We start from the raw sequence: 57,671 nt of genomic DNA, 5'->3' as shown, positions 1-57,671 counted from the left end.
CGTAGAAGTCGAACTTCTGCGGGAACTCGAAATACTCCTGCAGCAGGCCGTAGGCCGGCTGGGCGTGCCGCGGGTGGGGCAGCACGGTCTGGTTGGGCTCGAAGCCGACGGGGCGCAGCAGGTCGTCGCCGCGCAGCCGCACCGGCGGCTTGCCGGGCATCAGGTAGACGACCTCCACCATGCCGCACAGCAGCAGTTCGTGCAGCGCCGCGTTCAGCACCGGCTCGCCGTTGAGGAACAGCCTCAGGCTCTCGACCGGGAGGTTCTCGAAGACCTGGTTGCAGGTCTCCAGCCGCAGGCGCAGGACCGAGGCGGCTTCGCCGCCGTCGATGAAGTCGTAGCGCTCGGTCGGCTCCACCGCGGCCTCGGTCAGCGCCAGCGGCCACAGGGTCACGTCGTAGGCGGTGCGGAAGCGGCAGCGCGCCGATCCTTCGGCCAGGGCGTGCAGGGCGGTGCCCCGCGGCACGGTGAAGCCGCCGGTGAGCTGGCCGTTGCCGGCCGCCGGCTCCATCTGGGCGATGCCCATCGGCGGCACCGGCGCCACCAGCTGCGGGTGGAGGATGCCCAGCAGCGCTTCGGTGAAGCGCGGAAACTCGCGGTCGAGGTTGAGTTGCAGCCGTCCGGTCAGGAACGCGAAGGACTCGATCAGCCGCTCGACGTTGGGATCGGCCGCCTGGTCGGGCCCGAGCGCCAAGCGTCGGGCGATCTTCGGGTAGCTGCGTGCGAACGCCTCGCCCGCCCGGCGGACGTACAGCAGTTCGCGCTCATAATGTTCGAGGAGGTCCTCGCGCCGCATGTCAATCCGTCCCGGCGGCGAGGCCGGCGGTCGGCGTCGGGGGGGCAGCGCCGAGATTGACGGAGAAGAACAGCGGCTCGACGACGGTGCCGGCGGCCACCTCGCCGGAGATTTCCACCGTCAGCGTCCCGTTGCCCTTGCCCGGCGTCACGACGACGCGCGGCCGCAGCAGGCGCGGCTCGAAATCGAGGATGGCATGGCGGACCACCGTCTCCACCCGGCGGCGGTCGGTGAAGGAGCGCGGGTGGATCTCGCCGAAGTCCGGCAGCCCGTATTCCATCACGGTGCCGCCGGTGTCGGTCCGGCGTTCGCCCGCGGTGCGGCTGTCCAGCAGGCGCAGGATCTCCCGCTGGATGGACGCGGTCAGGTCGGGCAGGGACATGACGATCATGGACGGATCGTCGGTCGACGGGTTGTCCGGCTCGAAATCGATCAGGCGCTCGAAGAGCAGCGTGCGCCCGCCGTTCATCGCCTTGGACTGTGTCATTACCGGCCTTCCGATCCCTTGTCGTCCGCTTGCCCGCGGCGTTGCCACGCTTGCCCCTCCCTTGCGGAGCGAGAGGGGGCAACCGTTTCCGCCACGGCATGGCCCCGGCAGAAACCGGGGGCTCATGCCGCAGAGTCTCAGCTCGCGCCGCCGACCGCACCGGTGAGCAGGTCGAACGAGACGCCGCCGCCGCCCTGGCTGGTCTGCTTCTCGTCGTACTGCTTGTAGACCCAGGTGATCTTCGTGGCGTTGATCTCCAGGCTCTCCGTGGTGTCGCCCTCGCTGACGCTCAGCGAATGCTTCGACAGGAGCGGGTTGGTCAGCTCCAGGGTGAGGAACTCGACCCACTGGAACTCGTCGTCGCCCAGCGGCTTGACGCAGTGGATCTTCCAGGTCTCGCCCTTCACGCCGGCCCGCAGCAGCAGGCTGATGAGCTTGGGGGACGCGATGTCCCACTTGCGCTCCAGCGTGATGTTGTTGACCTTCGGCGTGTGGACGGTGCGCCGCGCGTTGGTCGTCACTTCCATCTCGACTTCCATGTCCTGCGCGAGCGATTCGCACAGGATCATGTCGGTGAAGTCGACCTGCTTCGTCTTGACCCGGCACTCGCCCTTGACCTCGGGGATCTCCAGGATGACCATGGACATGGTGATGAACTCCTAAACAGATGGGCGTTGGACGGTCGGGGCCGGGGTCAGGCTTCCGGCGCCGGCAGCTCGGCCACCAGCCGGATCGAAGCCGACAGCTCTTCGAGCTGGAAGTGCGGGCGCAGGAACACGTTGGCGCGGTAAACGCCCGGACGGCCCGGCACCTCGTAGACGTCCACGCGGGCCTCGCGCAGCGGGAAGCGGGCCTTCATGTCCTGGGAGGCGTCGTCATCCAGCAGGATGTAGTTGCCGATCCAGGTGTTCAGGTAGCTCTGCACGTTGCCGCGGGTCGTGAACGAGCCGATCTTGTCGCGCAGCATGACCTTGAGGTAATGCGCGAAACGCGAGGACACGAGCATGTAGGGCAGCATCGCCGAGAGCCGCGCGTTCGCGTTGGCCTCGTTGGTGTTGTACACCTTCGGCTTGTTGGCCGTCTGGCCGCCGAAGAACGCCGCATAGTCGGTGTTCTTGCAGTGCACCAGCGAAATGAAGCCGAGGTCGTTCAGCTCCTTTTCACGACGGTCGGTGATGGCGATCTCGGTCGGGCACTTCAGCGCGACGTCGCCCTCGTCCGTCTTGAAGGTGTGGGTGGGCAGGCCGCCGACCCGGCCGCCGCCCTCGACGCCGCGGATGGCCGCGGTCCAGCCATACTTGGCGAAGGCGTCGGTGATGCGCGCGCCGAGCGCCCACGAGGCGTTGCCCCACAGGTACTTGGAGTGATCGCGGCCGTCCACGTCCTCCACGAAGTTCACGCCTTCGACCGGCACCGTCTTCGGGCCGTAGGGCAGGCGCAGCAGCGTGTGCGGCATGACGAGCGCGACGTAGCGCGAGTCTTCCGACGCGCGGAAGGACCGCCACTTCGTCATCTCGGCGGTTTCGAAGATCTTCGAAAGGTCGCGCGGACCCGACAGCTCGGAGAAGCTGTCCATGTCGAACATCTTGGGCGAGGCGGCGGCGATGAAGGGCGCATGGGCCGCAGCGGCGACGTTCGAGATCTTCTCGATCAGCGACATGTCCTGCGGATGGCGGCCGAACTCGTAGTCGCCGATCAGCACGCTGTAGGGCGTGCCGCCGAGCGTACCGTACTCGGCCTCGTAGACCATCTTGAACAGCGCGCTCTGGTCGAACTCGACCGCGCTGTCGAGATCCTTCTGCAGGTCCTTGCGCGAGCTGTTCAGGACGCGGATCTTGAGCTGCTTGCCGGTCTCGCTGTTCATGACGAGGTAGTTCAGGCCGCGCCAGGTGGCTTCCAGCTTCTGGAAGTCCTCATGGTGCAGCACCTCGTTGAGCTGAAGGCTGATCAGCTCGTCGATCTGGGCGATGCGGTGGTTGATCGCCTCGACGACATCCACGGCGACGGCGTCGCCGGTCTCGGCGACGACCTGGTCGACGAACTCGGACAGCAGATCGCGGGCGTAGGGGCGCTGGCCTTCTTCGCGCGCCATCTTGCCCTCGACCATCATGCGGTCGAGCAGGCTGGCGCTGGCGGTGCTCTCGACGGACATTTCCGTAGTCACTTGGGCACTCCTGTGAATGCGTTCCGTATCAGCGGATTGGCGGCCGTCAGGCGGCCGGCGGCTCTTCCGTCGGAACCGGCGCCATGGCCGTTTCCGTGGGGCCGAGGAGCTTCTTCAGCTCGTCCTGCTGTTCGGTGTTGGAGATGACGTCGTTGAGCAGGCCGCTCAGCTCGTCGTTGCCGTCCAGCTTCGCCAGCAGGTCGGAGAGCTTCTGCCGGGCCTCGAACAGGCGGGCCAGCGCCGGCACCTGGTTCAGCACCTGGACCGGCTCGAAATCGCCCATGTCGTCGAAGTTCAGCAGCACGTTGAGCTTGCCGCCGTCGGGCTGGAGCTTGTTGTCGACTTGGAACGCCAGCCGCGGAGCGGCGGAGGCCAGAACGTCGTTGAAATTGTCGCGGTCGACCTCGACGAACTTCCGCTCCTTCAGCTTCGGCAGCGGCTTTTCCGGCTTGCCGCTCAGGTCGGCCAGGACGCCGACGAGGAACGGAAGCTCCTTCATCTCGGTGGCGCCGCCGGTGTGAACCTCGTACGTCAGCTTGACGCGCGGCGGACGGACGCGCTCCAATTTCTTCTGGATGCTCTCGGTCATGACCTCACCACCTCGCAATGAATCCATGCGCGCCCTGCGCCGCGCGTTAGCCCCGCCATCATTCGGAGTGCAATCAATCTTAGCCAGCCGAGATAGGCCCCAATTGGCTGGCATCCCCCGGTAACACCTCCGTTTCGGAGGTATTACCCCGCAGCCGGCCTTTCGGCCTGTTCCATTCCGGCGGGAAGCCCCGCGCCGGTACGGAGTTACCGGCGCAGGTGCCGCAGCAGGAAGTTGCGCGCTTCCACCAGCTGGCTCATCCGTTCCGCGCTCGACAGCAGGCCGGTGTCGGGATGGTAGATCGGCGCCAATGTGCGGAAGCGGCTGTTGACCGCCTGCGGATCGAGGCCCCACTCATGCGTGAACCCCAGCACGTAGGTCGCCTGCCAGGGCTTGAGGATCGGCTGCTGGAGCGGACGGAAGGCCAGCGTCTCCAGTGCGGACGTCAGCTGCTCCAGGCGCAGGCGGCAGCGGCTCATCTCGGTTTCCACCGCCGCCAGTTCGCCCGACGTGACCAGGCGCGCGCCGTCGGACGCACCGATGGTCGCCGCCGCCCACGCCGCCTTGCGGACCGTCGCATGGTCCAGGCGGACCGGGTAGCGCACCCTCAGCTTCGGCACCACGCGCACCCGCCGGGTGCGTCCGTTCTTCAGCGTCACCCGCCGGTACGACACGTCCACCGGGTTGGGTTCCCCCGGATCCGGCAGGGCTTCCAGCACGTCGGGACTCATGACCGTCAGGAATGCCCGGATGAGCTGCGATGTCGTCATGCCGCGGGCGACCGCCGCCGCTTCGACGGCCGACCTCAGGGAATGCTGGCAAGGCACGACGATGGAGGACAAAGGGCGACCCCGAAGTGTGAGTGAAACCATGAATGACCTGTAAGACTCAATCCCGCGCCTGCCGGAGCTGGGCGAGCGCATCGCGGATCGCCGCCTCCAGCGCGGCGATCCGGCCGCGTTGCTGGTCGTCGCGCCGGGCGGCGGCCTGTGCGGCGCTGCGCAGGCGGCCGACCTCCTCGATCGGCGATGCGTCCACCCCCCGGCGGTCGAGGTAGAACAGCCCGACCTCGATCACCTGCTGCAGCGTCTGGCCGGCCGGCAACAGCCGCTCCAGCGCCGCCAGTGCGGCAATCCGCTCGCCCGCCGCCTCGCTGCCCAGCCGCGGAAGCACCGCCCGCAGCCGCTTGTCCCGGCTCAACGCGCCGACCGGTCAATGCACGGCATGGCCGAGCCGCTGGAACATGCAGAGATAGCCGTGGACCGGAACCGACGCCTCGGTACGCAGGATCACGTTGTCGATGGTCCTGGCGCGGAACAGGCCGCGCGCGCTGCTTCGCAGATGGTCGAGGCCATGGACGTAACGGCCGCTCGGGGTCAGCCGGTATCCCAGCTCCTCCTGCCGCTCGACCGTGAATGCCAGCAGCCCGCCGGGATCGAGCACGTCCGCCGCCGCCCGGAAGACTTCGGTCAGGTCGCCGATGTAGCAAAGCACGTCGGCGCTGACGACGGCATCGAAGCGTTCGTCGGTGCCGGTCATGAACTGGACGAGTTCGGCCTGCGCCAGCAGGTCGTAGAGGCCGCGGTCGCGCGCCTTGTCCAGCATGCGCGCCGACAGATCGACCCCGACCAGCCGGGATGCCGCCGGGCGCAGGATCGGCCCGCACAGGCCGGTGCCGCAGCCGATGTCGAGAATCCGTGCACTGCCCTCCGCCGCCTGGGCCGCCGGCAGCGCGGCGACCGCGGTGCGGGCGACGATCTCATGCGCCTTGTACTGAAGCGTCTTGACCAGATGCTCGTCGAAGCGGTCGGCATAGGAATCGAACACGTTGGCCACATAGGCCTCCGGCGCCCTGGCCGAGGTCGTGCCGCCAATGGCGTGGACGAGATGGGCCAGGACCGTGTCGTTCGGATCGAGATCCATCGCCCGGCGATACACCTCCAGCGCTTCGTCCCGATGATTGCGGTTCACCAGCAGCGATCCCAGCACGATCAGCGATTCCCGCCGCGACGGGTCGAGCGCCGCCCCTCGGCGCGCGGCGGACAGGGCCTCCGCCGACCGGCCGACGGCGTCCAGCGCCTGGGCCTGGACCGCCAGCACTTCCGTGCCCGCCGGATCCAGGGCCAGTGCGGCGCGGCACACGGGCAGGGCCTCCTCCGGCGCCTTGTCCTTGAACAGGGCCATGGCGCGCAGGGCATGCATCGCCGAGTGGTCCGGGCGCAGCTTGGCGGCCTGCTCGGCGGCGAGGGCGGCGTCGCGGTAGCGGTTCTGGGCCAGCAGGATGCGGGCCAGGTTGGCGAAGGCCTCGGGATAGTCGGGTCGGTGGCGCAGCGCGGCGGCGCAGGCGAGCAATGCCTCCTCCAACCGGCCCATGCCGCGCAGCGCGACCGCGAGGTTGTTGTAGGGCATCGGCCAGTCGGGTTGCGCGGCGATGGCGTCGCCGAACAGATCGGCGGCCTCGGCGAAGCGCCCCTGGCGGAGCAGGGCCGTGCCGTCCTCCACCTTCGCCCGGATTTCGTCCGGGATCTCGCCGGCCTGGAACGAGGTGGTTTGGGGCGACGGGGCATGACGGGGGGAGGGTGTTCCGGCGACACTTGGCGGCGCCATTGCGGGCGCCATTGCGGCGGACGCTTCGTCCATGGCGGTCCCCTCCGAGAAAAAATGATATTCGGCCTATGCCGTGACAAAGGGCATACCGCACCCCCGACGCCGCCGCAAAAGCAGATCGAACCAACATGGGCCAATCTTCAGGGGCTCCGGCGCTGGAATCCGGCTATAGCCGAACCAGGAGGCCAGCCATGCTCTTCGGTTTCGGGCGCCTTGCATTCGTCCTGTGGCTCTGCGCGGTCGGCGGTCAGGTCTTCACCCTGTTCGCCTTCCACAACGCGGTGGCCGAGGCTCACACCAGCGAGATCGCCGCGCGGCTTTCGGCGTTGACGAACCGCGTCGCCGCGGCTGCGGCGGAACGCGCCACCATCGGAATTCCTCTGGCCCACCAGACCGACCTCCAGCGCCGCATCGAACTGGCGACCGGCGTCGGCAGCGGCGTCGCGCTGCATGTCGTTGACGCGCGCGGCACGGTACTTTTCAGCACCGCGCGGGAAATGGTCGGCGCGACGGTTCCGGCCTCGTGGATCGGCATCGTCGCAGCCGCTCCGGCGGAGCCGTGGAGCCACGAGGGGCGCGACGGCATGGTCATCGGCGTGCCGGTGCTCGATGCCCTTGGCGCGGTGGGCGGCGCCATTCTCGGCCATGCGGCGCAGGAGGATGCGCGGGTCGAGGTGCTGACGGCGCTGCGCGAGACGGCGACGGTCACCCTCGTGTTCCTGATGCTGGTCGCCGTGCTGGCGGCGCTGGGCACCCGCCTGCTGGTCGGGGAGACCCATCGTTCCGTTTTGAAGCTAAAGGCATTTTACGAGGCGCAGTGCCAGAGGCTGATGGGGGCGGAGCCCGCCAATGTCGGGACGCGCCCCGCGGGGCAGGCGCTCGGCGTGGTCCTGCACGGTCTGGAGCAGGCCGAGGAACAGGCCGCCCGCATCGACGATGCGCCAAACCGCGGCACGTCGGGAGCATAACCAATGCTGTTTGGATCCGAGCACCCGGTCCGCCGCTTCGTCCCGCTGCTGGTCGCGGTCGTCGTCATCCCGTGGATCGCCACGCTGGCGGCGGCACTGGTCGGCGCCGCCAATCTGGCCGACCGCGGCACCGCCACACGCACCGACATCGTCGGCCAGGCCCTGGTGCAGGACCTCGAAAAGGCGCTCGGCCTCGGGCTGCCGCTGAACCGTCTGGCCGGCATGGACGATTATCTGGAGGAACTCTCCGACATCGTTCCCGAGATCGAGCTGGTGCTGATCGCCGACGCCGATGGGAAGACCCTGTTCCAGAAGGCGACCACCGGGCGGCCGGACCTGTCGGCGCGCCTGTCCGCGGCCGAGACCGACTGGTCGGCCTTCCACCTGTCGGTGCAGCGCTATCCCCTGCGGACCGGGGCGACGCAGGCCGGCGAGGTGGTCCTCGGCCGGAAGGCCCTGGCACAGCCGGCGAACACCCGGCGCATCCTCATCGATTTCGCGGTGGCGCTGACCATCGCGCTGACGGGCGGGTCTCTGCTTCTCCGCATGCTCGTGCACACGCAGCTGGTCGCGCCGCTCGGCTATGCCAGCGGGCTCGACGCGGTGGTGGCCCGGCGCGTCTATGACCGGATCGCTCCGCCGGTGGACCAAAGCCTGATCGGCGGCCTGCTGGCGGAGATGAACCGGCTGGTGATCGGCGTCAACGACCGCTTCGCCCGTGCGCACGCCTACCTGACCGAAGTGCGCGACCTCAGCTTCAATCCGGACGCGGCGGCGGAGGTCGAGCCCCTGATCGCCCGCATCGAGCGGCTGGGCCGCTTCTCGCCCGACCGGCTCGCGGCGCTGCCGCCGGTCGCGGGCAACCCGCTGCCGCATGCCGTCGTCTTCTTCGCCGCGGTGGCGCTGTCCATCCTCGCCGGCGTCGCCGCCCAGCGCCTGCCCCTCGACACGGCCCTGGCCGCCACGGCGCTGGGCATCGCCCTGGCGGCCCCCTTCGCCCGCATCGTCGGGCGCTACGGGCTGGCGGTCACGCTCGCCGCGCTGGCGGCCTGGGGCGTGACCACCCTGTCGGACCCCGGCCGCGACCTGCTGCTCGCCGCGGCGGTCCTGGGCGGCATCGGCGCCGGCCTGTCGGTCCAGACCGTCCGCCCGATCCTCGACGGGCTCGGTGCAGATCTGGGGGTATCGGCCACCGGCGGACTGGTGGCCGGGGCGGGGATTTCCATCCTGTGCACCGCGAGCATCGGCACCGGACCGGTGATGGGAATCGGCGCCGTGTCGGCAGCCATCGGCCTGCTGGTCGCCTTGCGCGTGGAGCGCATCGCGTCGGCGCGCCGGGCTCCCCTGATCCTGCGCCAGATCTTCGCCCTCGACCGCTGGTGGAACGGCGGACGGCCGGCGCCGAAGGGCTGGGCGCTGTGGCTGGTCACCGGCTTGGCCCTGGCCTATGCCGCCATGCCGCAGGTGGCCGGTACCCCCGGTGTCCGCCAGGGCGCGGAGTTCATCTGGTTCCACGGCGGTGCCGCGTGGCTGGCAGCGATTGCGGTGGTGGCGCTCTCGCCCCGGCCGGCGACCGCCGTGCTGCTGTCCTTGTCCGCCACCGCCCTGGCGGCCGGCGCGTTGGCCTTGGGGGCCGTCGCGGCCGGGCCGGGCACGGCGCTGGCCGTCGCCGCGGCGCTCGGCGCCGGGCATGCCGCGCTGGCGGCGGGCGGCGAGAATGGCGGTCTGGTCGCCTTGCGCGGAGCGATGGCGCTTCTGGCCGGAATGGGGCTGCCGCTGCTGCTCGGCGGCACTGCCGGTGTCGCCGCGGCCTCGGCCGGGCTGGTGGTGACGGTCGCCCTGCTGCCGCCCATCGCGCTGGCGCTGCGGCGCGTCCTGCAGGACCGCCGGACCGTGCCGGCCGCCGCGGCGGAGGGGAGTGCGGCGGCATGAGGATGGGCATTGTGGGATCCGGCAGCATGGAAGCCGGCACTACGGGAGCCGGCACTACGGGAGCCGGATTGGGCGGGCGGATGTTCGTTTTCGCCGCCGGTGCGGTGCTGGCGGTGCTCGCCACGGCGGTCCTTTTCGCCGTGCTGTGGGGCGACCGCACCGCGGAACGCCGTGTGGCGGAGGAGACCCGTGTCGCCCAGCGGCTTTGGGAAAGCCTGATGGAGGAGGAGGCCGTCGTCATGCAGCGGGCGGCGGCCGACCCGCTGCTGGTCGCGGCGCTGGACCGCAACAACGGCCAGGCCGCGGCGGCCCGGCTGCCGCTGCTCGGCTTCTCCTCGGCGGCGCTGGTCAACAGCGTCGGGCAGCCGCAGAATCTCGGTGCCGGCGCCGACCGACATGCGCCTCATCGACGAACGGCGTGTCGCCCAGGTGCTGGCGCAGAACGATGCCTACACCGGCCTCGTCGTCGTCGGCGGTGCCGTGCAGCACATGGTGGCGGCACCCTTCGGCGAGACGCGGCCGGTCGACCGTGTCGTCCTCGCGCTGCGCACCGTGCAGCCGAGCCTCACGGTCCTCGCTCGCGTCCTTGGCGGCTCGGCCTATCTGGTCGACGGCAACGGCGCGCTTTACGACCGTGCCGGCGCCCTGCCCTGGGAGGACATCCAGCCGTCCCTGGGCGGCGGCGGGGACCATGCCAAGGTCCACCGGTCCGGCCGCAGCTTCGAGGTCCGCACCCTTCGCCTCGCCGACCCTGCCGGCGGCAACACGCTGGCGCTGGTCGTGGCACGCGAATCCACGCTGGAAGACATGGCGACCAGCCTGTTCGACACCAGCGCCATCCTGGTGCTGATGACCGTGCTGGCGGCCAGCCTGTTCGGGCTGGAGTGGTTTTTCCGCCGTTCCCTGGCGCCGATCCACGCGTCGCTGTCCGCGCTGTCGGCGCTGGCCGACGGCAACACCAACGTGGCGGTGCTCGGCGCCGAGCGCAGCGACGAGGCGGGCCGGCTCGCCCGCACGGTGGAGGTGTTCCGCAACCGCAGCCGCGCCCTTCAGGATGCCGAGGCGCGGCGTGGCCGCCATTGGCTGCGTCAGCAGTCCTTCATCCGCAAGCAGATGCTGCGCATGGCGGAAACCCTGCCCGACCAGGGGCGGGTGGAACTGCTGGGGGATCTGGACCGCATCGAGTCCGTCACCGGCCGCGGCGACGGGGCGGGCGGTGACGGGGCCGGCGGTCTGGCGGTTGCCTTCGAGGTGATGGCCGAGCGTGTGCGCAGCCAGCACGCCGCCCTGGACGGCATGGTCGTGCAGCTTCGCGCCTCGCTCGACACCAAGACCGAACTGGTGGAACTGCAAAAGCAGTTCGAGATCGCGCGCCGCATGCAGCAGGCGATCCTGCCCGCCGGCCTGCCGGCCCGCCCCGATCTGGCGGCGGCCGGCCTGCTGCTGCCGGCGGCGGAGTTCGACGGAAGCTTCTACGATTTCTTCCTGGCCGACGACGACACGCTGGTGGTGCTGCTGGGCCAGGTATCGGGTGGCGGTCTGGCCGGCGGTCTGGCCGGCGGCTTCATGACGGTGACCGCCCGCACCGCCGTACGCGCTCTGGCCTCCGCCGGGCTCGGTCCGGGGGCATGCCTGACCGGCGCCAACCGCCTGCTCGCCGCCGACAATGCGGCGGGGCTGCGGATCGGGCTGGCGATGGGCGTGGTGACCCTGCGCAATCGCCGCTTCGTCTTCGCCGGTGCCGGCGTGCCGGCCCCGTTCCTGGCCCGTCGCCTGGGCGATGTCGTCGATCTGCCGGTGGCGGAGAACCCGCCGCTTGGACTCGACGCCGGCCTGACGGTCGCCGAGACCGCATTCGACCTGCCGGTGCCGAGCACGCTGGTTCTGTGCGGTTCGGGCCTGCTCGACGGCACCAACCGGTTCGACATGCCGTTCGGCCGCACCCACATGGGCGAGGTGCTGAGCGGTCTCGACGATCTTTCGGCCGACAGCACCGTCGCCGCCGTGCAGGCGGCGCTGTTCGAGCATGCCGGCGGCCGTACCGTTCCGATGGCGCGCGACCGCACCTGTCTCGCCGTGCGGGTGCGGGCATGACGGCCGGCCTGTTTGCCCGCGCCGCGGCGGCGTTCGTCTTTCTCGTGCTGTTCGCTTTCCCCGGGGCCGCGCGGGCACAGCACCCGTGCGAGAGCTACTTCGCGGCGAACGAGGCGGCCTACGGCATCCCCACCGGCATCCTGCACGCCATCGGCATGACCGAGTCCGGCCGCGGCGGCGCGACCTGGCCCTGGGCGCTGAACCTGGGCGGGGCCCCGGCCTTTCCGGCAAGCCGCGGCGAGGCGCTGGCGCTGATGGGCGACGGGGCGGGGTCGCTGCGCCTCGACATGGCGGTCGGCTGCATGCAGGTGCACACGCGCTGGCACGCGCGCGCCTTCCGCTTCGGCGAGGACATCCTGGACCCGGCGACCAATGTCGCCTATGCGGCGGCCTTCCTGCGCCTGCTCTATGACCGCCATGGCTCCTGGACCGAGGCGGTGCGCCGTTACCATGCCGGTGCCGGCAATCCCCAGGCGCAGGACATCTACCTGTGCCGGGTGCTGGGCTGGCGGGTCCGTCTCGGCTACCAGCGCGAGACCTCGGCGATGGACGGTCTGTGCGCCGCTGCCCGGACCGTCTCGGCGGAGGGGCGATGAAGAAGCTTCTCCTTGCCGTGCTGGTCCTGCTGCTGTTGGTGGTGGCGTTCGGCGGCGGCTACTATCTGGCCGGCGGCGAGCTTCCGGGAGGCACCGCCCAAGCCGCCAAAGATGGTCAGGCGCCGGCAGGAGGTGTCGCAGGGGCGGCCAACGGCACTGCTCCGGCCGGTGCGCCCGCCACCGCCCCGGCCGGAACGAAGGCCGCGGACGGGAGGGATGCCAAGGATGCGAAGGGCGTCCCTGAAGAAAACCCGCCGCCCGCCATCCCGGTGAGACCCGCTACGGCGATCGCAAAGGGCGGCACGGTCTACGCCGTCGAACTGGGCGCCTTCCGGTCGCCCGACAATGCGAAGGCCTTTGCCGGGGTGATGCAGGAGCGCGGTCTGCCCGTGTCCATCGTCGAGACGGTCGACGCCGGCGGACGGCCCTGGCTGCGCGTGCGCGCCGGCAGCTTCGCCGACCTGTGGCAGGCCGAGGCCCGCCGGCCCGAGTATGAGCGGGTCGCGGGGATCGGCGGGGTGGTGGTCGGCGAGGCGTCCCCTGCCGCTCCTGCCGCCGCTCCGTGACCGGCGGCCTTCCGCGACCTGCCGCGGACGTTGAATGCTCCACATTGGATGTATGCCTCAACCCCGCGGAAACGCATGGGATGCGGACTTTCGCCCATGCCGGAAATAGGCCTTCGGGACAGCGTCCGGTCCGCCCCCGCTGACTACGCCAGAACGAACCAGACAGAGGGCGTGATTCCGGCGGCTTGATGTTTCAATTGCCACGATCCGGGCCGACGGGCTCTCGGAACAGGATTTCGCTTGGGATGCGATGGCGATGACGACGATTACGCTGGGGCGGGGACAGGTGGCCGGGCTGGCCATCGGCGTTGTCGTGCTCATGGTTGTCGCCGTGCTGCTGGGCGTCGGGATCGCCGTGGCGACGATGGGGCCGGGGCCGGCCACGCAGGTCGCCGCCGGCACTGGTGCCGCCACTGGTGCTGCCCCTGCCGCCGCCCCGGCTGGCGAAGGCCGGTTTGCCGGCGTCGCCGACACCGTCGGCATGAGTTCCATCTCGCGCCGGTTCGAGACCGAACAGGCGGTCAAGGCCACCGCCGACCGTGCCGCGGACACCGTCTCGGGCGTGGCGGAGAGCGTGCTGGACCCGGTCGCCCACGGCACGCTCGCCGCCGCCGGCCGCTTCCTTCCGTCCTGGATGGCCGCTCCGGTGGCCAAGTCGGTGAACCGAGCCTCCTTCCAGGCGCGCAGCAAGCTGTCCTACGGCGTCGAGAACGGCGTCGAGGACCGTCTGTTCAACGGGCTCGATCAGATGAGCGGGCAAGGGGCGAAGGCGGGCGATCCGGCCCCCGTGCGCAGCTTCGCGGTCGAGCTGGGCCGCTTCGCCAGCCAGGCCAATGCCGAGAGCTTCGCCGACGCCGCCGGCCAGCGGGGCGTCTCCGCCGCCGTCTCCTACACGCCCGACGGCGGGGTCACGACACCCTATGCCGTGCGCAGCGGCCGTTTCGCCACCACCGACGAGGCGACCGCCGCCGCGGACGCCATCAAGCGGTCCAGCGGCGTCGCCGGAACCGTCGTCACTCTTGCCGAGCCGGGAGGACGGTCCTGATGTCCCTTCGACGTTCCCATGCTGCCCTCGCTTTCCCCCTGGCCCTTCTTCTGCTTCTCGGTGCCTGTGCCGACAAGCCGGCGGCCTGGCTGAACACCGTGTCGTTCACCGTGGCGCCCGCCGCCAACGACAGCACGCCGGTCGCAATCGACGTGGTGTCGATCCGCGACAAGGCGCTGGTCGATCAGCTCACGGCGCTCACCGCCGCCGACTGGTTCGCCAAACGCGAGCAGTACCGGCGCGACCACCCCTCGACCCTGGACGTCGCGAGCTGGGAGCTGGTGCCCGGCCAGAAGCTCGACGCCCAGCTTCCGTCGGACCGCGAAGCGGCCTGGGCGATCCTCGTCTATGCCAACTACGCCACCCCCGGACCGCACCGCCTGCGCGTGCCCGACACGCGCACGCTTTCCCTCTCCGTCGGCGACAAGGATGTCGAACTTGCTCCCTGACGTTTCCGCCATTCACCGGAGGCCGGCATGACCGAGGCACGCGACATTCCCGAGGCCATCGCCTGGCACGACGGCATGCTGCTGGCCCCGCAGCATTTCCAGCAGCAGGCCCTGCGCAACGAGCGGCTGCTGACCTATCATGCCGGCCATGCCCGTCCCTTCCACTGGGGCGTCGTGCATTTCCAGGTGGACCGCGTCAATCTGGTGTCCGGTCTGGTGCGCATCCGCGAACTGGAGGCGATCATGCCCGACGGGCTGATCGTCCATCATGCCGGCGACAGCAGCGAACCGCTGGAGGTGGACATCTCCGCCTATGCCGACCCGGTCGGCCAGACGCAGATCACCATCCATCTGGTCATCCCGCAGGCTCTGGCGGACCGGGCGCCCGGTCCCGGCGAGATCTCCCGCTTCCTCTCGGTGGAGGGGCGTCCGGTTCCCGACCTCAACGGCGGCGAGGAGGTGGCCATCGCCCGCCTGCGCCCGCGTCTGGGGCTGTTCGCCACCACCGGCCCGAACCAGAAGCCGCCGCAGAAGTTCGTGTCGATGCCGGTGGCCCAGGCGACCTTCCGCAACGACGCCTTCGTGCTGACCGACTTCGTGCCGCCGACGCTTTCGGTGACCGCCAACTCGGCGCTCGGCCGCCTGGGCGGCGAGATCGTGCGGCGCGTGCGCGAGAAGGCGCTGTTCCTGGCCGAACGCTCCGGCGTCGGCACCGGCAACGCCGCGACCGAGCTGGCCGACGCCGCCCGCACGGAAATCCGCAGCCTCGTCACCGGACTGCCGCCGCTGGAGGCGCAGCTCGCCGTCGGCGTCTGCCATCCCTTCGACGTCTACCTGTCGCTGTGCACGCTGGCCGGCCATCTCTCGGCCTTCGCCAACGGCGCGGTGCCGGCCAAGCTGTCGCGCTACGACCACGACGATCCGATGTCGGCCTATGGCGAGGTGCGCGATTTCATCCTGCGCATGATCGACCGCGTCAAGGAGGGCGTCGCCCGCATCCCCTTCACCTTCGAGGCCGGGATGTTCGGTCTGGTGATGGAGGAGGCCTGGCTGAAGGGCCGTCTGGTCATCGGCGTGCGCGGCCCGGCCGCCGCGACCGTGGGCGAGGTCGCCGCCTGGATGGAGAATTGCATCGTCGCCTCCCACTCGAAGCTGGAGACGCTCTCCGGCCTGCGGGTGAAGGGAGCCGACCGCATCGCGTTGGACGACAGCGGCGAATCCGGCGTTGCCGCACCGCGCGGCGTCGTGCCGTTCGAGGTGGTGGTGGACCCTCGCTACATCGTCCCCGGCGAGCGGCTGGAAATCTGGAACCCCGACAGCATCGGCAGCCGCTTCCGGCCCGCCGAGATCACGCTGTTCGTCACGGCCTGAGCTGAGGATTGGCACGATGCTTCACCGCCGGGATCTGGTCGATCACTTCCTCGCCTTCGCCCGCGAGATCCAGCAGCACCGCGCGGCGATCCGCGCCGGCCGTCCCGCTGCCGCTGCTGCCGCCGGGTCCGGGGCGGAGGCGGCCGAAAGCCTGCCGGCCTTCCTGAACGAGGACGTGCTCGCCCTGTCGGCCATGCATGCGCCGGCCGGCTTCGCGAACCGGCCCGGGATGGGCGCGGCGATGCCGGCGCTGTCCCTCGAACCCGATGCGGAGATCGTCATCCGCCGCCTGCAGGACTTTCTGGAAGCCCAGGCGGCGCAGGTCGCGCGCACCGGCACCGAACTGATGATCAGCCAGTACCGCGAGGCGCAATACGCCATGGCGGCGCTGGCCGACGACCTGTTCATCCATGACGTGGAGTGGAACGGGCGGGAGGTCTGGCGCTCCGCTTTGCTGGAGCAGGCGCTGTTCCGCACCCGGCTTGCAGGTGAGCGCGTGTTCGACCGCATGGAGGCGCTGCTGGCCAGCAACGACCGCCGGCTGTCGCAGCTCGCCGCGGTGTACCTGCTGCTGCTGGGGCTGGGCTTCAAGGGCCGCTACCGCGAGCCCGGCGGTGCCGTGCAGCTGCGCAGCATCTCCGCCCGCCTTTTCGAATTCATCGCCGGGCGCGAGTCCGAGCTTGCCCCCGGCCTGCTGCCGGCCGGACGCACGCTGATCCCGTCCGCCTATGCCCACACCATGACCGACGGGCAGATGCGCACGCTGGCGCGCGGCGTCCGCTGGCCCGTCGTGCTGGCCGCCCTGGCCGGTGCGTGGCTGGTCGTCGGTCAGGCGATGTGGTGGGTGACGACCGCGAACCTGTCGAGTGCGGCGGACGCGGTGATGCAGGCGTCCGTCCGCGTGACGCGCTGAGCCGGGGACGGGGAGAGGCACCATGGATATTCTCGGCACCGTCCTGACGGGCATCGCACAGAACCAGCTTTGGTTCTTCGCAGCGCTTCTGCTGGTCGTCCTCGTCATCATCGCCGTCATGGCGGTGATCCTGCTGCGCGCCGGCCGCCGGCCGGCCGAGCCGCCGCCCGAGGTCAAGGCCTTGCCGGCACCCGAGAGCGCCGATCCCGGCGGGGCGCCCGGCACGCCGGGCGTGCCCCCGGCGCTGCCCATCGTCGGCGGGCGCGACCTCCGCCGCCTCTTCCGCGAGGGCCTTGCCGCCTATCGCGAGACCCTGTCGCGCAACGTCTATCTGGTGCCGTGGTACCTGCGCACCGGCGTCGTCCCCGGCGACGACGGCGGCCTGCTGACCTGCGCCGAGGAGGTCAGGCCGCCGGTGGAGTCCAAGGACCGGCCCTTCGGCTTTCACTGGCGCTTCTACGACCGGGCGGTGGTGATCGACATCGACGACGCCCGCGTGGCCTGGAAAGGCGTGCTCGACCAGCTCGCCCGCCACCGCGTCATGATGCCGGCCGACGGCGTGATCCTGACCATCCCGCTGGAGGAACTCGAGGACGTCCGCCGCGCCGCCGCGCGCGGCACCGAGCTTTACGCCCGCCTGTGGGAAATCCAGCGCACGCTCGGGCTTGCGCTGCCGGTCTATGTGGTCGTCACCGGCTGCGACGCCATTCCCGGCTTCCCGCTGCTGGCCGATGCGCTGCCCGAGCCCCTGCGCGACGGCATGCTCGGCTGGTCGTCGCCCTACGCGCTGGAGACGGTGTTCACCCCCGACGTCGTCGGCGAGGCGCTCCAGTCCGTCGCCGCCGGCATGTTGGCCCTCCAGCTCGAAGTCTTCGGCGCGGCAGCCCGGGAGGACGGGGCACAGATCGTGGCGCTGACCGACCGGCTGACCGGGACGGAGGCGGCCCTGCGTGCCATGCTCGGCACCGCCTTCAAGCGCACCGCCTATCAGGAAACCCTGTATGTGCGCGGCCTGTATTTCGTCGGCCGGACGGCGCCGGAGACGCCGGCCGTCTTCGGCCGCGACCTGCTGAACCGCAAGATCTTCCCCGAGGCGGGGCTGCCCAAGCCGACCCGCGCCTTCGCCGCGACGCGGACCCTGCGCCGCCATGCCTGGCCGGTCGGCACCGCCGTCGCCTCCGCCGCCGCGATCCTGCTGCTGTGGATGGGCGTGCACCGGGTGAACACGCTGTCGGACCAGCTGGTCCCGATCCTGTCGGACATCCCGGCCAACCTCCAGCAACTGTCCGACCAGCGCGCCGCCAACCAGGCCGGCGCGCCGCTGCCGGCGACCTATGCCGACGCAGCCGCACGGTTCGTCCAGGGCATGGCGACCCTGCCGCAGGATCTGCCCTTCAACCCGCTGCCGGCCGCCTGGATCAGCGGCGTGCCGGACGAGGTGGCCCGTGCGCTGGCGGTCGGCTATCGCCGGCTGACGCTGGCGACCATGCGCGATGTCGCCGAGGACCGGCTGCGCCGGCTGGCCCGCGATCCGCTCCGCGTCCAGATCGGTGCAAGTGAGTTCGACCGCCTGCGCGCCTTCGCCGCCGAGGTGGGCATCGCCGAAGGCCTGGCCAGGGCCTACAACACCGTCGACTCCCGTGACGCCAACATGCCGCTCGACGAGGCGCTGGAATTCTCGCTGGGCTCCGCCGGGGCGCGCGGCTTCTCCGCAAGGCTGCATGGCTGGGGCGTCGACGTGCCGCCGTCGGGCGGTGCCATCCCAGCCCCCGGTCCCGGTGCGCAGCGGCCGATCGACCTGTCGGCCTATCGCGGCGACGTGACGCGCCGCTTCCGCCAGTTCGCCGACGCCTATCTGCGCGAACTTGCCATGAGCGGCCTCGCCGTGGCCCGTCTGTCGGTCGCCGCCAACGAGCTTGAACTGCTCGCCGGCGGAGCCCGCACCGGCGCCGATGCCGCGACTTCCTATGCCGAGGTGCTGGGGAGCCTGGACGAGGCCGCGCGCGGCCTGAACATGGAGCGCGGCGCCTGGATCGGCACCGACGGTCCGGTGCTTCCGCCCGAGTTCGACACCCTTCTCACCCGCCTGGAGAAGTCGGAGCTGTTCGGCCCCGGCTTGCGCGCCGACATCATGGAGCTCGCGCAGCGCCGCTATGACGAGGCCGGGTCGGGCGGAAAATCGCTGGACTCGGTGATCGGCCGGCTGCTGGTCCAGGGACCGACCGGCGCCCCGCGTCTGTCGCCCGCGGCCGAAGGCCTCCGCCAGACCCTCAGCGTCTGGTCGGGGCGCCGCTTCATGCGCTCCGGCGAGGCGTCGGGCACCATGGCGGCTTCTGCGGCGGCTCCGACCAACCGCGCCGGCTGGGACCGCGCGGCCTTGGAGACGATCCCGCCGCTGCTGGAAGATTATCTGCTGTTCGACGCCAAGGAGCTGCCGCAGGCTCCGCAGATCCTGCGCGCCTCGATGCGGGCCGCGGCGCAGCACCAGCTCCGCCGCGGTGTCGAGCAGGTTCTTGCCCGCGCCCTGTCCGGCACGCCGGCCGGCGGGACCATCGACCGTGCCGGCGGGCTGACGCAGCTCCGCGAGTCCGCGCGCTCGCTGCGCCTCGCCTTTCCGGTGCTGGCCGAGACGATGCAGAGCTTCCGGCAGATCGGCCTCGCCACGCCGGCCGACGCCATCCGCGACATCGTCGCACGGCAGGCCAACGCCGTGCTCGCCCAGGCCGACCGCATGCTGGAGGAGGACCAGCTCTACCGCCCCGATGCGCGGTCGCTGAACACCTGGATCGACGGTCCGCTGGTTCCAGCGCAGCTGTTCGGCCAGCAGAGTCCCACGGCGCTGGCCCTCTATCTCGGCAATGCGCGGCAGGAGGTGATGGCGCTGACCCGCGAGGTCGCGGCGCCAGTGGTCGAAATCCTGGAGAAGCCGGTCATGGGCGGTGGCGCGGCCTCCGGTCTCTCGGCCAAATGGTCGCGCATCGTCGCCGAGTTCGACCGCTATGAGGGCGGCCGTCCGAACAGTACGCTGGCTGCCCTGGAGAAGTTCGTCACCACCGACGTGGCCGCCATCGATGCCGCCAACTGTTGGGATAAGGCGCAGCTCGACCCGCAGGCCGGCGATTTCTTCGCCAGCCGCCTGAACGAGCTGAAGCAGTCCATCGCCGACCGCTGCCGCCTGATGGTCGACCAGCGCGTCTATCTGGGCTATGCCGAGCTTGCGACCGCCTTCAACGCCTCGCTGGCCGGCCGCTTCCCGTTCGGTCCGGTCGGCGAGAGCCAGGCCGACGTCTCCACGGTGCGGGCCTTCTATGACGCCTTCGATGCCCGCCAGGGCTACGTGATCGAGGGGCTGCGCCGCTCGACCCGCCTCGGCACCGCCGGCCATGACGCGCTGCGCTTCATGGAGACGATGGCGCTGGCGAAGCCGGCTCTGACGGCCGCCACCGTTACCGACCAGTCCGGCGGACTGCTGCTCGACCCGACCTTCCGCGTCAACCGTGGCCGCGAGGCCGGCGGCACCAACATCATCGAGTGGAAGCTGTCCACCCCGGCGGGCACCATCGCCAACATCGGTGCGCGCTCGCCCTTGCGCTGGTACCCCGGCGACCGCGTTGCTGTCTCGCTGCGCTGGGCCAAGGACGGCAAGCTGGTGCCGGTCAGCGGCATCGGTGCGTCGTCTGCCGTCGACGAAGCAACGCTGACCTTCGCCTATGAGGGGCCCTGGGCGCTGTTCGCGCTGGTCCGCCAGCACAATGCCGCGCAGCGCGACCGGCCGACCAATGCCGATACGGTCCTCCTGTTCGAAGCGCTGACCAAGCCCGTACCGACCGCCAGGGACGGGGAGGGCAGGGAGGTCGAGGACAAGGCCGGCCGCGATGCGCCGGTCTCCCTCAGCCCGAGCCTGCGTCCCGGCACGCCGGGCCTGCCCTCCCTGCCCGAGGCGAAGCGGCCGGACACGCGGGTCTTCATGGCGCTGGGCGCCAAGCGGACAATCGTGACCGACGGCAAGCCGCCACGCGACGAGAAGGTGGCGCTGCCCGAGCTTCCGTCGTCGGCGCCGCTGCTGGCATCGGCCGGCGGCATGCCGCGGCCGGGCTACCCACCGGCCGTGCCGCCGAGCTTTTCCCCGAGTTTTCCAGCCACACCCCCGGCAGGGCTGACGGGCTTCCCTTCGGCCGGCTTCGGCGGTCAGCCGGTCAACCCGACGGACCGCGCCTTCTTCGACCTCCAGGCGCCGCCGGGCGTGCCGCCGCTGCTGCGGCCGGCCAACCAGCGCGTCTACTGACGTGTCAACGAACGGATCCCAGTCAACGCCATGACCGACACGCAGACCGCCGAACGCCCTCTCATCGACGTCGAACGGATTCTCGCGCCGATCCCGGGAGATCTTCCGGCCGGCGAGGACATCCGCTACGAGCCCGAGTTCGACGCGCTGGCCGAGGCGCGGCGCATGGACGACGACACCGACAAGGGGATCTGGCAGACCGACGACGTCAAGCGGGCCGACTGGAAAGGCGTCGCGGCCGGCGCCACCGAGCTGCTGGCGACCCGCTCGAAGGATCTCCAGATCGCCGTCTGGCTGGTCCAGGCGCTAGTGCAGCAGCATGGGCCGTCCGCCATCGCACCGGGCCTCTCGATGCTCGCCGGCCTTGCCGAAACATTCTGGGACGGGCTCTACCCACGCATCGACGAGGACGGCGACATGGAGGCGCGCTTCGCGCCCCTGTTGTGGCTGGACGAACGGCTGGCCCGCGATCTGCTGGCGATGCCCATCGCGCTGCCGGAACAGGGTGCCAAATCGGGGCTCCGGCTGCAGGACTGGCAGAACGCCCAGCGCTTGCGCAAGCTGGCCGGCCGCGATGCCCGCGCCTACAAGGCCGCCATCGCCGATGGTGAGGTGCCGGTGGAGCGGATCGTGAAGGATGTCGAGAAGACGCCTTCGGACTTCTATCTCGCCCAGCGTGAAAGCCTGAAGGCGGCCGAGGCGGCGGCGCAGGCGCTGGACGCGAGACTGGACCGGCTCGCCGGCCGCAACGCTCCTGCCCTCTCCCGCTTCAAGCGCACGGTCGAGGAACTGTGCCGGTTCCAGGAGGATGTCCTGCGCAAACGCGGTGTCGCCCTCGAGCCGGCGGCACCCGTGGCGGCCCCCGAAGACGCCGCTGCCGGCGACGCCGCCGCGGCCCCCGATGCCGCGGCCCGTCCGGCCGGCGCCGGCTGGACCGGCGGGCCGCGCAATCGGGAAGAGGCCTACGGGATGCTCCGGCAGATCGCCGACTATCTGGAAAAGGAGGAGCCGCACAGCCCGACCTCCTATCTGGTGCGGCGCGCGGCCTCCTGGGGTCAGCTCTCGTTGCCGGAACTCTATGCGGACCTGCTCGGCGACCGCGGCGAGGTCGGGCGGATGTTCTCCGTGCTGCGCCTGAAGGACGAGTGATTCCACGATGCGCATTCTTCTCAAATATCCGGGCATTGCCGGCGATTCGCTGCTCCAGGGCTACAGCAACCTGATCTTCTGCTCGAAGTTCGACATGAAGACCGGCTCCAACGACGCCGGATCGCTGGAATACGGCTCGGCGGTGGAGGATGACGACTACGACGTCTACGGCATCGCCGCGATGCATGACAACTACGCCAATGTGAAGCCCCAGGCGAAGCGGCGCACCGTCGGCATCGACAGCATCGACCTCAGCAAATCCATCGACATGGCCTCGCCGCTGCTGCTGAAGGCGGCGTTCGCCGACCCGGTGCCGGGTGCCGAGGCCACGATCTATTTCCTGCGGCCGATGGACACCCAGGTGTCTGCCAGCCAGTCGGACATCGACGGCGGCAAGATCAGCTTCGACAAATTCATGACCATCGTGCTGACCGATGTCCACGTCACGTCCTACACGGTCTCCGCCAATGGCAGCGGCGACAACAGCGGCGACGAGACGATCTCGCTGTCCTTCACCAAACTCAACATGACTTACGTCCATTACAAGAACGGCCAGCCGCAGAACGTCCCGGCTGAAATCAAGGTGGCAAAGAAAGAATGACACACGCTCATATCACTCCGGCGGACCTTCCGGCCGGCGCTCCGATCCAGGCTCCCCGCGGTCCGGCGAAGCATATCGAACATTGGCTTGAAATGGCGATGTTCCAGAGCCGCTGGCTGCTGGCGCCGCTTTACCTCGGGCTGGTCGGCGCACTCGGCATGATCGGCTGGTGCTTCGCGGTCGAATTCGTCCACGCCTTTCCGAAGCTGGCCAGCGGCAACGAGTCCGAGGTCATCCTGGTCGTCCTGGCGCTGGTCGACCTGACCATGGTCGGCAACCTCGTGCTGATGGTGATCTTCAGCGGCTACGAGAACTTCGTGTCCAAGATCGACGTGGCCGGCCATTCGGACCGTCCGGAATGGATGGGCAAGCTCGATTTCAGCGCCCTGAAGGTGAAGCTGATCGCCTCCATCGTGGCGATCTCGTCGATCCAGGTGCTGAAGACCTTCATGCATGTCGGGACGGTGTCCGACCGCGACCTGATGTGGCTGGTGGCCATCCACTGCACCTTCGTTGTGTCGGGTCTGCTGCTCGCCTTCATGGATTACATGGTCAAGAAGAGCCACGCGCTCGAACATTGATCGGGCCGGAAAGGGGGGACTTGCGATGTTTAGGAGTCTGCTGGCGTTCGCGCTTCTGCTGTTCACGGGTCTGTTCGCCATGGTGGCGGACGAAGCGCGTGCCGAGCCGCAGAAGGTCGTCGTGGGGACTTACATCAACCAGATCACCGGACTGAACCTGAAGGAAAAGCAGGTCACCGTGGATTTCTATGTCTGGTTCCGCTGGGATGCCGACGACTTCAATCCGCTCGACTCCTTCGAGGTGATGAACGGCACCATCAGCTCGAAGGAGCCGACGCCGCTGCGCAAGGTCAAGGACCAGAATTATGTCTCGGCCCGTGTCCATGCCGTGCTCAACCAGGCTTGGGACATCAGCCGTTTCCCGCTGGACAAGCAGTCGATCCGCATCGAGATCGAGGACAACGACCGCACGGTCGAGAATCTGGTCTATGTCGCCGACACCGATAACACCGAGGTCAATCCCGACATCGACATTGCCGGCTACAACGTGACGAAGACCACGGCCGGCATCTCGGAGAAGACCTACCGCACCAACTACGGCGATATTTCCCTGCCGAAGGCGCACGAGTCGCGCTTCTCGCGCTTCGTGCAGGAGGTGCAGATCGATCGGCCGAACACGATCTATTATTTCAAGACCTTCTCGACGATCTTCATCTCGTGCCTGGTCGCCTTCCTGGCCTTCCTGGTCAAGCCGATCGACCTCGACCCCCGCTTCGGTCTCGGCATCGGTGCGCTGTTCGCGGTGGTGGCCAGCTACTTCATCGTCGCCGGCGAGCTTCCACACAGCACGGGCTTCACGCTGTCCGACAAGATCAACATGGCGTCGATGGGGCTGATCTTCCTCAGCCTGCTGCAGAGTTCGGTGTCGCTGATGATCTACGAGCGGGACACGGCGAAGGCCGTCAGGCTGGACCGCATCTCGGTCATCGTCTTCCCGATCGCCTACGTGATTCTCTGCGCCTGGATCACTGTGGGGTAAGGTCCCCGCCGCTCAGGTGGGCGGCGGATGGGAGCCCGCAATGGGGCGGGCCTCCCTCCATCGATGCCGCCAGCCTCAACGCCGCCAATATCAACGCCGCCAGAACAGCAGCCCCTTGCGCTTCTTAGGCGGCTCGGGTTCCGGCTCCGGTTCCTTGGCTTCGGGCTCCTCGTCGAAGGAGAAGGCGTCGGCGCTGACCGGCGGGGTGTCGTCGGCTGCGGCTTCATCCTCGAAAGCCTTGAACGGGTCTTCGTCCTCAGCCGTCTCCGTCTCAGCCGCCCCGTCCTCCGGATCGTCCGCAGTTCCGGTCGCGCTTTGCTCCGTTTCGGACGAATCCTCGTCGGTGTCGAAGGCCGCGAACGGATCGTCGGACCCGAAGGGATCCTCTTCGCCGGGCTCCTTTTCCTTCTCGTCCTCGTCGAAGCTGAAGGGATCCGTGCCGCTCGCCGTTTCCCCGGTGTTGCCGGAACCGAACGGATCCTCCGCAGCTGTTTCAGCATCGTCATCGTCGCCGAAGCTGAACGGGTCTTTTCCGCTTTCGTCGTCGCCGAAGCTGAAGGGATCGGAACCGCCCCCCTCTTCGTCGTCATCGCCGAAACTGAACGGGTTGTCGTCCGACGCGGCCTCGTCCTCATCGCTGGCCGACGACCCGCCGGAGGCCCGCATCTCCTCCTTGAATTGCTCCAGTTCGGCGCGGAAGCGCTCCTCCGCCTCGGACCAGCGCGCCCGTTCGGCCTCAAGCGCCTCCAGCAATTCCTCTTCGCGGGCACGCGCCTTGGCGCGCTCCTCGTCGAGGGCGCGGATCAATTCGTCCTGGCGGTCGATCATCGTCTCGTGACGCTCGTCGAGCGTGGCGATGACCTCGCGGACATACTGCTCGAACGCCTGGAACTGGAGGGCGAGAACATCGCTGTCGCCGTCCGCCGCGGCTGCGGCCCGGGCCGCGGCAGCCTTGGCGGCCTTCCCCTTGGGGGCCGGTGCGGGCGTTTCCGCCGGTGTTGATGTCGATTTTGAAACAGAAGCGACCCGGGCCGCCTGCTGCGCCGGGCCGTCGCCGAGCCAGCGCGCCACCAGGATGTAGGAGACCTGCAACTCCTCGGATATCCGCCGATAGCTCCAGCCCTGCGCCCGCAGGCGCTCGGCCATCTTCTGGCGGTCCACTTCATCGCGCGAGCTTGGGGCTTGGTCGGGGAGCTTGCGGCCACCGTCGCCGGCCTGATCGGCCGAGGACAGCACGATCAATTCCTTGAATTTCCGATCGGTCATTCAGCCCCCGCGGCCACGCGCTTCAAGATTCTCCGGCCTTCCCGAGTTTCGCGGGTTTGCATCGCGGTTGTCGACGCCCAAACAGTCCTCATTGGTGCGGTCTGCGGACCGGCCGACCATTCGGTCCGGCAACTGCGGCGGTCAGTTGGACGAAGGCGGATTGATCGACTGGATGTGCGCGATGTAGCGCGACATGGCGGCGATCCCCTCTTCGGTCAGCTCGACGAAGACCCGCCGGCCGTCCTGATCGTCCGCCACCCGGCGGATCAGGCCACAGCCCTTAAGGTTGGAAATGCGGCGCAAGGCGGTCGTCTGGGCAACGCCGGAGGCCATGCACAGCGAGGATACCGAGATCCGCTTGCCCAGCAGGTGGTTGGTCATCAGATCCAGCAGCATGGCCCAGCAGGGGTCCTCGAAGAGATCCTTCGGGAAGAACTTGTCGCGGCAGGCCTGCCACTGCTGGAGCGCGCGAAGCGCACGCAACCGCTCATGGTCCGATTCCGGACGGGCGGGAAGAGGTTTCTTCGCCTTGCTCATCGGAACGACGCTGAGCGCCGGCGCGGACGGCGCCGGCGTACCCGGGAAGGGGGACGGGGCCGCCGCATTGTGTCGTTCGCGCAGGGCCTTCACCGCGGCGATCATCGCCATTCCGTGCCGGTAGGCCTCATCGAGCGCCGCGTCGTGGGGCGGGGCTTCGCGCGTGGTCTGGCTGACGGACAGCGCCCGCACCAGAGCGCCGTGCAGCCGGCCGAAGTCCTCCGGATCGTCCACGAAGTCGGCCACCTTGAGATGCATCGCCCGCACCACGTCACCGACCTGGGCGCCGGACGCCAGGATGATGAACTGGACGGAACGGCTGCCGATGGAGGACTGCATGCGCTCGACCAGCGCCAGCCCGTCGAAATGCGGCATCACCATCTGGACGACGACGACACCGATGGAGGAGTCGGCCTCCAGAGTGTCGAGCGCCTGGACGATGTCGCTGGTCACCTGGATGCGGTGGCCGTTGCGCAGGAAACTTTCTCGCACGCGGTCGGCCGCGGGGAGGTTCTGTCCGACGACCAATATGGAAGGACCCGGTGCAACAAGCTCCGTGCTGGTCTCCACCGGTCGGATCGGCCACGTCAACGGTCGCTCGATTTCGATCCGCATCATCCTACCCTCTGGGTTGCGATGTAGCTATGCCCATAGTAGGTACCACAACGGGCGGCAGCGTGAAAAGAAGCGATGTAGCACGTATGGGCATAAACTTCCGTGATCTCCCAAATTTGCGAAGACAATGCTGTGACACGACTCGCGCTTATTCGATGGGGTGGCGCAATTACCCCCGCAATTGTCATGTTACAGCTTAGAAATATTAGATTGTTCTTGAAGGAAGCGAAGCTATCGCTCAGATTGTGGAGATATTACTTAGGTCATATGCACACTAAATGAATGTCGGCTCCGGCCACTGCACGCCGGACGCGTCCACTCTGGACCCGTCTCGTCCGCGAGCCCGGCTGATTTGCGTTAAGGTCGGCTGAATCCGAGTTCCAGGCCCGGCAGCAAATCCGAGCAGACAAATCTGCGATCAGCCAAGCGACCGACAATGCGATTGACCCTGTCGACCAAGATCATGCTCCTGCTTCAGGTGGCGCTCTGCTTCGCGCTCGCCTCGACCGCGGTGCTCTCGTATCTCAAAATGGAGCGCATGGTGGAGGAGACGGTGGCTTCGCGCTTCCGGGTCGTTGCCCATGGGTTGTCGAGCGAGGTCGAAGGTGCGGTGAGCCTCGGCGTTGCGCTGAACGCGTTGCGAAACCTCGACGAAATGATCCAGCGCGCCCTGGTGCGTGACCTCCAGATCACCGGGCTGATGCTGTTCAATGACAAGGGCGAGGTGCTGGGTGCGGCCGGCGGCAGTGCGGTCCGGGGCATGCTGCCCGACAACTGGCTCGCGGCCTTCCAACGCGACGGCAAGACCGACCGGGGGGCGAAGATCGTCGACGGTGGCTCACAGGTGCTGCTGCTCAGCATCGGCAACGCCTATGGCGGCGTCGCCGGCGGCGTCGCGCTCACCTATTCCCTGGACGCCTTGCGCGCGGGCATCCGCGGCACGATCCCGGAACTGGCGATTTCCGGCGCGATCAACCTCGCCACCTGCTACGTCATCAGCCTGATCGTCGTCTGGCTGGTCATGCGGCGGCTTCAGCGGTCCCTGCGGGAGGCGGCGGTCATCGTCGAGGCCGCGACCGACGGCGGGCGGCCGGTCGTTCCGCCGGAGATCGCGGCGTTCGCCCCGGGACTTGCCGGCTTCGTGGAGCGCGTGTCCGCGCGCCGCCGGCAGGGCATGGACGAGCGCAAGGCGGCGCCGGTGGAGGTCGCCTGATGGAACTCACCTTCATCAAGCGGCTGAACTGGCTGCTCACCGGCCTCGTGTCGGTTCTCATGCTGGTCAGCCTTGTCGTCCAGACCTCCCATTTCAACACGCTCTTCCGTCCCCAGGCGGAGCCGGAGCTGGCGCGCAAGGCGGAGGTCGTCGGCAGCTACATCGTCGCGCAGATCGACCGGGCGGTGTCGCTGGGCTTCGAGGTGGAGAAACTCAACGGGGTCGACGAAATCCTCGCCGATGCCCTCGCGGTCAATCCGGACGTCAACTACATCGCGCTGATGGTCGGCGACCGGATCGCCGCATTCGCCGGCGCCCCGGATGCGCGGGCCGGCGACCTGCTGGCGGCGCGCGACGCCGACGGCGCGGTGGCCGGGCGTTACATCGATGCCGCATTGACCGTCGGCGGCGGTGTGCCGGCGCTCCTGCATGTCGGCGTTCCTGCCGGGTCGGTCGAAGCGGCGCTCAACGACATCGTCTTCGATCTCGGGTCGGTGCTGATCGTCGCCATCCTTCTGAACATCGAAATCCTGCTGCTGGTGGTCGGCAGTTCGGTGACGGCACCGCTTCAGCGGGTCGGCGACGTTCTCAAGGAGGGTGCCGAGGGCAGGCTGACCTTGCGGACCGGGCTGCGCGGGCGCGACGAGGTGGGGCATCTCGGCCGTGCCATAGACCGCGCGCTCGACGTGATGCGCGATGCGGAGGGGGCCGCCCCGCTTCAGCCGGGAGAAAAAGCCGAAACGCGCGCCGCCGCCGGCGACCGCATCGTGACGATGCAGAGGATCAGCGAGCTGCGTTTCGCCATCTTCGTCTTCGCCCTGGCGGAGGAACTGACCCGCACCTTCCTGTCCGTCTATATCAAGGATCTCTTCGAGCCGGTGCCCGGCCTCAGCAAGGAGCTGGTGATCGGTGCGCCCATCGCGCTGTTCATGCTGCTCTGGGCCGTCGCCCAGCCGATTGCCGGCAACGTGTCGGAACGCCGGGGCCGCCGCACCGTTTTCCTTGCCGGCGCGGTGTTCTCGGCGCTTGGGCTGCTGGGGTCCGGCCTGGCGACGGATCTCATCCAGCTCATCGTCGCCCGCTGCCTGACCGCGGTCGGCTATGCCAGTGTCTTCATCGCCGCGCAGGGCTTCGTCATCGATGCCACCGATCCGCGCCGGCGTGCCGGCGCCATCGCGCTCTATGCGGGCGGCATCCTGACGGCCGGCGTCTGCGGTCCGGCCATCGGCGGTGTCGTCGCCGACCAGATCGGCTTCCGCATGACCTTCATCGTCTCCGCGGCGCTGGCGCTGGCGGCGGCCTTGATGGCGTGGCACCTCCTGCCCCGGCATGTCGACGGCGGCAAGGCCAAGACCCGTGGGCTGCGGCTGCGCGACGTCGGCGTTTGCCTGACCAATCCGCGCTTCGTGGCGGTGACCCTGTTCAGCGCCGTGCCGGCGAAGTTCGGATTGACCGCCCTGCTGTTCTTCCTGCTGCCGCTGGCGCTGGACGACAGCGGGGTCAGCCAGTCGTGGATCGGCCGCGTGCTTCTTCTCTACTGGCTGATGATGATCGTGGCGTCGCCGCTGGTGGCGCACCTGTCCGACCGTTCGGGGCGGAGAACCCCGTTCCTGGCGATCGGCGGCGTGATCGCCGCGGGGGCGGCCTATGTGCTGGCCAATTCCGGGACGCTGCCGATGACCATCACCGGCGTCGCCCTGCTCGGCCTCGCCCATGCGCTGGTCAACACCCCGCAGATGGCGCTTCTGGCGGAATCCTGCGTGCGGGAGCGTTCGACGCTCGGCGAGACCACGGTGATCGGCATGTTCCGGCTTATCGAGCGCATGGGGTCGGTGATAGCGCCGTTCCTGGCCGGCCTGTTCCTCGCTTATTACGGCTACCACGGCGCCATGAAGGGCATCGGCATCGTGCTGGCCGCCTGTGTCGCCGCCCAGCTTCTCCTGCTGGCCGCCACCGGCGGACGGCCCTCCGCTGACCTCCCCCAGAAGGACCCGGCATGACCTCCGTGACCCGACGCTCGCTGCTCCTCGGCTCCGCCGGCGCGCTCCTGGCATCCGGCCCGGCTGCGGCCGCCATGGCGGGTAGCCCGGCGGGAGCCCCGACGCCCAATCCGGTCACGGCCGGGCGCGGCAACCGGCCGGCCAACATCATCGTGCTGACGCCGCGCAAGGATGTCGGCGACGTGCTCGGATTCCGCGATCTGCTCGAATCCATGGGCATGCAGGCGAAGATCGATGTGCGCGAGGTGCAGCAGGCGTCCGCGGTGGCCGGCATGCTGCCGGACATCCGCGCCGCCCGCCCCGACCTCGTGCTCACCGTGTTCACGCCGCTGACGCTGGCGACCGTCGGCCGCTACGACGATCCCGATCCCTCGAAGTTCCTGACGGATGTGCCGGTGGTCTTCACCTCCGTCACCGACCCGGTCGCCTCGCGCATCGTCCGTTCGCTGGAGCAGCCGGGCCGGGCGGTGACCGGCACCCGCCACATCGCCCCGGTGGCGGTCCAGTTGAAGACGATGCTGGCCTACCGGCGCTGGAAGAAGATCGCGGCGGTCTACAATCCGGCCGAAGAGAACATGGTCGTCGCCGTCCGCGACCTGAAGGAGGAGGCGGCCCGCCAGGGGGTTGAGATCATCGACGGCGCGGTTCCGCGCGATGGAACCGGCAGGCCCAATCCCGACGCCATTCCCGACCTGATCCGTGACGTGGCGCGGGCCGGGGCGGAACTGGTCTATATCGGTCCGGACACGCTGGTGGCGTCGAACAACAGCCAAGCGGTGGCCGACGCGGCTCTGGCCAACAATGTCGCCACCTTCTGTTCCACCGAACTGCCGATCCGCCGCTCCGGCCTGCTGATGGGCTTGGTGAGCCCGGCGGTCAATGTCGGCCGCTTCGCCGGGCTGAAGGCCTACGACATCCTGAGCGGAGCCAAGCCGGCCACCGCGATACCGGTGGAGACGCTGAACCGCTTCTCCTTGCTGCTGCGCATCAACACCGCCAAGCGTCTCGACCTTTACCCGCCGATGCGCCTGCTCAACATCGCCGAAATCGTCAAGGATGCCTGACATGCCGGTCGTGTCCTCACCGTCCCAGACCCTCCACCAAGGCATTCTGAGCCTGTGCAGCGGACAGCCTTCCGGCATTCCCTACCGCGTGCGTTTCCTCGACGCCGACGATCTTCCGGCGCTGGAGCGGTTCCGCTCCTTCATCTTCGGCAACCTTCCGGACATCGACGCCTATTTTCCCGAAACGCCAGAATTCTCCGGCCTGCATATGGCTGAGCGCGGCGTCACGCTCGGTCTGGAGACGCACGGCGCACCGGGCGGCGACCGCCTCATCGGCTGCGCCGTTCTCGGCTTGCCGCAACCGGGGATGCCGGCCTTCGCCGATGATCTGCCGGGCGGGGGCCCCGATGTGACGGCGACCGCCCACATGTCGAGCTGCATGGTGCATACCGACTTCCGGGGCAACGGGCTCCAGCGCCTTCTGGTGACCATGCGCACGCTCTACGCACTGGGAGCCGGCCGGCCGCACCTGCTGAGCCGGGTGGCGCTGTCCAACCCGGTCAGCCTCTCCAACATGCTGGCGTCCGGCTTCACCGCCCGCCGCATCCTGGTGATGCACAGCGGCCGTCTGCGCTACCTGCTGCACCGCGACATGCAGGCGCCGCCGCCGGCCTTCGAGCCCGGAACCGACCGTGCCCTGCGCGTCGCCGACCATGCGGCGCAGAACGCCGCCTTCGAGGCGGGGCTGGTCGGGCGCACCGTCACCTTCTGCGGCGACGAGCCCTTCATGATCTACGCCCGCCCGGCTGCCGCCGCCCGCCGCGCGACCGCTCCTGCCGAACTGGAGGCCATCCCATGAAGACAGCGATCGTCGTCGATCCCTACTCGACCGGACATCTGCTCGCTCCCCGGCTGCGCGCGCGCGGTTACCGCGTGATCGCGGTGCAGAGCCGTCCCGATCTCGCGCCCTCGCTGCTTCTCAGCTATGTTCCCGGCGACTTCGACGAGTTGGTCCTGTTCGACGGTGACCTCCCGGCCCTGGCCGAGCGGATGCGCGCGCACAGCCCCTCCTTCGTGCTGCCGGGCAACGAGTCCGCCGTGGAACTGGCCGACGCTCTCGGTGCGGCGCTGGGCACGCCGGGCAACACGCCCAAGCTGACGGCGGCGCGGCGCAACAAATATATGATGATCGAGCGGCTGGGTGCCGCAGGCCTGCTGACGGCCCGGCAGACCATGGTGGAGTCGGGTACAGAGGCGGTGGACTGGGCGGCCGGCGCCGGCTGGCCGGTGGTCGCCAAGCCGCTCGACAGCGCGTCAACCGACCATGTCTATTTCTGCGACGGCGCTCCGGCGTTGCGGGAGGCCGTGGAGTCGATCCTCTCCAGCCGCAATTTCTGCGGCACGCCGAACCGGCGCGCGCTGGTGCAGACCTATCTCGACGGCGATGAATATGTGGTCAACACGGTGAGCCGCAATGGCCGGCACTATGTCTGCGACGTGCTGCAGTCGGCCAAGCGCACGCTGAACGGCTCTCCCTTCGTTTACGACTACTACCGCCTGCTGCCGCCGGACGACGAGCGGTCCGTCCAGCTCATGTCCTACATCCGGCGCACGCTCGACGCGCTGGAGATCACCGACGGCGCCGCCCATGCCGAAGTGCGGCTGACCTCCCGCGGGCCGGCGCTGGTGGAGATCGCCGCACGGGCCATGGGGCCGGCGGGATCGACCACCGCGATAGGTCACGGCACCGGCCATGACCAGGTGGATTTGCTGGTCGAGGCCTTCGACAGCGGGGTCTGCCCCGGTGGTGCCGATGGGCATTACCGCTTCCTGGCCGACGCCATGGTGCTGTACCTGCCGGTGCTGGTCTCCGGCCGTGTGGAGGCGCTTCCCGACCTTGGCGTGCTGGACCGGTTCGAGAGCGTCCGCGGCTACGGCATCGTGCCGCGCATCGGTGCCCGGATCGTCCCGACGCTCGACCTGACCCAGGTGCTGGCGAAAATCTACCTCTCCCACTCCGACCGGGCCGTGTTCGAGCGCGATTGGGCGGCGATCCGTGACATGGAAGAGAGCCTGCAACCGGTCGTAACTCCCTGATTCAACCGACCCCCTGAGGAGGATTAGATGGCGCACACTCCGTACGATCTGCAGTGGGACAAGGCCAAGAAAGAGTTCGAGGCTCTCACCGGCAAGCATAAGCCGAAGGAAAGCAAGGGCATTTTCAATGCCTTCGGCAGCCACACCGGCCTGTCCGGTTCGCTGAAGAAGTGCGAGAAGGCGCTCTCCGCCTGCGACACCACCAACTCGACCGACGTCAAGGAAGGCAAGAAGGTCGTCGCCGCGTTCCTGGCCGCGTCGAAGGATTTCTCCAAGGCGAAGAAGGGCTATCTCGAAGTCCTTCAGAAGGAAATCTACGCCGAGTTCGACAAGCGGACGGAAAAGGATTTCAAGACGAACTACGAGAAGGCGTTGAAGTTCCTGGTCAAGGAGCTGGCGGCGCTGGAAGCCACCATCGAGTCCGCGGTGGGGATGTATACCCAGAAGTTCAACGAGGCGGAGAAGGATTCTGTCCGTCGAGCAGAAGATGCTCAAAAACTGGGAAAAGAACATCAACGGCGCGCTGGCCCGCGCGGCGGCCGGCGTTGCCAAGGTCAAGGCCAAGCCGACGGCGGAAACCTACAACGAGCTGTTCCCGACGCTGGCCCGCGACATCACCATGCAGCTGGTGTTCGCGCGCAAGATCGAAGGTCTCCTGGCCGATCCCGACTTCTTCAAGAAGAAGCTGGATCCCTGGGCGAACCAGAGCAGCGCGGCCGAGCCGGTCAAGGTGCCGGTTGATGCCACGCCGAAGGTGATCCTCGACCATATGAAGGAGTTTTCGGCAGCCTGCAAAGGCGTCGTCCAGCTCGTCAACTCGCGCGCGAACGCCTGATCCGCCGCCGGGTCGGTGCCGGATGGTGCCTGCGCAAGTCGGAGCAGGGCGGGCAAAACGCCCGCCCGGTCCGGTCCGATGGATGCCGGTCACCGGAAGGAAAAACCGTGTTGGACGGAAAGGCGTCCTTGATGGAACGGCAGCCGCGGTCCAGAGAGGGGCAAAATTTTAATAAACAACAATCATAAAATTCAAGAGTAAGCGATGGCAAAGAAATATCTGGAGTCCTGGAAGAAGGCCAAATCCAAATTCGAGGCGGACACCGGCAAGAAGAAGCCCGATCCGAAGAGCCGATTCGGGAAAATTTTTTCCAAAATCAGTTCCACCGGGTTTGAGAAGTCATTGAAGGCGTACGATGCGGCCAAGACCGTCAAGGAGGCGGAGAAGTCCGCACGCGCCTTCCAGTCTGCCGCCTCGGACTACATCCCGACGCTGGACTCCGCCGGCAAGGCGGCGCGGCAGGATGGGGACGACGTTTACGCCGACGCCTGCGCCGCGATGGTCGCGTCGCTCAACAAGATCACCGCCAACGTCTTCATGGATCTGGAACGGTTCGGGAGCTGGCCGGATGACCTCGACGGCTTCTTCAAATCGCCATACTGGTACAAGCTCCTGCTGAAGCAGGCAAAAAAGGAATATTCGACCGAGAATATGGAGCTTTTCGGGCTGATCCTGAACAAGAAGGTGAACTCGGAGGCCAATGCGCAGAAGGCCTATGAACTCTACGTCCGGGCGGGCTCGCCGAAAGAGGTCAACATGTCCTCGTCGACCCGGAAGCTCTGCGACAAATGTGCGCAGGACGGCAAATGGAAGGCGATGCCCTGGGACAAGGTCGAGATGGAAATCGGCGTAAACCTGGCCGATACCGTCGTGAGGCTGAGTGCCGCCGTGGCCGAAGGGACAGCATAGGGCTGCCGGCAGCGGCCGCATCGGTCTCCCGCCAAAGCATGCCCGCAGGATATTGGAGGTGCGGATTGCCGCGTTGACCTGCATACTCGTCGTTGGGTGTCACCTGTCCCGGAAGTAGGCATTCGGAAGTGTCAGGGTCCGGATGCCGCATCTGTGCGTTCCATCTCCGGGAATGACACCGAGGCGAGTGCCATGATGAAGGATCCGAAGCAGATCGCGCGCGTTTGCCTCCAGGCGGCGCGTGTCGACTTGGAAGCGCATGCTGCCTGTGGGCTGATCACCGCGGACGACGAGTTCGGCCTGCGCTACAAGATCGCTGTCCAGGCATGCGATGTGAACGGCGACGATTGCCGGTTCCCCTCCTGCGGCTGTCCGTGGCCGGACTGTTCCCGGCAAGCCCGGAAGCAGTGATCCGCAATCGGGCCGAGGACGCCGGTGCCGTTGTCGCCAGCCGTTCGACCGGCGACAACGGTTTCCCGCATTTCGGTTCCTGCCGGAGCGGCGTGAGCCGCCTCAGACCATCAGGAACAGCGCCGAGGTCCACACCCGCGACTGGTCGCGCTGCCGTCCGGTGAGGAACAGCGGATGCTCGCGGCCCGCCGCCAGATCCAGTCCGGCCAGCGGGATGCGGCCGGCGAGATCGCGGGGCAGCGGCGCCTCGGTGACACGCTCCACCGTCACCTCCAGTTCCGTGCCGGGCAGCAGGCGGCTGACGGCTCCGGCCGGCGAGCGGGCGGCATCCAGCAGCGCGTCGCCCTCGATCTCCAGCACCGCCTCCGGCGCATGCGGGTTGGGCGGCGGGGTCAGCGGGTTGCCGACCTTCACATAGGTGCCGATGTCGAGCTGCACCCGGATGCGCGTGCCGGCCAGTTGCGACAGCGTCAGTTCCACCCCGTCGGTGTCGCCGTGGGTGACGGTGCGCAAAGCCACCGTGGTGGCATCCTGCCGCCAGCAGCCCTGCTCCGGATGGTCGAAGCCGAAGGGCTCGACCCGCTGCACCGCCGCTCCGGTGACGGTGATGCCGCCGCTCCAATAGGCGCCGCGATAGCGGTCCTTGATGCGGGCGCCGCCCAGCCGCAGGCGGATGCGGCGGTCCGACAATCCGAGCTCGCGGTGCAGGTCGCGCTCCCACAGCAGGGTCTCGCCGTCGTAGAGCCGCAGGCTTTCCCAGCCGCGGTCCCCGAGCACACGATAGTCGAGTTCGTCCCCGCCGGCTGCCGTGACCACCTCGCCCATCCACTGCTGGCCCAGCCGCAGGCTGGCGAAGCTGCGCTCCCCGGTGGTGGCGAAGGTGCGGCGCGCGCGCAGCGCCCGGCCGATGGTGGCGCGGTCGAGCCGGTCGGCCAGCACGCCGGTCAGCCCGCCGCGCGCGCCAAACACCGCGGTGGCCGGCGCCCCGCCGCCGCAGCGGCCCTGGTGCTCGTCGCTGCTGGCCGAGGCGCCGAGCCGGTAGCCGCGGGCCAGCGCCTCGGCATAGACCCAGTGGAACTGGCCCCAGGCGGAGCCGATCTCGATCAGCCGCTCCAGCTCGGGATGGTGCCAGTCGAGATTGCAGCGCCGTCCGCCGACATGCGGGATCAGCAGATGGCCTTCCGGGTCGTCCTGATAGGCGGCATAGAGATCGTCGAGCGGCCAGGCGCCGGGGCGCAGCTTGCCGCGCGTGGACTCGTTCCATTCGAAGGAGCGGACCGGCTGGCCCCGGCTGTCGGTGGGGAATTGCGGCACGCCGTCGCGCAGGAAGACGACATTGTGGTCGCCGCCGGCCGCCGAGTTGCCGCACCATTCGGTGCCGGGATAGCAGACGAAACGGCCGGCCTGGTTGAAGCGGTCGATCAGCCCGACCGCCTCGGTCCAGGCCTTTTCGGTGACGTTGAAGTCGTTGGCGGTGTAGCCCAGCACATCCAGTCCGGCGATGTCGCGGCCATAGGACAGGTTGTAGGCGGTGTCGTTGGTGCCGACCGTGTCGTTGGAATGGACATGCAGGTCGGCATAGTAGGCACGCGGCGCGCTCTCTTCGACGGTGACGAAGGCTTCGGCCGGGACCAGCCCGTCGGCGGTGGCGGCAATGCGCCAGTCGCCTTCCGACAGCGCAGCATCCTGGCGATGGACCAGCCAGCCGTAAGCATCGGAGTTGGGGGAAAGCGTCAGTTGCTCGGTTGCCTCCCCCTGCGGTCCCGCCAGGGTCAGGGTGGCATCGACCGGGCCTTCGGTGCAGCAATTGCCCCAGACATCCTCGGCGCGCAGCAAGAGGCTGGCCGGGCCGGGTGCCGTCAGGCGCGGCGCCACCAGACGCAGGGCGGCCGGCGCGCCGGGAACGATGTCGATCACGCAATCGCCCGGCACTTCGGCGTATTTCTGGCTGCCGAGCGGGTCGATGAAGACGCGGAAGCGGAATCCCTGCTCGACGAAGCTCTGCACCCGCGTGCCCGGCCCGCCGCGCCGCCGGTCGCCCAGCCGGATGACGATCCGGTCGCCGGGATTGAGATAGCCGTCGATCACGTCGATGACGATGGCCTTCTGATAGGGGCGCTCGTGGCCCTTCTGGTCGAAGCGCACCTTCAGCGCCTGGATCGTCGCCGGGCTCTGCCCCGGCACCAGCGGTCCGGCCTCATACTCCGCCGAGACATAGTTGGCGGCCTGCGGGTCGCTGGTCTGGAACAGCGCCCAGTCGGAATAGAACTTCATCGCCAGCTTGATGCCGGCGCCGTCGGCGAGCCCCGAGGCGCCGACCTCGTAGACCAGCTGCAGTTCGGTCCATTCGCCGGCGACCAGCCGGCGGTGCGAACAGCTGGTCGATCCCAGGAAGGGGCGGTCCTTGTTGCGCTCGTACAGCCCGACGGGGGCGATGTGGCGGACAGGCGGCTGGGCTTCTGACATGGCGGCGTTTCCTCCGGTTTTGCGGGTTATCGGGTCAGGCGAGGTGCCAGTGGCGGTAGCGCCGCTCGATGCGGCGGAAGACGAGGCTTTCGGTGATCCAGGCGGTCATGCCGATGATCGCGACGCCCAGCAGCACCTGGGTGGCGTTGCCGATCTGGCCGCCCATCGCCACCATCCAGCCGATCCCCTGCGAGGCGCCCAGCATCTCGGCCGCCACCAGCGCCCGCCACGCTTGGCTGAAGCCGATGCGCAGTGCCGCGGTCAGGAAGGGCAGCGAGGCCGGCAGATAGACGTGGCGGATCAGCTGCCAGCGGCGGGCGCCCAGCACGCGGGCGGCGCGCAGGTTGCCGTTGCGGATGGCGAGGAAGCCCTCCTGCACCGTCACCGCCATCGGGAACAGGGCGGCGACCACGATCACCATGGTGATGGCGACATAGCCCAGCCCGAAGAAGATCATCGACAGCGGCGCCCAGGCGATGGGCGGGATTGCCATGAACAAGCCGGTCAGCGGGGCGGAAAAGGCGCGGAAGCCCGGCGACAGCGCGCCGGCCAGACCCAGCGTCAGCGCGCCCAGCACGGCGATGGCGAAGCCGCCGGCCTCGCGCAGCAGGCTGGCGCCGACATGGGCGGCGAGCTGGCCGCTGTCCAGCCAGCGCACAGCCTCCGCCGCCACCGCCCAGGGCTGCGGCAGGACATAGGGCGGCAGGTTCCAGGCGGCCGCACTCCACACCAGCAGCAGCGCCGGGAAGGCCGCCCAGCCGTAAAGCCGGGTCCGCATCAGCGGCCGGCCCGGCGGAGGTAGGAGCCGTCGACGATGTCCGCCGCCTTCATCGGCGCCGGAATAAAACCGAGCGCCAGCGAGGTGTCCATCAGCCGCTGGATGAAGGCGAGGTCGCTGTCCTCCAGCCGGTCCGACCAGCCCAGCCGCTTGCGCGCCTCGGCGGCGACGGCGGCCGGGGCGATCTCGGTGCCGTCGGCGCGCTTCACCGGTTCCAGCTTGAACGCCTCGGCGATCAGGGCGTCACCTTCGGCCGGGTGGTCGGACAGCCAGGCGATGGCCTTGGCATGGGCGCGCAGCAGCTTCACCACATCGTCCGGCCGCTCCGCCAGCGTCTTTTTCGGCGCCATCACCACGTACCAGGGGTAGCCGGGCAGCGCCTGGTTGACGTCGAACAGCACATGCGCGCTTCCCCGCAGCACCTGCTGGCTGATGAAGGGTTCCCAGGTGAAGGCGGCGTCGACCGTACCGCTGTCCAGCGCGGCGTTCATGTTGCCGACCGGCATCGACACCACCGACAGGTCGCGGTCGGCATCGAGTCCGGCGGCCTCCTTCAGCACGACGCCGCGCAGCAGCACGTCCATCCCGCTGCCGCGCGCCACCCCGGCGACCTTGCGGCCGCGCAGGTCGGACAGCTTGGCGATGGCGGGATTGTTGGCGATAACCGCCGCCTGCCCGTAATTGACCTTGGCCAGGATGCGGCTGTCCAGCCCGCGCGCCGCCCACTGGTAGACCGGCGGCGCGCCGATATAGGCGACGTCCAGCTCGCCGGCGGCCAACGCCTGCTGGATGACCGGCCCGTCGCCGAAGGGCTTGGCCTCCACGGTCAGTCCCTCGTCGGCATAGAAGCCCTTGCGGTCGGCGACCAGCGCCGGTGCGTTGGCCATGGCGAAGACCCAGCCGACCCGGAGCGGCCGGCTGTCGCCCGGTGTGGCGGCCCCGGCCGGGGCGATGCCGGCGAGCAGGACGATGGAGCCGTACAGGGCGGCGGACAGCGCCGCGGCGAACATCCGGTTCATGCGCGAAATCCTTTTGGTCTGGGCTGATTCGCAGGGCGGCTCAGGCCGCGGCGACGATGGCGGAAATCCGCTCCAGCAGCGTGTCGGTCAGGGCGGTGAAGCGGTCCAGCCGCCGCGTCTCGCGCAGGCGGCGCGGGCGGGGCAGGTCGATGGCCAGTTCGCTGTGGATGCCGGCCGGGGCGATGTCGAGCAGCACGACGCGGTCGGCCAGGAACACCGCCTCCTCCACGTCGTGGGTGATGAACAGGACCGTCTGGCCGAGCCGGCCGCACAGCCGCAGCAGTTCCTCGTTCAAGGTGGCGCGGGTGATGGCGTCCAGCGCGGCGAAGGGCTCGTCCATCAGCAGCAGGCGTGGCTCCAGGACCAGCGCACGGGCCAGCGCCACCCGCTGCTGCATGCCGCCCGACAGCTGGTGGGGAAACTTGCCGGCCGCGGCCTCCAGCCCGACCAGTGCCAGTGCCGCCAGCGCCTTGTCCCGCTGCTCCGCATCCGGCAGCCGGCCCGCCATCCGCAGGCCGAAACGGACATTGTCGAGCACGTCCAGCCAGGGAAACAGCTGCGGCGACTGGAAGACATAGCCCAGTGCCGGCATCTCCGGCGTCACCGTTTCGCCGTCGATGGTGATGCGGCCGGCATCGGGCGGCAGGAAGCCGGACAGCAGGTTCAGCAGCGTGGTCTTGCCGCAGCCCGACGGGCCGAGCAGCGCCACGAACTCTCCCGGCCGGGCGGACAGCGCCAGCGAGCGGAACACAGGATGTGCACCGTCATAGGCGAAATCCACACCATCGACGTGGAAGTCGGCACCGCCGGAGCGATCGCCGGAAAAAGCATCGAAGCGGCTGCTGGGTGGAGAGGTCTGAAATCCACAGTCCATGTCCGTTTTATCCCCCCGATCAACCGCCTCAATTCGATAATACAATATAATACATATTATAAAATACGTGGCAACTAGGGAATTGAATCGGATTCACGCAGCCGGCAGCGTGACGGTATCGAGGCTTGAGCCGTCCCGTCGCCGGTGGCATCAAGGCGGCTTCGATCCGTTGGCCGGGTCGATCAATCGGGGAGGGACGCCAGGGTGCCCGTGGTGCGAGACAACGCGACGGCGCTGTACCGGCAGATCGCCGACCGGCTGCGCGACGAGATCGCGGCCCGTCTGTTCGAGCCGTCGGGACGGCTGCCGACGGAGAGCGAGATCGGGGCCCGCTTCGGCGTCAGCCGGGTCACCGTCCGGCTGGCGCTCGACCGGTTGGAGACGGAGGGGCTGATCGAGCGCCGCAAAGGCAAGGGCACCTTCACCGCGGGCAAGCGCGTCCAGCATCCGCTCGACCGCCTGCGCAGCTTCCACGAATCCCTGCGGCTTCAGGGGCTGGACGCCACGATGCGGCCGATCTCGGCGCGGATCGTGGCGACGCCGCCGGACCTGCGGGAGGATTTCGGCCCTCATTGCCTGGAAGTCTGCCGCCTGCATCTGGTGGATGGCGAGCCGGTGGCCCTGGGCCGCAGCCTGCTGCCGCCGGCTTTGGAGCCCGTTGATTGGCAGGCGGCCGGACACAAGCCAATCTACGGCCTCCTGCAGGACATCGTCGGCAAGCCGGTCGGCGGCGCCGACATCGAGGTGAAGGCGGCAGCGGCCGAGGCGGAGGTGGCGGCGGCGCTCGGCCTGCCGGCGGGCGCGCCGGTGCTGGTGATGGACCGCCGTTCCGTCTTCGTCGGTGGCGGCTGTGCCGACCGTTCGGTGTTCCACATCAGATCCGAACGCTACAGCTTCATCCTGTCCCACCGCTGGGAAGGGTAGGGTTGGGCGGCGGACATCCCGGCCTGATAAAACATAAATTATTTGTATATCAAAATTTTAAATCGCTATCTTTACAGTAGGAATAAAATAGGTCTATGGTCTCTTCAGATGGTGAATGGAGAGCGCTGCACACGACCCCGAATGAGGAGGGATGGCGATCTGCGGCAGGTCATCGCCGTCGCCCGGACATCCCGCTGTCGACAACCGATCCGAATTTCAAAATTTGAAAGCAAGATTTTTGAAAGCCAGCCCCATGCTCGATCTGATCCTTCGTTCGACCGCCCTGGTCGCCGGCACCCTGTCGCTGCTGGCCGCACTCGGTCTTGCCCAGCCAGCCTTTTCGCAGACCGTGCCTGCCGGCCCGGCGAAGCTGCCGGTGGCGATCGGTGTCAGCGGGCTGCTGCCGGTCGGCCAATAGCAGGTTTCGCGTCCGGCGGATTCTCACCGCACAGCCCACCGTTCCAGGGCGGCGCGGACCCGAAGGATGACGGGAGGCCAGTCGCCCGGCCGGTCCTGGCGGAATAGGCGCATGGTTGGATACCAGGGGCTGTCGGACCGGTTGCGCAGCCAGCGCCAGCAGGCATCGTGGCGCGACAGCATCCAGACCGGCCGTCCCAGCGCGCCGGCCAGATGGCACACCGAGGTGTCCACGCTGATGACGAGGTCGAGTTCCGCGACGAGCGCGGCGGTGTCGGCGAAATCCTCAACCGCATCCATCCAGTCGACGAGGCCGAGGCCGGATGGCCGTGCTTCGCGCGCCGGTGGGCCTTTTTGCAGGCTGTAGAACCTCACGCCCGGAATGCCGGCGAGCGGGGCCAGCGCGGAAAGCGGCAGGCTGCGCCGCCGGTCGACCATATGCGCGACGAACTGCTCGTCATGCGCCGAACCGGCCCAGACCAGACCGACCTTCAGTCCATCCTCGGCATCGAGCTTCCGTTTCCAGGCGGCGCGTTCCTGCCCGGACGGGCTCAGATAGGGGACGGCGGCCGGAATGGTCGCCAGACCGGTGCCGAACGCCAAGGGAAGGCTGAGCAGCGGAATGCAGGCATCGCAGGCCGGTGGCGGCTCCGTCAGCGACCGGACGGAGGCGATGCCGGGAAGCCCGGACAGCAGCCGGACCAATGCCGGCTGCACCATCAGGTGGACCTGGGCGCCGAGTGCCGCCAGCATCGGGGCATAACGGACGAATTGCAGCGTATCTCCCTGTCCCTGTTCGGCCACCAGCAGGAGTGAGCGCCCCGCCGGATTGCCGCCGGTCCAGCGTGGCGCATGGGCCGGATAGGCCACACCCTCCATCCGCCAGCGGGATTCGTAGAGGCGCCAGCCGGTGGCGAAGTCGCCCTCCGCCAGCAGCACCATCGACAGGTTGAAGCCCGCGACATCGCTTTCGGGATGAATCGCCAGGGCGCGCTCATTGCCGCGGCGCGCCGGGTCCGCCTGTCCGCTGCCATGTTCGGCCAGGGACAGGTTGATCAGGGCCGCCGCCGAAGCCGGTTGCAGGACGAGCGACCGGCGGGCGAACTGCACAGCGGTCGCGAAATCGCCGCGCAGGGTTGCCACCAGACTGTCGCCGGTTTCGGCATGTCCCTCCAGCGGCGCCAGCCGGTGCAGCCGGCCATGCAGGACCTGCGCGGCGTCGAGCCTGCCCAGCCGGATCAGGAAGCCGGCAAGGCTCACATAGCCGGCCGGCCGGTCGGGCGACAGCGCGACCGCGCGCTGCGCACAGGCAAGCGGAAGATCCGGCTTTCCCGTTTGACCCAGCCCGCCGGCCAGCGCCAGCCACAGCGGAGGATTGTCCGGAGCCAGCCGCACCGCCCGGCGAAGGACGAGCGGCAGACGCTCCATCGCCCGCCGCTCCAGCAGAATCGAACCGGCGATCGACCACGCTTCGGCGAAGCCCGGATCGAGAGCGAGTGCACGCATCGCCGCTCGCGCCGCGGCTTTGAAACGGTGGCCCTTGAGCAGCAGCGAAGCCAGTCCGGTCCAGGCCTTCGGATAGGCCGGACGCAACCGCAAGGCATGATGGTAGGCCCGCGCCGCGCCGGGCATCTGGCCAAGGGCGCGCCGCGCCTCGCCGAGATTGTGCCAGATGCTTGCCCGGTGCGGCGCCAGTATCGCCGCCGCGGTGAAACAGGAAACGGCAGATGCCTCCAGTCCGCCGGCCAGGGCGGCGGCACCGCGGTGGGTAAGGGCAACGGCTTGATCGGCGAAATCGAAGGTTGGGGCGGGCATGAAGGAGTTTCCTGGGAAAGGTGGCGGGCCGGTGTAAATCTGCCATGGAGAGAACTGGAGCATGGGGGCGGCATCCGTCCAATTCGGCGGAGCGAAATCCGGGGGCGGCGCCGACTTCCACCACCTTTGGTCGTTCATGTACGGATACTCGTTCAAGTCTCTTCCATCTTTGGATGTGGTGAAATCGGGGTCTCCGCGAAAATTATCTACTCTCTTAATAATTTTAGTTTGTTTTACGGTGTATGCTAAGGGTTCATCCGGGATGATGGGCCTAACGACAGGGAAGAGTGGTCGGATGGTGGCCGAAGAACGATCTCAGCCCATGCTGCAAGGCACGCCCAACCTGCCGGATTGGCTGGAAACGGTCGGCTGCGCCATCGCGTTTTCGACCTATGAGGCACATAGGCTCTTCTTCCTCGGGCTGGGGGAGGGTGGGCGTCTGAAGGCCCATGAACGGATGGTGCAGCGCTGCCAGGGCCTGTGCGCCGACGGAACCGCACTGTGGGTCGGCGGGCAATCCCATCTTTGGCGCTTCGCCAGCACGCTTCAGCCATCCGACCGCACGCCGTCGGGCGCAGACCGCCTCTATGTGCCGCGTCTGGGCTACATGACCGGCGACGTCGATATCCATGACATCGCGGTCGGACCGGACGGCATCCCGGTCTTCGTCAACACGCGCTTCAGCTGTCTTGCCGTTCCTGACGCCGACCGGGGATTCCGTCCGGTCTGGAAGCCCGCCTTCATTTCCGCCCTGCGCAACGAGGACCGCTGCCATCTGAACGGGATGGCGCTCGGCGAGGACGGCCGGCCGAGGTTCGCGACGGCATTGGGCCGCTGCGACGTCATCGAAGGCTGGCGGGAGCGCCGGGCCGATGGCGGCGTGCTGATCGATGTCCCGTCCGGCGAGGTTGCCTGTGCCGGCCTGTCGATGCCCCACTCCCCGCGCTGGCACCGTGGCCGGCTGTGGCTGCTCAATTCCGGCACTGGCGAACTTGGAACGGTGGACGACAGCGGCCGCTTCGAGCCGATCTGCTTCTGCCCCGGCTTCGCGCGCGGACTGGCCTTCCATGGCAAATGGGCGGTCGTCGGGCTGTCGCGTCCACGCGGCGACCACGGAACGTTGAGCGCTTTGCCGCTTGAGCCGGCGTTGAATAGGGCCGGGGTTTCCGCCCAGTGCGGCTTGGCCGTGGTCGATACGGACAGCGGGACCGTGGCGCATATGCTGTGGCTCCATCACACCGTGAACGAGCTGTACGACGTCGCCATCCTTCCCGGCGTGCGCCGGGCGGAGGCGGTGGGTCTGCTCGACGCGCGGGCGCTGGCCGACGCGGTGGCCATTCCAACGGAAATTTTGAATTGACCGGGCGCCTGATGGCACCCGGTGAACGGGTGCGGTGTCGACAAATTCATTTCAGGGGCTGAAAGATCGTGACCACTCCAACCTTTACCCTTGTCGGCACCAATTCTATCGGCCTCAGCGACATTGGGGATTACGCCGCACCTGTGCTCAAGGATCTCGACGGCGACGGCGATCTGGATCTTCTGGTTGGCACCAAGCTTGGCCAGACGGTGTATTTCGCCAATGTCGGAACGACGCTGGCGCCGACATATTCCCTGCAGGGTACGAACCTGTTCGGACTTTCCGGCTTCAATACATATGCGAGACCAAGCCTCGTCGATATCGATGGCGATGGCGACCTCGATCTGTTCATAGGCAGCAACAACGGCGGCACGCAGTTCTACCGCAACGGCGGGACGTCGTCGTCTCCAACCTTCTCGTTGGAGGGAACCAACCTCTTCGGCATCGTCACCGGCCGCTATCTGGCTCCGACCTTCGCCGATCTGGACGGTGACGGCGACGCCGATCTGCTGATGGGGGACAATTCCAACGGCATCCTTCTCTACCGCAACAACGGAACGTCGTCGTCGCCGACCTTTTCGCTGGAGGGAACGAACCTCTTCGGCATGACGGCGGGCGACAGTTTCAATGGACCGGTCCTCGTCGACCTCGATGGTGACGGCGATCTCGACCTCGTGAACAAGGATGTCGTTTCCATCAACATCGGGACGACATCCTCCCCCACCTTCTCGCTCGTCGGGACGGCTGTCTACGGCCTCGTCACCGGAGCCTATCCGATGCCGGCCCTGGCCGACCTCGACGGCGACGGCGACCTCGACGCGCTCTATGGCGTCTCCAACGGCACCCTGTTGTATCTGAGGAACATCGCGCCGGTCGTCAGGACGCTGGCAGATTCCGGCAACACGCTGACGCTGTCGCAGATCAACACGCTGACGGGCGGCGCCGGCACCGATGTCATCACGCTGGGCAACATCGGCGCGACCTTCGGCGTAGCCGACGTCGAAACGCTGACCGGTGGAGTCGGCACCGACGTGGTTACGCTTGGTACCGCCGGCAACACGATTCTGGTATCGAGGCTGGAATCGGTGATCGGCGGCGGGGGCACCGATGTCATCCTGCTCGGCACGGCGGGCAACTCTCTCTTGCTCGGGGCAGCCGAGACGCTGTTCGGTGGGACCGGCACAGATGTCATAACTTTGAATTTACTCGGAAACACGCTGAGTGTGACCGGCATCGAGACGGTGACCGGGGGTAACGGTACCGATGTCGTGACACTCGGAACCGCCGGCAGCACCATGTTGGTAAGGCTGTTGGAAACCCTGACCGGCGGTGCCGGCACCGATATCGTGACGTTCGCCTCCGGCGGCAACACGACATTGGTGTCCGACATCGAGACGCTGATCGGTGGAAATGCCGTCGACGCCGTGACGCTCGGCACCGGCGGCAGCACGCTCCTGGCGAGGCTGCTGGAAACCCTGATCGGCGGCCTCGGCACCGACGTTGTGACTCTCGGCGCCGGTGGCAACTCTGTGCTGATCTCGGTTGCCGAGACATTGACCGGCGGCTCCGGCAACGATGTCGTGACGCTCGATGCTGCGGGAAGCACTCTGCTGGCTTCCAGAATCGAGACGTTCATCGGCGGCTCCGGCACCGATGTCATCATGCTCGACACCGGTGGCAGCACGCTGCTGGTGAGGCTGTTGGAAACCCTGACCGGTGGTGCCGGCACCGACGTGGTGACAATTGGCACCGGCGGCAGCAGCGTGATGGCTTCCGATATCGAGACACTGACCGGCGGGGCTGGTTTGGATGTCGTGACACTCGGAACCGGCGGTAACACGATTGTGGTTTGGCGCATCGAAACGCTGACGGGAAACAGCGGCACCGATGTCGTGACCGTACGCTCCGGCGGCGCATCGATTATGGTGCAAGGCATCGAGACGCTGACCGGCGGTAACGGCCTTGAGGTCGTGACGCTGAGTAGTTCCGGCAACACGATGTTGGTCTCAACCATCGAGACGCTAACCGGCGGTGTCGGCACCGACGTTATGACGCTGGGTACTTCCGGCAACACGATGTTGGTCTCGGCCATCGAGACGCTGATCGGCAGTGCCGGCACCGACGTGGTGACGTTAGGCACTGGCGGCAACAGCGTGATGGTTTCCGGCATCGAGACACTGACCGGCGGTGCCGGCACCGATGTCATCATGCTCGGCACCGTTGGCAGCACGATGCTGGTTACCGATATCGAGACGCTCATCGGCAGCACCGGCACCGATACCGTGATTCTCAGCACGGCTGGCAACACCTTGTCGGCCTCATCTCTCGAAACGCTGACCGGTGGCGCCGGCACCGATGTCATCATGCTCGGCACCGCCGGCAGCACGATGCTGGTTACCGATATCGAGACGGTGATAGCAGACAGCGGCACCGATGCCGTAATTCTGGGCACGGCTGGCTCAACTCTGAGCGTGCAGGGCCTTGAGATCTTGACCGGCGGGTCCGGCACCGACGTGGTGACGCTGGGCAGCGCGGGCAACACCTTGCTGGTGTCGGGTATCGAGACGCTGATCGGCGGGGCCGCCACCGACATCGTGACGTTGGGTGCCGCCGGCAGCACGATGCTGGTGTCGTCTGTCGAAGTGCTGACCGGCGGGTCCGGCACCGACGTGGTGACACTGAACAGCGCGGGCAACACCTTGCTGGTGTCCGGTATCGAGACGCTGATCGGTGGGGCCGCCACCGACATCGTGACGTTGGGCACTGCCGGCAACACGCTGACTGCGATCGGATTCAAGACCCTGACCGGCGGATCCGGCACCGATGTCATCACGCTTGGTACCGCTGGCAGCACGATGCTGGTTTCGAGGTTGGAAACCGTGCTCGGTGGCAGCGGCACCGACCTCATCCTGCTCGATGTCGCGGGCAGCACCCTGGCGGTCGCGGCAATCGAGACCCTGACCGGGAGTGCCGGTACCGATGTCGTGACTCTCGGCAACGCCGGCAACACGTTGAGCGTGACCGGCATCGAAACGCTGACCGGGGGGGCCGGTACCGATGTCGTGACACTCGGATCAGCCGGCAGCACGATGCGGGTGAGCGCGTTGGAGTCGCTGATTGGCACCGCCGGCGCCAATGTGATCACGCTGGGTGGCACAGCAGGCTCAACCATGACGGTGTCGGGGCTGAAGACCCTGACCGGCGGGATTGGTAGTGACGTCATCACGCTCGGTTCTGCGGGCAATACCACGACGGCCTTGCAAATAGAAACCCTGATCGGCGGGACTGGCATCGATATCATCACGCTGGGTTCGTCAGGGAACACCACGCTGGTGTCCGGGTTGGAAACCCTGCTCGGCGGCGTTGGTATCGATATCGTTACCCTGGGCAATACCGGCAATACGATTGCCGTCTATAGCATCGAAACCATCATCGGCGGTGCGGGAACCGACTCCGTCTCGCTCGGCAGCAACGGTGTACGGTACTCGGTCTCGGGCGTGGAATTCATCACCGCGGGCGGCGCGGGCGGCACATCGATTTTGCAACTGGCGACGCAGGGCAACACCGCCACGGTGTCGTTGGTTACGACCATTGTCGGCGACATCGGCACCGACGTGATCACCCTGGGATCGACCGGCGTCACCACAAGGGTGTCGGATTTTGAGACGCTGACCGGTGGTGTCGGCACCGATGCCGTGACCATCGGGACCGCCGGTACGACCATGCTCGTCTCTCGGCTGGAAACCCTGACCGGCGGATCCGGCACCGATGTCATCACCATCGGAACCGTCGGCAGCACCATGTTGGTGAGGCTGCTGGAAACCCTGACCGGCAGCGTCGGCACCGACGTGGTGACACTCGGCACCGGTGGCAACACTTTGCTGATCCAGGCTGTCGAGACGTTGATCGGCGGCGTTGCCACCGATGTCGTGACGCTCGGCACCGGCGGCGTCACCGTGTTGGCGAGGCTGCTGGAAACCCTGACCGGCAGTGCCGACACTGACGTGGTGACGCTCGGCACCGGTGGCAACACTCTGCTGATCTCGGCTGTCGAGACGTTGACCGGCAGCGTTGCCACCGATGTCGTGACGCTCGGGACGGCGGGAAATTCTCTGCTGGCGTCCAGAATCGAGACGCTCACCGGCGGCGCCGGTACCGATGTCGTCACCATCGGTACGCTCGGCAGCACCATGTTGGTGCAACTGCTGGAGACGCTGACCGGCGGTGCCGGCACCGACGTGGTGACGCTCGGCAGCGCCGGCAGCACCATGATGATGTCGGCGCTTGAGAGCATAACCGGCGGCGCGGGCATCGACATCGTTACGTTGAGCGACGCTGGCAGCAGTTTTGCCGTTAAGCAGATCGACACGCTGGTCGGCGGCGCGGGGTCCGACATCGTCAATTATATGCTGAGCACCACCGAAACCATAACACTCAGCAACATCGAGGCGATCACCGCCTCGGGGAGCGGAACACTCACCGTTCAGATCGGAACAGGCGGCGGAACTCTTTCGGTCGGAAATCTCGATTATGTTGTCGGCTCGTCCGCCACGGACGTCGTCACTCTCTCGGGAACCTATTTGGTAGGCGTCTCGAACATCGAAACGCTGATCGGCACAAGCTCTGTCGATCACTCGATAACTCTTGGGACCGGCGGCAACACGACGCTGGTCGTTGGGCTGGAATCCCTGATCGGCGGCGTCGGCACGGATGTGCTGATGATCGGCACTGCCGGATCGACGATGCTGGTGCGACTGCTGGAGACGCTGACCGGCGGTGCCGGCACCGACGTGGTGACGTTCGGGACTGGCGGCAACAGCGTGATGGTTTCCGACATCGAGACACTGACCGGCGGGGCTGGTTTGGATGTCGTGGCACTCGGAAGCGGCGGTAACACGATTGTGGTTTGGCGCATCGAAACGCTGACGGGAAACAGCGGCACCGATGTCGTAACGGTGGCATCCGGCGGCGCATCGATGATCGTGCAAGGCATCGAGACGCTGACCGGCGGCAACGGCCTTGAGATCGTGACGCTGGGTACTTCCGGCAACACGATGTCGGTCTCGGCCATCGAGTCGCTGACCGGCGGTGCCGGTACCGACGTGGTAACGCTGGGCACCGCGGGCAGCACGATGCTGGTAGCCGGCATCGAGACGCTGATCGGCAGTGCCGGCACCGATGTCGTGACACTCGGCACCGCAGGCAACACCCTGTTGGTGAGCGGCATCGAAACGCTGACCGGCAGTACCGGTACCGATGTCGTGACGCTTGGCGCCGCTGGAAACACCCTGTCGGTGGCCGGCATCGAGACGCTGATCGGCAGTGCCGGCACCGACGTCGTGACGCTGGGCACCGCCGGGAACACCCTGCTGACGGACGCCATCGAAACGCTCATCGGCGGCTCCGGCACCGATGTCGTTGTGATCGGCACCGGCGGGGCGACCATTCACGTCGTCAACATCGAAACCGTCGTCGCGACGGGGCAGACCCTTCATCTGAGCGGGCTGGAAACCCTGGTCAGTATTTTCAGTGCCGACGTTATCGTCCTGGACGACGGTGGCAGCACCCTGTCCGTCTCCAACCAGTACAGGACCATCCTCGGATCGTCAGCATCCGACGTGGTCACGCTTGCAACCGGCGGCAGCACGGTTCTCGTCGAACGCCTCGAAACGCTGACCGGGTCCAACGGCGGCGATGCGGTGATCGTCGGCACGACCGGCATCACACTGCTGGCCACACTGCTCGAAACGATCATCGGTGGGGTCGGCACCGACGTCATCACCCTTGGCGGCGCAGGCGGCACCCTGCTCGTCGATCGGCTGGAGACCTTGACCGGCGGCAGCGGCACCGACATCGTCACCTTGGGCACCACCGGCACAACCCTGCTGGTCAATGGCATCGAGACATTGGCAGGGTCGGCCGGCACCGACGTCATCACATTGGGAGCGGGCGGCACCACGATCCTGGCCGATCTGATCGAGACTCTCGTCGGCGGTACGGGGTTCGATCTGGTCATCCTCGGCACGTCCGGGTCCACCGTCTCCCTCTTGGCCATCGACAGTCTGGCCGGCGGATCCGGGACCGATGTCATTGCCCTGGGCTCGGCCGGAAACACCCTGCTGTTGCGCGGTATCGAGACGCTGGCCGGCGGCAGCGGCACCGACGTCGTCACCCTTGGCGGCACCGGCAACACCCTGCTGGTTTCGGCTCTCGAAACGATTGCCGGCGGGGCGTCGCTCGACTCGATTTCGCTGGGCACGGCGGGCAGCACCCTGTTTGCAACGGCTCTGGAGACGCTGACCGGCGGATTGGGCACCGATGTCGTGGCTCTCGGTTCGGCCGGCAACACCCTGTCCGTTTCCGGCCTCGAAACGATTGGCGGCGGCGGTGGAACCGACGTCGTAACCTTGGGCACTGCCGGCCACACCCTGCGGCTCTCAGCCCTGGAGACGATCACCGGCGCTGCGGGCACCGATGTCGTGACGCTCGGTTCCGCCGGCGGTACCCTGCTTGCCAATCTGCTGGAGACGATTGCCGGCGGCACCGGATCCGAACTGATTTTCCTGGGTTCGGCCGGCGGCACGGTCCTGGCGTCCGGGCTGGACATGCTGATCGGCGGCGCCGGCACCGACATCGTCACGTTGGGCGACGGCGGCAACACCACGCTGCTGCGAATGCTGGAGACGTTGACCGGTGGGGCCGGGCTGGACGCCATCACCATCGGCAACCGCGGCTCGACTATGCTGGCGTCGAACATCGAGACGCTGGTCGGCGGGACGGCGCTCGACATCATCACGCTGGGGACGGGCGGCAACACGCTGCTGGCGTCGCAGCTGGAGACGCTGACCGGCGGGGCCGGGCTGGACATCGTGACGCTCGCCACCGCCGGCTTCGACAGTACGGCGGACATGAACCGTGTGTCGGGCACCGGCGGCAACACGCTGCTGGTCTCCGGTCTGGAGACGCTGACCGGGTCGAGCGGCAATGACGTGGTCTATCTCGGCTCGGCCGGCAACACGCTGCTGGTGTCGGGCATCGAGATCCTTGTCGGCGGGGCAGGCACCGACGTTGTCGCACTGAATGGCGACGGCAATACGGTACTGCTGCGCGGCATCGAGACGCTGACCGGCAACAGCGGTGTCGACGTCCTGGCGCTGGGCGACACCGGCAGCACGGCGATGGTGTCACTGTTCGAGACGATCACCGGCGGCACCGGTATCGACAGCATCCTGCTCGGCAACGCCGGCAACACGTTGGCGGTATCGCAGCTGGAAACACTGCTGGGTGGGTCCGGCCTGGACGTGGTGACGCTAGGGTCCAGCGGCAGCACCTTGGCGACCGTCGCGGTGGAAACGCTGATCGGCGGCAGCGGGCTGGATGCGGTGACGCTGGGCACCGGCGGCACGACGGTGCGGATCGTCGGCATCGAGTCCGTCATCGGCAACAGCGGGCGCGACGTCGTCCAGCTGTCCGACGGCGGCGGCACCTTCGTCGTCAATCTGCTGGAAACGCTGGTCGGCAGTTCCGGCAACGACGTGGCGGTGGTCGGCGAGCTTGGCGGCGGCTCGACCCTGCTGGTCGCCGGGCTGGAGATCCTCGTCGGCAATTCCGGCTCCGACATCGTCACGTTGAGCGACGGCGGCAACACCACGCTGCTGCGCATGCTGGAGACGCTGACCGGTGGGGCCGGGCTGGACGCCATCACCATCGGCAACCGCGGCTCGACCATGCTGGCGTCGAACCTCGAGACGCTGGTCGGCGGAACCGCGCTGGACGTGATCGGGCTCGGCACCGGCGGCAACACGCTGCTGGCGTCGCAGCTGGAGACGCTGACCGGCGGGGCCGGGTTGGACATCGTGACGCTCGCCACCGCCGGCTTCGACAGTGCGGCCGACATGAACCGGGTGTCGGGCACCAGCGGCAACACGCTGCTGGTCTCCGGGCTGGAGACGCTGACCGGGTCGAGCGGCAATGACGTGGTCTATCTCGGCTCGGCCGGCAACACGCTGCTGGTGTCGGGGCTCGAGATCCTTGTCGGCGGGGCAGGCAACGACGCGGTGACGCTGGGCGATGGCGGCAACACCGTGCTGCTGCGCGGCATCGAGACGCTGACCGGCAGTGCCGGCACCGATCTGCTGTTGCTGGGCGACACCGGCAACACGGCCAAGGTGTCGCTGTTCGAGACCGTCATCGGCGGCACCGGTAATGACCTCATCACCCTCGGCAACGCCGGCAACACGCTGGTGGTGCTGGGTGTCGAGACGCTGGTCGGTGGGTCCGGCCTGGATGTGGTGACGCTGGGGTCCAGCGGCAGCACCTTGGCGACCGTCGCGGTGGAAACGCTGATCGGCGGCAGCGGGCTCGACGTGGTGACGTTGGGCACCGGCGGCACGACGGTGCGGATCGTCGGCGTCGAGTCCGTCATCGGCAACAGCGGGCGCGACGTCGTCCAGCTGTCCGACGGCGGCGGCACCTTCGTCGTCAATCTGCTGGAGACACTGGTCGGCAGTTCCGGCAACGACGTGGCGGTGGTCGGCGAGCTTGGCGGCGGCTCGACCCTGCTGGTCGCCGGGCTGGAGATCCTCGTCGGCAATTCCGGCTCCGACATCGTCACTCTCAGCGACGGCGGCAACACCACGCTGCTGCGCATGCTGGAGACGCTGACCGGTGGGGCCGGGCTGGACGCCATTACCATCGGCAACCGCGGTTCGACCATGCTGGCGTCGAACCTCGAGACGCTGGTCGGCGGAACCGCGCTGGACGTGATCGGGCTTGGTACCGGCGGCAACACGCTTCTGGTGTCGCAGTTGGAGACGCTGACCGGCGGGGCCGGGCTGGACATCGTGACGCTCGCCACCGCCGGCTTCGACAGTGCGGCGGACATGAACCGGGTGTCGGGCACCAGCGGCAACACGCTGCTGGTCTCCGGTCTGGAGACGCTGACCGGGTCGAGCGGCACCGACGTGGTCTATCTCGGCTCGGCCGGCAACACACTGCTGGTGTCGGGGCTCGAGATCCTCGTCGGCGGGGCAGGCAACGACGCGGTGACGCTGGGCGACGGCGGCAATACGGTGCTTCTGCGCGGCATCGAAACGCTGACTGGCAACAGCGGTTCCGACGTCCTGACGCTGGGCGACACCGGCAACAGGGCGACGGTGTCGCTGTTCGAGACCATCGTCGGCGGCACCGGTGTCGACAGCATCCTGCTCGGTACTGGTGGCACCACGCTGCTGGCGTCGCAGTTGGAAACGCTGTTGGGCGGGGCGGGGCTCGATATGGTGATGCTGGGATCCGCCGGCAGCACCTTGGCGGTGGCCCAGCTTGAGACCTTGCGGGGTGGGGCCGGCCTGGATGTGGTGACGCTCGGCACCGGCGGCACGACGCTGACCGTGTCGGCCATCGAAACCATCACCGGCGGTGCGACGACCGATGCCGTCACCATCGGGTCGGGCGGCATCACGCTACAGGCGACCGCGCTCGAAACCCTCATCGGCGGCGACGGGCTGGACCTTGTCTTCCTGGGTGGCACCGGCAGCACTCTGCTGGCATCGGCGCTCGAGATCCTGGTCGGCAGCAGCGGTCGGGATGTCGTCACGCTGGGTTCCGGCGGCACCACGCTGCTGCTGCGCGCCATCGAAACGCTGACCGGCGGGGCGGGCAGCGATGCCGTCATCATCGGCGACACCGGCTCCACCATGCTGGTGGGCGCGGTCGAGACGCTGACCGGCGGGACCGGGCTGGACATCGTCGCATTGGGGTCAGGCGGCAACACGCTGACGGTGTCTCTCCTCGAAACGCTGACCGGTGGGGCGGGCACCGACGTGGTCGCGGTCGGCACGCTGGGGGCGACATTGGTGGCGAATGCCCTTGAAACCCTGCTGGGTGGCACGGCCTCCGAACTCATCTTCCTCGGTTCTGGCGGATCGACGATTTTGGCGGCGGGCATCGGCACCCTGATCGGCGGCACCGGCACGGATGTCGTGACGCTGGGCTCGGCGGGCAACACCATCCTGCTGCGCGGCATCGAGACCCTGATCGGCAATGGCGGTGTCGACGTGCTGACGCTCGGCGATACCGGCAGCACCTCGACGGTCTCGCTTTTTGAAACGATCGTCGGCGGCCTCGGCAGTGACCTCATCGCCCTCGGCACGGCCGGCAATACGCTGGTGGTCACGGGTGTCGAGACATTGGTCGGTGGGACGGGCACCGACATCGTGACCATCGGCACCGCCGGCGGCACGCTGCTGGTGTCCGGTATCGAGACGCTGATCGGCGGCACGGGCCTGGAGGTCATCTACACCGGGTCGGCGGGTTCGACCCTGACCGTCTCGGGCGCGGACTTCGTGATCGGCAACTCCGGCACCGACGTGCTGACCCTGGGGTCGACGGGCAACACCACCACCATCCGCGGCATCGAGACGCTGATCGGCGGCACCGGCACCGACCTCGTGTTCCTGGGGGACACCGGCAACACGATGACGCTGGGGTCGGGTGTCGAGATTCTGGTCGGCGGTGCTGCCACCGACGTGCTGAACATCGGCGCATCGGGCGGCACCCTGCTGACCCGTGCGATCGAGACCCTGATCGGTGGGGCCGGCGTCGATGTGATCACACTCGGCGACACCCCGAATACGGTCACCGTCACCGGCATCGACAGCCTGACCGGCGGTGCCGGCACAGACATCGTCTTTACGGGTTCGGCCGGCGTGACGATGACGGTCTCCGGTGTCGAGTTCCTGATCGGCGGTGCCGGTTCGGATGTCGTCACCCTGGGGGCGGGCGGGGCGACCGCCACCGTCCGCGGCATCGACACCCTGATCGGCGGTGCCGGCAGCGATCTGGTGTTCCTGGGCGACACCGGCGTCACCATGACGCTGGGTTCGGGCATCGAGATCCTGGTCGGCGGCGCTGCCACCGACGTCATCACTCTGGGCACCTCGGGCAGCACCCTGCTGACCCGTGCGGTCGAGACGCTGATCGGCGGCGTGGGCACCGACGTCATCACCCTGGGCGACACCCCGAACACGGTCACCGTGACGGGCGTTGAGACCCTGGTCGGTGGCGCCAACACCGACATCGTCTTCACCGGTTCGGCCGGCGTGACGATGACGGCCTCGGGCGTCGAGTTCCTGGTCGGCGGCGCCGGTTCGGATGTCGTGACCCTGGGTGCGGCGGGCAACACCGTCATCACCCGCGGCATCGACACCATGATCGGTGGTGCGGGCAGCGACCTGGTGATCCTGGGCGACACGGGCGTCACCATGCGGGCCGAGAGCGGGATCGAGATCCTGGTCGGCGGCGCCGGTTCCGACATCGTCAGCCTCGGCGATGGCGGCAACACGGTCCTGCTGCGCGGCATCGAGACCCTGACCGGCGGCACCGGCAACGACGTGATCACGCTGGGCAACACCGGTGTGACGATGTCGGTCTCGGGCGTCGAGACGCTGATCGGCGGCACGGGCACCGACGCCATCACGGTGACCGGCGGTGCGGGCATCCGCTTCCAGGCGGGTTCAGGCGACAGCATCGCCCTGGCTTCGGGCAGCGGCACCGACACCGTGGTGTACTCGTCCTTCACCGGCATCTCGGCCCCCGACAACTCGACGTTGGGCGCGAACACCGGCTTCGTCTCGGTGTCGAGCTTCCAGTCGGGCACCGACAAGGTGCAGCTGACCGGTACGGCCCGTACCGCTGCGGACAAGAATGGCGATGCCTCGCTCTCAACGGCCTCTGCTGCGACCAACGGCGTGAACATCGGCTCCAACGAGCTGGTGAGCCTGACCTCGGTCGTCAGCGGCAGCCTGACGGACGCTTCGCTGGCCAGCTTCCGCACGGCTCTGGGGACGCTGACGAACTCGTCGGCCGGTGCAGGCATGCTGGTTCTGGCCAACAACGGCAGCAGTTCCGGCCTGTACCAGGTGGTCGACACCAACGGCGACGGACAGGTGGCCGCCACCGAGGTCCGGCTGCTCAGCGTCTACAACAGCACGGTGCTTTCGCTCTCCGACGTCAACCTCGGTTGATGGCCGGATCGGGGCCGGCATTGCGGCTGTACCGGGGGAAGGCCGGCGTTCCTCCTTCCCCAGCCGGCCGCAAATCTGCTATGGCCGCGGAACCGGGCGGACTCTGGCCTTTTGGTTTTCCGTGCGATTCACGCTTCAAGCGATTCCGCTTGAAGCGATCGCACTCCAGGCCATGCCCGGGTGAAAGGAGTGGGCGCCATGTGGCCCCTTGACTGGATCCGCCGTTCCCTGCCGAGCACCCTGCGCGGCAAGCTGCTTCTGGTTTCGCTTGCCGTGGTGGTTCTGCCCATCTCGCTGACCGGTTACCTGCTGGAACGGGAGGGACGGCAGGCGCTGGTCCGGGAAAAGTCGGAGAAGCTCTTCGGCCTGACGCGCCTGCTGGATGCTCATCTCGGCCCCGGCTTCGATTCCCTTCTGACAGATGCCGGTGTTGTGGTCGGCGACCGCGATGCCGCCATCCGGGTCCTGTCGGGCCGGCTGACCCCCTTCACCGACATGGTCGCCGGGGCGAATCCCGGCGTGGGCGTCGGCTATTACAGCAAAGCGCTTAACGCCATCATCACCTATGGGCCGAGCCGGGACTACAGCGCGACGGTCGGCACCACCATACCGCCGGAACATCCGGGCTGGCATGTGCTGGAAAGCGGCAGGCAGGCGGTCGAAAGCGGCCGGCAGGTGCGCGGCTTCATCCTGAACGCGATGCTGCCGATCCTCCGCGACGGCGGTGTGATCGGCTACATCTGGGCCAACGAGCTTTCCGACGATGTGGAGCGGCAGGCCGCCGCCATGGACCGGGCGGTCCTGACCGTCAGCCTCGGCGGAATATTGCTCGGGCTCGTGCTGACACAGGTGCTGACGCGCGGGGTTGGCCGCGACATCCGCCAGATCATCGACGGCCTGCTGCGCATGCGGAGCGACCTTGGCGACGCGATCCGG

42 protein-coding genes (2 of these 42 running past the window's edge) are annotated in these 57,671 nt (G+C 68.0%); 27 read left to right on the top strand and 15 right to left on the bottom strand.

Annotated features, from left to right (window positions below; translation table 11 throughout):
* The 8 genes from tssF to ACWPN8_RS19780 form a co-directional block, all read right to left on the bottom strand.
* Nucleotides 1–796 carry the 5' portion of a type VI secretion system baseplate subunit TssF gene (gene tssF, locus ACWPN8_RS19815; RefSeq protein ID WP_492241966.1) on the bottom strand. It extends 1,001 nt beyond the left edge of the window, so only the first 796 of its 1,797 coding nucleotides appear in the window; it begins with the start codon at nt 794–796; its stop codon lies off the left edge, out of view.
* Between the two features lies 1 nt (nt 797).
* Nucleotides 798–1,283: a type VI secretion system baseplate subunit TssE gene (gene tssE, locus ACWPN8_RS19810; RefSeq protein WP_492241965.1), complete on the bottom strand. Its 486-nt coding sequence runs from the start codon at nt 1,281–1,283 to the stop codon at nt 798–800.
* A gap of 137 nt (nt 1,284–1,420) precedes the next feature.
* Complete coding sequence (locus tag ACWPN8_RS19805) at nt 1,421–1,930, bottom strand: type VI secretion system tube protein Hcp (protein ID WP_098735784.1); 510 nt, start codon at nt 1,928–1,930, stop codon at nt 1,421–1,423.
* Nucleotides 1,931–1,977: 47 nt separating this feature from the next.
* On the bottom strand, nt 1,978–3,447 hold the full coding sequence (tssC, locus tag ACWPN8_RS19800) for a type VI secretion system contractile sheath large subunit (protein WP_211099171.1): 1,470 nt from the start codon (nt 3,445–3,447) through the stop codon (nt 1,978–1,980).
* Between the two features lie 46 nt (nt 3,448–3,493).
* Complete coding sequence (gene tssB, locus ACWPN8_RS19795) at nt 3,494–4,036, bottom strand: type VI secretion system contractile sheath small subunit (RefSeq protein WP_109451193.1); 543 nt, start codon at nt 4,034–4,036, stop codon at nt 3,494–3,496.
* Nucleotides 4,037–4,242: 206 nt separating this feature from the next.
* A complete protein-coding gene (locus tag ACWPN8_RS19790; RefSeq protein WP_492241964.1) occupies nt 4,243–4,806 on the bottom strand; it encodes a hypothetical protein in 564 nt (187 codons plus the stop codon).
* 118 nt (nt 4,807–4,924) lie between these two features.
* On the bottom strand, nt 4,925–5,236 hold the full coding sequence (locus ACWPN8_RS19785; RefSeq protein ID WP_492241963.1) for a hypothetical protein: 312 nt from the start codon (nt 5,234–5,236) through the stop codon (nt 4,925–4,927).
* A 12-nt stretch (nt 5,237–5,248) separates the two neighbouring features.
* Nucleotides 5,249–6,676 carry a tetratricopeptide repeat protein gene (locus tag ACWPN8_RS19780; RefSeq protein ID WP_492241962.1) on the bottom strand — a complete coding sequence of 476 codons (1,428 nt, stop codon included), beginning with the start codon at nt 6,674–6,676 and terminating at the stop codon, nt 5,249–5,251.
* A 158-nt stretch (nt 6,677–6,834) separates the two neighbouring features.
* Between ACWPN8_RS19780 and ACWPN8_RS19775 the strand changes: the two genes are divergently transcribed.
* The 14 genes from ACWPN8_RS19775 to ACWPN8_RS19710 all read left to right on the top strand — a co-directional run bounded on the left by ACWPN8_RS19775 (nt 6,835) and on the right by ACWPN8_RS19710 (nt 24,172).
* Nucleotides 6,835–7,611 (top strand): hypothetical protein, encoded by a 777-nt coding sequence (locus tag ACWPN8_RS19775; RefSeq protein ID WP_109451201.1) that lies wholly within the window; start codon nt 6,835–6,837, stop codon nt 7,609–7,611.
* 3 nt (nt 7,612–7,614) lie between these two features.
* On the top strand, nt 7,615–9,543 hold the full coding sequence (locus tag ACWPN8_RS19770) for a hypothetical protein (RefSeq protein WP_492241961.1): 1,929 nt from the start codon (nt 7,615–7,617) through the stop codon (nt 9,541–9,543).
* Nucleotides 9,544–9,939: 396 nt separating this feature from the next.
* Complete coding sequence (locus ACWPN8_RS19765) at nt 9,940–11,637, top strand: PP2C family protein-serine/threonine phosphatase (RefSeq protein ID WP_492241960.1); 1,698 nt, start codon at nt 9,940–9,942, stop codon at nt 11,635–11,637.
* Nucleotides 11,634–12,233, top strand: a complete 600-nt coding sequence (locus ACWPN8_RS19760; protein WP_109451205.1) for a lytic transglycosylase domain-containing protein — start codon at nt 11,634–11,636, stop codon at nt 12,231–12,233. Before ACWPN8_RS19765 ends, ACWPN8_RS19760 begins: the two co-directional genes overlap by 4 nt.
* On the top strand, nt 12,230–12,799 hold the full coding sequence (locus ACWPN8_RS19755) for an SPOR domain-containing protein (RefSeq protein ID WP_492241959.1): 570 nt from the start codon (nt 12,230–12,232) through the stop codon (nt 12,797–12,799). Before ACWPN8_RS19760 ends, ACWPN8_RS19755 begins: the two co-directional genes overlap by 4 nt.
* Nucleotides 12,800–13,055: 256 nt before the next feature.
* A complete protein-coding gene (locus ACWPN8_RS19750; RefSeq protein WP_492241958.1) occupies nt 13,056–13,844 on the top strand; it encodes an SPOR domain-containing protein in 789 nt (262 codons plus the stop codon).
* Nucleotides 13,844–14,293 carry a hypothetical protein gene (locus ACWPN8_RS19745; RefSeq protein ID WP_492241957.1) on the top strand — a complete coding sequence of 150 codons (450 nt, stop codon included), beginning with the start codon at nt 13,844–13,846 and terminating at the stop codon, nt 14,291–14,293. Before ACWPN8_RS19750 ends, ACWPN8_RS19745 begins: the two co-directional genes overlap by 1 nt.
* 27 nt (nt 14,294–14,320) lie before the next feature.
* The gene (gene tssK, locus ACWPN8_RS19740; protein WP_109451213.1) at nt 14,321–15,664 is read left to right on the top strand and encodes a type VI secretion system baseplate subunit TssK; all 1,344 of its coding nucleotides are present in this window, start codon (nt 14,321–14,323) and stop codon (nt 15,662–15,664) included.
* A gap of 16 nt (nt 15,665–15,680) precedes the next feature.
* Nucleotides 15,681–16,577: a DotU/TssL family secretion system protein gene (locus ACWPN8_RS19735; RefSeq protein ID WP_247873265.1), complete on the top strand. Its 897-nt coding sequence runs from the start codon at nt 15,681–15,683 to the stop codon at nt 16,575–16,577.
* Nucleotides 16,578–16,599: 22 nt separating this feature from the next.
* Entirely contained in the window at nt 16,600–20,862 is a 4,263-nt protein-coding gene (locus ACWPN8_RS19730; RefSeq protein ID WP_492241956.1) for a type VI secretion protein IcmF/TssM N-terminal domain-containing protein, read from the top strand.
* Nucleotides 20,863–20,892: 30 nt separating this feature from the next.
* On the top strand, nt 20,893–22,011 hold the full coding sequence (tssA, locus tag ACWPN8_RS19725; RefSeq protein ID WP_492241955.1) for a type VI secretion system protein TssA: 1,119 nt from the start codon (nt 20,893–20,895) through the stop codon (nt 22,009–22,011).
* Nucleotides 22,012–22,018: 7 nt separating this feature from the next.
* On the top strand, nt 22,019–22,612 hold the full coding sequence (locus ACWPN8_RS19720) for a type VI secretion system tube protein Hcp (protein WP_109451220.1): 594 nt from the start codon (nt 22,019–22,021) through the stop codon (nt 22,610–22,612).
* Nucleotides 22,609–23,193, top strand: a complete 585-nt coding sequence (locus ACWPN8_RS19715) for a TIGR00645 family protein (RefSeq protein ID WP_109451222.1) — start codon at nt 22,609–22,611, stop codon at nt 23,191–23,193. The genes ACWPN8_RS19720 and ACWPN8_RS19715 overlap by 4 nt, the downstream gene beginning before the upstream one ends.
* A 25-nt stretch (nt 23,194–23,218) precedes the next feature.
* On the top strand, nt 23,219–24,172 hold the full coding sequence (locus ACWPN8_RS19710) for a ligand-gated ion channel (RefSeq protein ID WP_109451224.1): 954 nt from the start codon (nt 23,219–23,221) through the stop codon (nt 24,170–24,172).
* A 90-nt stretch (nt 24,173–24,262) separates the two neighbouring features.
* Here the strand turns inward: ACWPN8_RS19710 and ACWPN8_RS19705 are convergent, their stop codons facing one another.
* Nucleotides 24,263–25,438, bottom strand: a complete 1,176-nt coding sequence (locus ACWPN8_RS19705; RefSeq protein WP_492241954.1) for a helix-turn-helix domain-containing protein — start codon at nt 25,436–25,438, stop codon at nt 24,263–24,265.
* A gap of 141 nt (nt 25,439–25,579) precedes the next feature.
* A complete protein-coding gene (locus tag ACWPN8_RS19700) occupies nt 25,580–26,590 on the bottom strand; it encodes a response regulator (protein WP_492242102.1) in 1,011 nt (336 codons plus the stop codon).
* 436 nt (nt 26,591–27,026) lie between these two features.
* Here ACWPN8_RS19700 and ACWPN8_RS19695 point away from each other — a divergent pair, with 436 nt between their 5' ends.
* The 8 genes from ACWPN8_RS19695 to ACWPN8_RS19660 all read left to right on the top strand — a co-directional run bounded on the left by ACWPN8_RS19695 (nt 27,027) and on the right by ACWPN8_RS19660 (nt 35,059).
* Nucleotides 27,027–27,803 carry a hypothetical protein gene (locus tag ACWPN8_RS19695; RefSeq protein WP_492241953.1) on the top strand — a complete coding sequence of 259 codons (777 nt, stop codon included), beginning with the start codon at nt 27,027–27,029 and terminating at the stop codon, nt 27,801–27,803.
* Entirely contained in the window at nt 27,803–29,803 is a 2,001-nt protein-coding gene (locus ACWPN8_RS19690; protein ID WP_109451234.1) for an MFS transporter, read from the top strand. The genes ACWPN8_RS19695 and ACWPN8_RS19690 overlap by 1 nt, the downstream gene beginning before the upstream one ends.
* The gene (locus ACWPN8_RS19685) at nt 29,800–30,867 is read left to right on the top strand and encodes an ABC transporter substrate-binding protein (RefSeq protein WP_492241952.1); all 1,068 of its coding nucleotides are present in this window, start codon (nt 29,800–29,802) and stop codon (nt 30,865–30,867) included. The genes ACWPN8_RS19690 and ACWPN8_RS19685 overlap by 4 nt, the downstream gene beginning before the upstream one ends.
* Before the next feature lies 1 nt (nt 30,868).
* Nucleotides 30,869–31,666, top strand: a complete 798-nt coding sequence (locus tag ACWPN8_RS19680) for a hypothetical protein (protein ID WP_492241951.1) — start codon at nt 30,869–30,871, stop codon at nt 31,664–31,666.
* Nucleotides 31,663–32,904, top strand: coding sequence for an ATP-grasp domain-containing protein (locus ACWPN8_RS19675; protein WP_492241950.1), 1,242 nt, complete (start codon nt 31,663–31,665; stop codon nt 32,902–32,904). Before ACWPN8_RS19680 ends, ACWPN8_RS19675 begins: the two co-directional genes overlap by 4 nt.
* Nucleotides 32,905–32,931: 27 nt before the next feature.
* Nucleotides 32,932–33,645: a hypothetical protein gene (locus ACWPN8_RS19670; RefSeq protein WP_492241949.1), complete on the top strand. Its 714-nt coding sequence runs from the start codon at nt 32,932–32,934 to the stop codon at nt 33,643–33,645.
* 298 nt (nt 33,646–33,943) lie between these two features.
* Nucleotides 33,944–34,648, top strand: coding sequence for a regulator of G-protein signaling domain-containing protein (locus ACWPN8_RS19665; RefSeq protein ID WP_109451241.1), 705 nt, complete (start codon nt 33,944–33,946; stop codon nt 34,646–34,648).
* Between the two features lie 192 nt (nt 34,649–34,840).
* A complete protein-coding gene (locus tag ACWPN8_RS19660; protein WP_109451242.1) occupies nt 34,841–35,059 on the top strand; it encodes a hypothetical protein in 219 nt (72 codons plus the stop codon).
* A 102-nt stretch (nt 35,060–35,161) separates the two neighbouring features.
* Here ACWPN8_RS19660 and ACWPN8_RS19655 read toward each other — a convergent pair whose 3' ends face one another.
* From ACWPN8_RS19655 to ACWPN8_RS19640, 4 genes are read right to left on the bottom strand one after another with little or no spacing between them, the layout of a single operon-like run.
* Nucleotides 35,162–37,525, bottom strand: coding sequence for a hypothetical protein (locus tag ACWPN8_RS19655; protein ID WP_492241948.1), 2,364 nt, complete (start codon nt 37,523–37,525; stop codon nt 35,162–35,164).
* A 34-nt stretch (nt 37,526–37,559) separates the two neighbouring features.
* Nucleotides 37,560–38,303, bottom strand: coding sequence for an ABC transporter permease (locus ACWPN8_RS19650; RefSeq protein WP_492241947.1), 744 nt, complete (start codon nt 38,301–38,303; stop codon nt 37,560–37,562).
* Entirely contained in the window at nt 38,303–39,322 is a 1,020-nt protein-coding gene (locus ACWPN8_RS19645; protein ID WP_492241946.1) for an ABC transporter substrate-binding protein, read from the bottom strand. Before ACWPN8_RS19645 ends, ACWPN8_RS19650 begins: the two co-directional genes overlap by 1 nt.
* A gap of 40 nt (nt 39,323–39,362) precedes the next feature.
* The gene (locus ACWPN8_RS19640; protein ID WP_492241945.1) at nt 39,363–40,196 is read right to left on the bottom strand and encodes an ABC transporter ATP-binding protein; all 834 of its coding nucleotides are present in this window, start codon (nt 40,194–40,196) and stop codon (nt 39,363–39,365) included.
* A 204-nt stretch (nt 40,197–40,400) separates the two neighbouring features.
* On the opposite strand from ACWPN8_RS19640, the gene ACWPN8_RS19635 reads away from it, so the two are divergent.
* Both ACWPN8_RS19635 and ACWPN8_RS19630 read left to right on the top strand, forming a co-directional pair.
* Nucleotides 40,401–41,120 carry a GntR family transcriptional regulator gene (locus ACWPN8_RS19635; RefSeq protein ID WP_492241944.1) on the top strand — a complete coding sequence of 240 codons (720 nt, stop codon included), beginning with the start codon at nt 40,401–40,403 and terminating at the stop codon, nt 41,118–41,120.
* Nucleotides 41,121–41,373: 253 nt separating this feature from the next.
* Entirely contained in the window at nt 41,374–41,538 is a 165-nt protein-coding gene (locus ACWPN8_RS19630) for a hypothetical protein (RefSeq protein WP_199237712.1), read from the top strand.
* Nucleotides 41,539–41,561: 23 nt separating this feature from the next.
* Here the strand turns inward: ACWPN8_RS19630 and ACWPN8_RS19625 are convergent, their stop codons facing one another.
* Nucleotides 41,562–43,352 carry a tetratricopeptide repeat protein gene (locus ACWPN8_RS19625; protein ID WP_492241943.1) on the bottom strand — a complete coding sequence of 597 codons (1,791 nt, stop codon included), beginning with the start codon at nt 43,350–43,352 and terminating at the stop codon, nt 41,562–41,564.
* A gap of 322 nt (nt 43,353–43,674) precedes the next feature.
* On the opposite strand from ACWPN8_RS19625, the gene ACWPN8_RS19620 reads away from it, so the two are divergent.
* From ACWPN8_RS19620 to atoS, 3 genes are all read left to right on the top strand, one after another.
* Entirely contained in the window at nt 43,675–44,712 is a 1,038-nt protein-coding gene (locus tag ACWPN8_RS19620; protein ID WP_199237713.1) for a TIGR03032 family protein, read from the top strand.
* Nucleotides 44,713–44,780: 68 nt separating this feature from the next.
* Nucleotides 44,781–56,735: a beta strand repeat-containing protein gene (locus ACWPN8_RS19615; RefSeq protein ID WP_492241942.1), complete on the top strand. Its 11,955-nt coding sequence runs from the start codon at nt 44,781–44,783 to the stop codon at nt 56,733–56,735.
* Nucleotides 56,736–56,933: 198 nt separating this feature from the next.
* On the top strand, nt 56,934–57,671 hold the beginning of the coding sequence (gene atoS / locus ACWPN8_RS19610) for a two-component system sensor histidine kinase AtoS (RefSeq protein ID WP_492241941.1). It continues 1,113 nt past the right edge of the window; only the first 738 of its 1,851 coding nucleotides appear in the window; the start codon lies at nt 56,934–56,936; the stop codon falls past the right edge of the window.

Source organism: Azospirillum sp. UENF 112521 (assembly GCF_058780665.1).
The sequence above is the reverse complement of the archived record's forward strand: the minus strand, read 5'-3'. Positions and strand labels throughout refer to the sequence as shown.

Bases quoted from the DNA above. Each gene is read 5' to 3' on its own strand.
- tssE (WP_492241965.1), bottom strand. From the start codon at position 1,283: ATGACACAGTCCAAGGCGATGAACGGCGGGCGCACGCTGCTCTTCGAG.
- ACWPN8_RS19805 (WP_098735784.1), bottom strand. From the start codon at position 1,930: ATGTCCATGGTCATCCTGGAGATCCCCGAGGTCAAGGGCGAGTGCCGG.
- tssB (WP_109451193.1), bottom strand. From the start codon at position 4,036: ATGACCGAGAGCATCCAGAAGAAATTGGAGCGCGTCCGTCCGCCGCGC.
- ACWPN8_RS19790 (WP_492241964.1), bottom strand. From the start codon at position 4,806: ATGACGACATCGCAGCTCATCCGGGCATTCCTGACGGTCATGAGTCCC.
- ACWPN8_RS19780 (WP_492241962.1), bottom strand. From the start codon at position 6,676: ATGGACGAAGCGTCCGCCGCAATGGCGCCCGCAATGGCGCCGCCAAGT.
- ACWPN8_RS19775 (WP_109451201.1), top strand. From the start codon at position 6,835: ATGCTCTTCGGTTTCGGGCGCCTTGCATTCGTCCTGTGGCTCTGCGCG.
- ACWPN8_RS19770 (WP_492241961.1), top strand. From the start codon at position 7,615: ATGCTGTTTGGATCCGAGCACCCGGTCCGCCGCTTCGTCCCGCTGCTG.
- ACWPN8_RS19765 (WP_492241960.1), top strand. From the start codon at position 9,940: ATGCGCCTCATCGACGAACGGCGTGTCGCCCAGGTGCTGGCGCAGAAC.
- ACWPN8_RS19760 (WP_109451205.1), top strand. From the start codon at position 11,634: ATGACGGCCGGCCTGTTTGCCCGCGCCGCGGCGGCGTTCGTCTTTCTC.
- ACWPN8_RS19755 (WP_492241959.1), top strand. From the start codon at position 12,230: ATGAAGAAGCTTCTCCTTGCCGTGCTGGTCCTGCTGCTGTTGGTGGTG.
- ACWPN8_RS19750 (WP_492241958.1), top strand. From the start codon at position 13,056: ATGACGACGATTACGCTGGGGCGGGGACAGGTGGCCGGGCTGGCCATC.
- ACWPN8_RS19745 (WP_492241957.1), top strand. From the start codon at position 13,844: ATGTCCCTTCGACGTTCCCATGCTGCCCTCGCTTTCCCCCTGGCCCTT.
- tssK (WP_109451213.1), top strand. From the start codon at position 14,321: ATGACCGAGGCACGCGACATTCCCGAGGCCATCGCCTGGCACGACGGC.
- ACWPN8_RS19735 (WP_247873265.1), top strand. From the start codon at position 15,681: ATGCTTCACCGCCGGGATCTGGTCGATCACTTCCTCGCCTTCGCCCGC.
- ACWPN8_RS19730 (WP_492241956.1), top strand. From the start codon at position 16,600: ATGGATATTCTCGGCACCGTCCTGACGGGCATCGCACAGAACCAGCTT.
- tssA (WP_492241955.1), top strand. From the start codon at position 20,893: ATGACCGACACGCAGACCGCCGAACGCCCTCTCATCGACGTCGAACGG.
- ACWPN8_RS19720 (WP_109451220.1), top strand. From the start codon at position 22,019: ATGCGCATTCTTCTCAAATATCCGGGCATTGCCGGCGATTCGCTGCTC.
- ACWPN8_RS19715 (WP_109451222.1), top strand. From the start codon at position 22,609: ATGACACACGCTCATATCACTCCGGCGGACCTTCCGGCCGGCGCTCCG.
- ACWPN8_RS19710 (WP_109451224.1), top strand. From the start codon at position 23,219: ATGTTTAGGAGTCTGCTGGCGTTCGCGCTTCTGCTGTTCACGGGTCTG.
- ACWPN8_RS19705 (WP_492241954.1), bottom strand. From the start codon at position 25,438: ATGACCGATCGGAAATTCAAGGAATTGATCGTGCTGTCCTCGGCCGAT.
- ACWPN8_RS19700 (WP_492242102.1), bottom strand. From the start codon at position 26,590: ATGCGGATCGAAATCGAGCGACCGTTGACGTGGCCGATCCGACCGGTG.
- ACWPN8_RS19695 (WP_492241953.1), top strand. From the start codon at position 27,027: ATGCGATTGACCCTGTCGACCAAGATCATGCTCCTGCTTCAGGTGGCG.
- ACWPN8_RS19690 (WP_109451234.1), top strand. From the start codon at position 27,803: ATGGAACTCACCTTCATCAAGCGGCTGAACTGGCTGCTCACCGGCCTC.
- ACWPN8_RS19685 (WP_492241952.1), top strand. From the start codon at position 29,800: ATGACCTCCGTGACCCGACGCTCGCTGCTCCTCGGCTCCGCCGGCGCG.
- ACWPN8_RS19680 (WP_492241951.1), top strand. From the start codon at position 30,869: ATGCCGGTCGTGTCCTCACCGTCCCAGACCCTCCACCAAGGCATTCTG.
- ACWPN8_RS19675 (WP_492241950.1), top strand. From the start codon at position 31,663: ATGAAGACAGCGATCGTCGTCGATCCCTACTCGACCGGACATCTGCTC.
- ACWPN8_RS19670 (WP_492241949.1), top strand. From the start codon at position 32,932: ATGGCGCACACTCCGTACGATCTGCAGTGGGACAAGGCCAAGAAAGAG.
- ACWPN8_RS19665 (WP_109451241.1), top strand. From the start codon at position 33,944: ATGGCAAAGAAATATCTGGAGTCCTGGAAGAAGGCCAAATCCAAATTC.
- ACWPN8_RS19660 (WP_109451242.1), top strand. From the start codon at position 34,841: ATGATGAAGGATCCGAAGCAGATCGCGCGCGTTTGCCTCCAGGCGGCG.
- ACWPN8_RS19655 (WP_492241948.1), bottom strand. From the start codon at position 37,525: ATGTCAGAAGCCCAGCCGCCTGTCCGCCACATCGCCCCCGTCGGGCTG.
- ACWPN8_RS19650 (WP_492241947.1), bottom strand. From the start codon at position 38,303: ATGCGGACCCGGCTTTACGGCTGGGCGGCCTTCCCGGCGCTGCTGCTG.
- ACWPN8_RS19645 (WP_492241946.1), bottom strand. From the start codon at position 39,322: ATGAACCGGATGTTCGCCGCGGCGCTGTCCGCCGCCCTGTACGGCTCC.
- ACWPN8_RS19640 (WP_492241945.1), bottom strand. From the start codon at position 40,196: ATGGACTGTGGATTTCAGACCTCTCCACCCAGCAGCCGCTTCGATGCT.
- ACWPN8_RS19630 (WP_199237712.1), top strand. From the start codon at position 41,374: ATGCTCGATCTGATCCTTCGTTCGACCGCCCTGGTCGCCGGCACCCTG.
- ACWPN8_RS19625 (WP_492241943.1), bottom strand. From the start codon at position 43,352: ATGCCCGCCCCAACCTTCGATTTCGCCGATCAAGCCGTTGCCCTTACC.
- ACWPN8_RS19620 (WP_199237713.1), top strand. From the start codon at position 43,675: ATGCTGCAAGGCACGCCCAACCTGCCGGATTGGCTGGAAACGGTCGGC.